Below are 55,785 nucleotides of genomic sequence, written 5' to 3'. Positions count from 1 at the left end.
TGTGGCGTTGCGCGGCGATGTGGGGGCGGCGCGTTATAGCCTGGCGAACAGTGCGGGCATTTGCCTCGGGACCGCTTTTGCGTTCGACATGACGCGGCCGGGGATTGCGCTTTATGGCGGAGTGCCGCGAGAGGAAGCTGCCGGGCAGATCGGGCAGGTCGTGTTTCCCGAAGCGCAGGTGCTGCAACGCCGCCGCGTGCGGGCGGGTGACACTATCGGTTATAATGCGACCCATCGCGCAGCGGTTGACATGGAGATCGCGGTGCTGAACCTTGGCTATGCCGACGGCTATTTGCGGGGGTTTTCGGGGCGCGGTTCCATGGCCATTGACGGCAAACATTTGCCGGTTGTTGGCCGGGTCTCCATGGATCTGACGGCTGTTGACGTTTCCGCTCTGCCTGACGTCGCGGAAGGAGATTGGCTGAGCGTCGACTATGCGTTGGTGGAAGCGGCTGCGGTTTCGGGGCTGTCGCAATATGAGTTGCTGACCGGGCTGGGCGCGCGTTTCGATCGCATCTGGCGCTGATTGAGTCCAGGCGCAAAAAAGGCCGCCGGTCCGGAATGGGATCGGCAGCCCTTTTATTCGTTTACTGCTTGCTCAGCGCTCGACGCACATGGCCACGCCCATGCCGCCGCCGATGCACAGGGTCGCAAGACCCTTCTTGGCGTCGCGCTTCTGCATTTCGTAGAGCAGGGTGGTGAGGACGCGGGCGCCCGAAGCGCCGATCGGATGACCGATGGCGATCGCGCCGCCGTTCACATTGACCTTGGACGGATCCCAACCCAGTTCCTGCCCCACGGCCAGCGCCTGCGCGGCGAAGGCTTCATTGGCTTCGATCAGGTCCAGATCGGCCAGCGACCAGCCCGCCTTGGCCAGTGCGCCACGGCTCGCGGGAGCCGGGCCGATGCCCATGATCGACGGATCGACGCCGCAGGTCGCGAAGCCGGCGATGCGCGCCAGCACGGGGGCGTTGCGCCTGGCGGCTTCCTCGGCGCTCATCAGGACGAGAGCGGCGGCGCCGTCGTTGATGCCGCTGGCATTGGCGGCAGTGACCGTGCCGTCCTTCTTGAAGGCCGGGCGCAGGCTCTGCATCGCTTCCAGCGTGGCGCCGGCGCGGATATATTCGTCGGCGTCGACGATGGTGTCGCCCTTGCGGCCCTTGATCGTTACGGGAACGATCTCATCCTTGAAGCGGCCCGATGCGCGGGCGGCTTCGGCCTTGTTCTGGCTGGCGACGGCGAATTCGTCCTGCGCCTCGCGGCTGATCTGATATTTCTCGGCCAGATTTTCCGCCGTGATGCCCATGTGATAATTGTTGAAGGCGTCGGTCAGGCCGTCATGCGTCATCGTGTCGATGAAGGAGATCGGCCCCATTTTCGCGCCGCCGCGCAGATATTGGGCATGGGGCGCCAGCGACATGCTTTCCTGACCGCCCGCGACCATGATGCGGGCGTCCCCGGCGCGGATCGCCTGCGCTGCGAGCGCAACCGCGCGCAAGCCCGAACCGCAAAGCTGGTTGAGGCCGATGGCGGTCCGCTCGACCGGGATGCCGGCGTTGACGGCGGCTTGGCGGGCGGGGTTCTGGCCCTGCGCCGCGGTCAGAACCTGGCCCAATATGACTTCGTCGACTTCATCCGGCGCGACGCCTGCCTGGGCGAGAGCGGCGACGATGGCGGTGCGGCCCAGCTCATGCGCGGGGGTCGATCCGAAAGCGCCCATGAAGCTGCCGACGGCGGTACGCTTGGCGGCGGTAATGACGATGTCTGACAAAGCCTTGATCCTCAGTTCCGGTGGTGATTGTTTTCGCGGGTGCACATATCATCATCCGCCATGGCTGGAAAGCCATTGGGACAGAGGTTCCCACAGCAAAGTGCGTGCGCCGCCGCCCACGATCATGCCGACATGGCCAAGGCTCAAGGTCGTGCCTGCCGCCATTTCCGGGGCGGCGGCGGCGGGAACGATGCGGTCGGTGGCGGAACGGATTGAAAGCGTGGGACAAGTCAGCCGGCGGGGATCGACCGCTTGTCCGCCGATCCGCCATTCGCCCCGTCCGCTCGCATTTGCGGCATAGAATTGCTCGAACAGATCATGTCCCGCGGCATAGCTGAGCGGCGGCCCGCCATTGGCCCAATCCTCGACCGCCAGAAAGGCATGTTCCTCGTCCGAACCGACCGCCATGTCGGCAAAGGCCGCATATTTGCGAATCGTCCGGGCGGGGTCCATCGCCCAGAAACCGGATTGCAGCACCTCCATTGGCACATAGCCCAGGCGCTGGCACATGGGTTTGGAACTGCGCCACAGCGCGCCGATCTGTTCCCGGTCGGCGGCAGGGAAGCCGTCGAAATTCCACGGCGCCGCAATGGTCGCGAGCGCTCTTGCAGGTTGCAATGCCGCAGCGCCGATCGCCAGATTTCCGCCAAGGCAATATCCCACCAATATGGGCTGCCGGGGCAGGGCCGCCAGCATCGGCAGCAACCGCTCCGTCACATGACGGTCCAGTCCGAGCGCGCCGTCATCCGCCGCGGGCGCGCCCCAATCGACCAGATAGGCGTCATGTCCTGCTGCGCTCATGTGGCGCAGCATGGAACGGCTCTCGGACAGGTCCAGCACTTGCGGCGGATTGATCAGCGAAGGGACGAAAACCACTGGGTGACGGCCGTTTTCCGTCCCATAGCGGAGCAATTTCGCGCTGCCCGCCGATGCGGCGATGGCAGGCGTCGTGGGCGGAGCGGAACGTCTAGCCTCTTGATATTTCCGCAAACCTTGGAAGGCCCGCTTTCGCAGTTCGGGATCGTCCTGCGTTCCGCGCCATAAAATATTGAGAAAAAGGGGTAATGGCCGCGGCCCATGTTGCGGCGCGGCATACTGCTGTGCTAATGCGGAAAATGCAGGTGTGGGAGAGGTATCCATGGCCAAATCTAAGACCGCGAACGAATCCGAACCGGTCGTTATCAAGAAGTACGCTAACAGGCGGCTCTATAACACAGAAACGTCGAGTTATATCACGCTGGATCTTTTGTCGCAGATGACTCGTGAGGGGCGCGAGTTCGTTGTCGTCGACGCGAAGACCGGAGAGGACATCACGCATAATGTCCTGACGCAAATCATCATGGAGGAGGAGCAGCGGGGCAAGAACATGCTGCCCGTCAACTTCCTGCGCCAGTTGATCGCCATGTACGGCGATTCCATGCAGTCCATGGTGCCGCAATATCTCGAAGCGTCGATGGACGCCTTCCGCAAGAACCAGCAACAGTTCCAGGAAGCGATGAAGGGGGCTTTCGGCGGCGGTCCGCTGGCGGAGATCGCCAAGCGCAACATGCAGATGTTCGAGGCTGCGGCCAGTGCGTTCGGCACGGGTATGCCTGGCGTGCCGGGAATGACGCCACCGACGCCGGCACCCGCCGCCGATGAGAGCAAGGATGATGAGATCGCGCAGCTCAAGGCGCAATTGGCCGCGCTCAATGCCAAGATCGACAAGCTGAGCTGAGCCGCGCTTTCGGCGGTCCTTTGGGGTCGACAGGCATGGCGCGCTTGGCTTATGGCGCGCCATCCACTCGAATTTAAGGTCGATCCCCGTGAAGCACGCCCTTTCCGTTACCCGCGAACAGGATTTCGCCGCCTGGTATCAGGCCGTCATTTCCGAAGCCGACATGGCAGAGGAAAGCGGCGTGCGCGGCTGCATGGTCATCCGGCCCTGGGGTTACGGCATCTGGGAACGGATGCAGAAGCTGTTGGACGATCGCATCAAGGCGACCGGCCATGAAAATTGCTATTTCCCGCTGTTCATTCCGCTCAGCTACTTCGAGAAGGAAGCCGAGCATGTCGACGGCTTCGCCAAGGAAATGGCGGTCGTCACCCATCACCGGCTGATCCAGAAAGATGGGCGGCTGGTGCCCGATCCCGAAGCGAAGCTGGAAGAGCCGTTGGTGGTTCGTCCGACTTCGGAGACGGTGATAGGTGCGGCTTTCTCGCGCTGGGTGCAGAGCTGGCGCGACCTGCCGGTGCTGATCAACCAGTGGGCCAATGTGGTGCGTTGGGAGATGCGCACGCGGATGTTCCTGCGCACGGCGGAGTTTCTCTGGCAGGAGGGGCATACCGCTCACGCCAGCGTCGATGAGGCGATGGAAGAGACGCTCAAGATGCTGGAAGTCTATCGCAGCTTTGCCGAGGAATGCGTCGCGCTGCCGGTGATCGCAGGCGAGAAGCCGGAGAATGAGCGCTTTCCCGGCGCCGTCGCGACCTATTCCATCGAGGCGATGATGCAGGATGGCAAGGCGCTTCAGGCGGGGACTTCGCATTTTCTGGGGACCACCTTCTCGCAGGCGCAGAATATTAAGTTCCAGAATGCCGAGGGACAGCAGGAACTGGCCCAGACGACCAGTTGGGGCGTGTCGACGCGGATGATCGGCGGCCTGATCATGGTGCATGGCGATGATGACGGGCTGCGCGTGCCGCCGCGGGTGGCGCCCTATCAGGTGGTCGTTGTGCCGATGCTGCGCGATACGGACGAGGATGCGGCGATCCTGGATTATTGCGGCGAGCTGGTTGCGGAGCTGAACAAGCAGGATGTGTTCCGCGAGCCGGTGCGCGCGCTGCTGGACCGGCGGCCGGCCAAGGCGGCGAACAAGCGCTGGGGCTGGGTCAAAAAGGGCGCGCCGGTCGTGATCGAAGTTGGCGGGCGTGACGTGGCCGGGGGCAATGTGTCCGTCATTCGCCGCGACCGGCTCTATCGCGAGGATGGCAAGCTCGACAGCCGGATCGTGGCGAAGGGGGATTTCCTGGGTGCCGCGACGGGCATGCTGGAGGAAATCCAGCAGGCGTTGTTCGCGGATGCGCAGGCGCGGCTGCTCGGGAATATCGACAAGTCGATCGGCTCGCTCGATGCGCTCAAGGCCTATTTCGGGGCGAGCAAGAAGCCGGGTTGGGCGCTGGTGCAGTGGGCCAAGCCGACCGGCGCCGCGCTCGACAAGGTGATCGAGTGGCTGAAGGGCGAGAAGCTGACGCTGCGCAACGTGCCGTCTGATGCGGAAGCGGCCGATGGCGCTTGCATCTTCACCGGCGAGAAGGCGATGGAGCGGGTGCTGGTGGGGCGCTCTTATTAATTTACTCTCCCCTCCCGCACGCGGGAGGGGAGTTGGAAGCGTTTACAGCACATATTTGCTGAGGTCGGTATTCCGCGCGACCACGGCGAGTTGCTTCTCGACATAGGCCGCATCCACCACCAGCGTTTCGCCCTGGCGGTCCTCAGCCTCGAAGCTCACATCCTCCAGCAGCTTTTCCATCACCGTCTGGAGGCGTCGGGCGCCGATATTCTCGATCTCGCTATTCACCTCCGCCGCGATCTTCGCCACGGCGCGGATGCCGTCCGGCGTCAGGTCGATGGTCACGCCCTCGGTCGCCAGCAGCGCGCGATATTGCGCAACAAGGCTCGCCTTGGTGTCGGAGAGGATCGATACGAAATCATCTTCCGTCAGCGCCTTCAGCTCGACGCGGATGGGCAGGCGGCCTTGCAATTCGGGCAGCAGGTCGCTGGGTTTCGCCACATGGAAGGCGCCGCTCGCAATGAACAGGATATGGTCGGTCTTAAGTGGGCCATATTTGGTCGAAACCGTCGTGCCCTCGATCAACGGCAACAGATCGCGTTGCACGCCCTCCCGGCTGACGGAACCGCCGCGCACGTCGCTGACCGCGATCTTGTCGATCTCGTCGAGGAAGACGATGCCGTTCTGCTCCGCGCTGGAAATGGCGACGCGGGCGACATCGTCCTGATCCAGTCGCTTGTCCTGCTCTTCCTCGACCAGCTTGTCCCAGGCGTCCGCGACGCGCAGCTTGCGGCGCTTTTTCTGTTGCTGACCGAACGCCTTGGACATCATGTCGCTCAGGTTGATCATGCCGATCTGACCACCCATGCCGGGGATTTCCATCGGCATGGAGGGGCTGTCGGCCACTTCCACCTCGACCTCGACATCGTTCATCTGGCTGTTTTCGATCCGCTGGCGGAAGGAAAGGCGGGTGGCTTCGCTTGCCTCCTTGCCGGTCAGCGCGTCGAGCAGGCGGGCCATGGCGGCTTCGGACGCGGCTTCGCGCACCGCCTCGCGGCGGCGGTCGCGTTCCAGGCGAACGGCTTCCTCCACCAGATCGCGGACGATCTGCTCCACGTCGCGGCCGACATAGCCGACTTCGGTGAACTTGGTGGCTTCCACCTTGACGAAGGGCGCGTCGGCCAGCTTGGCGAGGCGGCGGCTGATCTCGGTCTTGCCGCAGCCGGTGGGGCCGATCATCAGGATGTTCTTGGGCGTCACTTCATCGCGCAGATCGGGCGCCAGCCGCTGACGGCGCCAGCGGTTGCGCAGGGCGACGGCGACGGCGCGCTTGGCGTCGGCCTGGCCGATGATGTGCGAATCCAGTGCGGAAACAATGGCTTTTGGCGTTAGGTTGTCGTTCATTTCTGTCCTTATCCCCTCCCAAATCGGGGAGGAGGCGGGGGTAGGGCCATGGAAAGGGGTTCAGTTCACGCTTTCCAGCTCTTCGATGACGAGCTGGTCGTTGGTGTAGACGCAGATATCCGCCGCCACCGCCATCGCCTTGCGGGCGAGGATTTCGGCGTCTTCCTCATATTCCACCAGCGCGCGGGCTGCGGCGAGGGCGAAATTGCCGCCCGAACCGATGGCGGCGACACCGCCGACCGGCTCCAGCACATCGCCGTTGCCGGTCAGGATCAGCGTCACTTCCTTGTCCGCGACGATCATCATCGCTTCCAGATTGCGGAGATATTTATCGGTCCGCCAGTCCTTGGCGAGTTCCACCGCGGCGCGCATCAACTGGCCGTTATGGCGTTCCAGCTTGGCCTCCAGCCGTTCGAACAGGGTGAAGGCGTCGGCGGTCGCCCCGGCGAAACCGCCGATGACCGATCCGTCGTGGAGGCGGCGCACCTTGCGGGCATTGGGTTTCATCACTGTCTGGCCCATGGAGACCTGGCCGTCACCGGCCACGATCACCTTTCCGTTCTTGCGTACCGACATGATGGTTGTGCCATGCCAGACCGGCATGCTGTTCGAGCGTTGATCGTTCATGGCCCGGCATATGGGAGCGATGAGGACGGCGTGCAAGCGTCCTAAGGCGAAGCGCCCAATCGTGTCATTTTCTGGACGGATTTATTTCAATTCGTTCAGGAACCAACCTCGCTCAATTGACATTGTGCAACGCAGCAACAATCATTCAGGCATGTTGCAGCGAGGTAAAAGCATGACCCTCAAGGCCAGAGCGCAGGAAAAGGTCGAGCGTGCGGGAATATCCAACTATTCGTTCGACCATGATGTGCTGGTGATGTGCGGCGTGCGCTATACGATTGCCGCCTGCGATTGTGGCGAACCGGATTGCGACGGCGTGCGCCTGGAGAAAGATGCGGCCGTTGCCAGCCGCATCCTCCAATGATCCGGCGATCCCGCCCGATCAGTTGATGGCTTTTTCCCCGGCGCGGCCGACGGATTCGATGTCCCGGCCCGCACCCTTCACGGTGTTGCAGGCGGCCAGGGAGGAAAGAAGCAGCCCTGCAAGAACGAGGGCGACGGTTTGACGCATGGGATATGCACTCCTTTTGATAACGTTCCGACTATAACGCCAATGGCGCGGATAAGTCCATTTTTGGAAATCGCGTTCCGGAGGCGCTTGACAGGCGGCGCGGCGGATGCCAATGGCCGCCTCCTCCTTACAGGGGGCGCGTAGCTCAGCGGTAGAGCACACCCTTCACACGGGTGGGGTCACAGGTTCAATCCCTGTCGCGCCCACCATGATCCGGGCGATCATGGTGGAGAAATATTATTTCCCAACATTGATCTTTTCATCTGCTTGGCGCTAATCTTCTGCGCCATGTGATGCGGCGGTTGCGCCGTCAAGCAAGGGATGAAAATGTCGCCATATCTGAAAAGCGGCGCGGCTGTCGGCGCGCTGCTGCTTTCCGTGATCTCCGCTCAGGCGCAGGACAAACCGACGCCAAAGGAACTGACACTTGAGCGGGTGTTCGCCAGTCCAGACCTGTCCGGACCGCAGCCGCGGGCGTTGAAGCTCTCGCCCGACGGCAAGCTGGTAACATTGCTCAAGCCGCGCGCGGATGAGAAGGAGCGGCTGGACCTCTGGGCGGTCGATACCTCCACGAGTGTCGAGCGGATGCTGGTCGATTCGAAGAAGACCGGCAGCGGCGCGGAACTCTCCGAGGCGGAGAAGATGCAGCGGGAACGCGACCGCTCCGTCGCGGGGAACAGCGGCATCGTCAGTTACGACTGGGCGCCCGATGGGAAGTCCATCCTCGTGCCGGTCGACGGCGACCTCTATCTGGCGGCGCTGGATGGGAAGGTGACGCGGCTCACCGATACGCCGGACGGCGAACTGAATGGCGTAGTCAGTCCCAAGGGCGGCTTCCTATCCTTCGTGCGCGGCGGCAATTTCTTCGTTCAGCCCATGGGCGGGACGGAGAAGCAACTCACGCAGGGCGCCAGCGATACGGTGAGTTGGGGCGTTGCCGAGTTCGTGGCGCAGGAGGAAATGGATCGGCGGACGGGCTATTGGTGGTCGCCGGACGACAAGATGATCGCCGTCGCTCGCGTGGATGAAAGCCCTGTCGGCATTGTCACCCGCACCGCCATCGGCGGCGAGGGCACGAAGGTTTATGCGCAGCGCTATCCCGCCGCCGGGACACCCAATGCGCTGGTCGATCTGTATGTGATGAAGCCGGATGGCGGGCCGCAGGTGAAGGTCGATCTCGGGCCGCAGAAGGATATCTACCTCGCCCGCGTCGACTGGTCGAAGGACGGCAGGACGCTCTATGTCCAGCGCGAGAGCCGGGACCAGAAGGTGCTGGACCTGCTCGCCGTCGATCCGGTGACGGGCAAGGCCAGGGTGATCCTGACCGAGAAGGCGAAGAACTGGATCAACCTCAGCAATAATTTCACGCCGCTCAAGGACGGCAGTTTTCTCTGGTGGTCGGAAAAGACCGGCCATGGCCATCTCTATCATGTGCGCGGCGGCAAATGGACGGCGCTCACCAGCGGCGATTGGGAAGTGCGCGATGTCGTCGGCGTGGATGAGGGCAGGGGCATCGTCTATTTTACCGGCAACAAGGAAACGCCGCTGGAGCAGCAGCTGTACGCCGCGCCGCTCGCCAAGGCGGGGCCGCTCAGGCAGTTGACTTCGACCGGCTGGTGGAATGATGCCGTGATGGATCGTGCCGCAAGCCGGATCGTCGTCGCGCGCAGCAATACGGATCAGCCCCGCCAGGTCTATCTGGCCGACAGCGCGGGCAAGCAGCTCCAATGGCTGTCCGAGAACGCAGTCAAGGGCGATCATCCCTATGCGCCTTATCTCGCCAGCCATGCGAAGACGAAATTCGGCACGATCAAGGCGTCGGACGGGTCGACGCTCTACACCCGCATCATGACGCCGCCGCTGGAGGCCGGGAAGCGCTATCCCGTCTTCATGCTGCATTATGGCGGGCCGGGCACCGGGCGGCAGGTCACGAACTCATGGGGTTCGCCCATCTATCAATATCTGGTGGATCGGGGCTGGATCGTCTTCGTGGTCGACAATCGCGGCACGCCCGATCGCGGCAAGGCGTTTGAGGACCATATCTATCACGCCATGGGCACGGTCGAGGTCGAGGATCAGCTTGCGGGCGTGAACTGGCTCAAGGTCCAGCCCTATGTCGATCCCGGCCGGATCGCGACCTATGGCTGGTCCTATGGCGGCTATATGTCATTGAAGCTGCTGGAGAAGGCGCCGGGCGTGTTCTCCGCGGCGGTGGCGGGCGCGCCGGTCACGAAATGGGAGTTGTACGACACCCATTATACCGAACGCTATCTGGGCGAGCCGCAGGAGAAGCCGAGCGCCTATCCGGGTTCCGGCGCAGTGGATGAGGCGGTGAAGATCAAGGATCCGCTGCTGCTGATCCACGGCATGTCCGACGACAATGTGGTGTTCGACAATTCGACCGCGCTGATGGCGAAGATGCAGGGTGCGGGCGTGCCGTTCGAGATGATGGTCTATCCGGGCCAGACCCATCGGGTCGGCGGACCGGGGATCAGTGTCCATCTGTGGCGGACCATAGAAGATTTTCTTGCGCGCCATGGGACGGCGCCGGAAATAGCGGGAAAATAGGGGCCGAAAGCTTCGCGGGGACGCGCCGATAACAAGCGCAGCTTTGCTCAGGCAAAGATGCTTCGTGCTGGACAAATGGCGCAAGCGCGCTATGGCGCCCACTCCGCAATGCAAGCATGGAGTGGAGTGTTTAGTCATGGGTTACAAGGTCGTCGTCGTTGGTGCCACCGGCAATGTGGGCCGCGAGATGCTGACCATTCTCGCTGAGCGCGAGTTCCCTATTGACGAGATCGCGGCGGTTGCCTCGCCCCGGTCGCACGGCACCGAAATCGACTTCGGTGATACCGGCAAGACGCTCAAATGTAAGAATATCGAGCATTTCGACTTCACCGGCTGGGATATTGCCCTGTTCGCCGCAGGCTCCGGCCCGACGGCGATATATGCGCCAAAGGCGGCGGCGGCCGGCTGCGTAGTGATCGACAATAGCTCGCTCTACCGCATGGACCCTGACGTGCCGCTGATCGTGCCCGAAGTGAACCCGGATGCGATCGACGGTTACAAGAAGAAGAACATCATCGCGAACCCGAATTGCTCGACCGCGCAGATGGTCGTTGCCTTGAAGCCGCTGCATGACGCCGCGACGATCAAGCGCGTCGTCGTCGCCACCTACCAGTCGGTTTCCGGCGCGGGCAAGGAAGGCATGGACGAGCTGTTCGAACAGTCGCGCAACATCTTCGTCGGTGATCCGGCCGAGCCGAAGAAGTTCACCAAGCAGATCGCCTTCAACGTGATCCCGCATATCGACGTCTTCCTGGACGATGGTTCGACCAAGGAAGAATGGAAGATGGTCGCGGAAACCAAGAAGATCCTCGATCCCAAGGTGAAGGTCACGGCAACCTGTGTGCGTGTGCCGGTGTTCGTCGGTCACTCCGAGGCGCTGAACATCGAGTTCGAGAAGGAAATCTCAGCCAAGGAAGCGCAGGACATCCTGCGTGAAGCGCCGGGCGTGATGCTCGTCGACAAGCGGGAGGATGGCGGATACGTCACCCCAGTCGAGTGCGTGGGCGACTATGCCACCTTCGTCAGCCGCGTGCGCGAGGACTCGACCATCGATAACGGCCTGAACCTCTGGTGCGTCAGCGACAATCTCCGCAAGGGCGCGGCGCTCAATGCCGTGCAGATTGCGGAGTTGCTGGGCCGCCGTCACCTGAAGAAGGGCTAAGGCCTTTTAAATGATCTCCGGCGCTGTGGCTGTCTGGAAAACCGTTCCAGTCGTCCAGCGCCGGATGATCCTGTTGCTGATCGTGGCCATAATCGCCGCCAATATCGATCAGCCCTATCCCGAACTCGCGCCGCTCCAGCATGGGCCGACTGTCGTGCTGGCCTTAGCCGCGCCGTGGCTGCTGCGCCGCTGGCCTTTGTCGAACGGGTCGGTCGGAAGCATTCTCCTCTTTCTGCTGCTACATACGCTGGGAGGGCGGTACATCTATTCCTACGTGCCCTATGATGTCTGGGCGCGGGCGATCAGCGGCCATGATATTTCCGGTACCTTCGGATTTGCGCGCAACGGCTATGACAGGCTGGTGCATTTCGCCTTCGGGGTCTTGCTGACCGCACCTTTAGCCGAGGCGGCGCGGCGTTATGGCGTCATGCGGATGGGCTGGAGCCTGGCCTTTGCTTTTGCGGCGGTGGGTTGCGTGGGCGCACTCTACGAGATTTTCGAATGGCTGCTGAGCGTGGTCGCGGCCGGACAGACCGCCGACTGGTATAACGGCCAGCAGGGCGACATGTGGGATCCGCAAAAGGACATGGCGGTGGCTCAGGTCGGCAGCCTGGCCGCGCTGGTCTGGCTTGCTGCCACTCGACAAGGGCGCGCGGAGGTCATATCGGCGGACGCGAATTAGCCCAAGGAGTATCGTCCGTGTCCGACCTGCCGATCGAAAAGCTGGAGATCGAGGGGTTGGGCGGGCTGCCGATCGCTGTGCATGTTGTAGGTGAGGGCCGCGACCTGGTTCTGATCCACGGCTATTTCTCCAACGCCTGGACCAACTGGATACGCTACGGTCATGCCGCCAGACTGGTGGAGGCCGGTTTTCGGCTCATCATGCCCGACCTGCGCGGCCATGGCGAAAGCGGCAAGCCGCATGACGCCGCCGCCTATCCGCCGGACGCGCTGACCGAGGATGGGCTGGCGCTGGTGGAGCAGCTTGGGCTGACCGACTATGATCTGGGCGGCTATTCGCTGGGCGCGCGGACGACGGTGCGGATGCTGGCGCGGGGGGCGACGCCGCGTCGGGTCATTCTGGCGGGCATGGGGTTGCGCGGTCTTGTCCAGACGCTCGACAATGGCGGCTATTATCGCAACGTCCTCACCAACCTCGGCACCTTCGAGCGCGGCACGTCCGAATGGATGACCGAGGCGTTCCTCAAGACCACCAAGGGCGATCCGGTGGCGATGCTGCACATCCTAAACACCTTCGTCGATACGCCGAAGGAGGTCATCGCCGGGTTCGAGCAGCCCATCGAGATCATTTGCGGGGCGGAGGATCGGGATAATGGCGTGGCCCAGGAACTGGCCGATGTGCTGCCCAATGGGCGTTATGTCGAAATTCCGGGGAACCATATGAATGCCGTGACCCGGAAGGAGCTGGGGCAGGCGATGGTGGATTTCCTGACGGCCTGATCGGAGGCGCAACGGCAAACCAAATTTGTCGTTCCCGTGAAAACGGGAACCCATCTCCGAAGCGCTGCACTGGACGCAAGGTCAGGAGATGGATTCCCGCCTACGCGGGAATGACGAACATTAAATCACCGGAAAGGCGGCTCGTTGAAGGCGCGCAGTTTGCGGCTGTGCAGCTTCGGTCCCTCTTGGCGCAACAGCTCGCAGGTCATGAGGCCCACGCGCAAATGGCCGGCAATCGCTTCCTCGTAAAAGCGGTTGGCCTGTCCCGGCAGCTTCAACTCGCCATGGATCGGCTTGTCCGATACGCAGAGCAAAGTCCCATAAGGCACGCGGAAGCGATAGCCCTGCGCCGCAATGGTGGCCGACTCCATGTCGATGCCGACTGCCCGCGACAGGCTGAAGCGTAAAGCCGAACTGGAATAGCGCAGTTCCCAGTTGCGATCATCCGTTGTGACGACCGTGCCTGTGCGCAGCCGCCGCTTGAAATCCTCCCGATCGCCGCCGCCCAGCACAGCTTCCGCCGCCTTGGCGAGCGCCACCTGAACTTCCGCGATAGCTGGGACGGGAATTTCCGGCGGCAGCATCTCGTCCAGCACATGGTCGTCGCGCAAATAGGCGTGGGCCAGCACATAGTCCCCGATCCGCTGGCTGGGGCGCAGGCCGCCGCAATGGCCGATCATCAGCCAGGCTTCCGGTCGCACGACCGCCAGATGGTCGCAGATCGTCTTGGCGTTGGACGGGCCGACGCCGATATTGACCAGCGTGATGCCGCTGCGGTCCGGCGCGATCAGGTGATAGGCAGGCATCTGATGCTTGCGCCAGGCGCTGTCCGCGATCATCTGCGCCGGATCGGCGGTTTCCGGGGTGACATAGACCCCGCCCGCCCCGGAAAGCGCGGTGTAGCGCGATCCCTCCCCCTGCAACTCGGCGCAGGCCCAGGCCACGAATTCGTCCACATAGCGGTGATAGTTGGTGAACAATATGTATCGCTGCACATGCTCGGCCGGAGTGCCGGTATAATGTTTGAGGCGCGCGAGCGAAAAATCAGTGCGCAGACCGTCGAACAGGGCAAGCGGCCTTTCGCCCTCCGCATCCGGCGTGAACAGGCCGTCCGCGATCTCGTCCCCGATTTCTGCCAGTTCGGTCGCGGGGAAATAGCGGGCGAGTTCGGTGGGCGGCGTGCCGTCCAACGCGCTCATGTCCAGCCCGTCCAGAACATAGGGAAAGGGAATCTGCTGGGCGCTGATGCCCGTTTCCACCGTCACGCCATAGTCGCGGACGAGCAGGTCGATCTGTTCCGCCATATAATCACTGAACATGGCGGGACGGGTGATGGTGGTGACATAACGGCCCGGTTTCGACAGTCGCGCAAAGGAGCGACCCGGCGGCGGCGCGTCCGACTCCCCATGATGGGTGACCCGCAGTTCCGGATAGCAAAAGCGCCCGTCCGTCTTGGCTTCGGGCGGCGGAACACTGCCGTCGCGGGCGTAGGCGCGCATGGCCTCGCGGAGATTGCCGACGGATTTCCGATAGAGTTCGTCGAGTTCAGCGACGATCGCACTGCCGATGCTTCTTGTCATCGACTCTTGGTACCGCACTTATATGAACGAAGAAAGATGCACGCCTCGGGTTGGCCTCCATTCCGCTCATACAGGCCTGCAAAGGGCGATTTTCTGCGCTTCAGTGCTCACGGACAATAAGTCCGCTGCGCTCCGATGCTCAAAAATCACCCTTTTCGGCTCTGTCTGAACGGAATGGAGACCAACCCGCTCATAATTCTAAAAAATCAGATCTGTTCCAGCAGATATTCCGCCGACGACACCTTGAAGTCGCCCGGCGCTTCGACGTTCAGTTCGCTGACCACGCCATCCTTGACGATCATCGAGAAACGCTGGCCGCGCGTGCCCATGCCGAACTTGCTGCCGTCCATCGTGAGGCCCACCGCCTGCGCGAAATCGGCATTGCCGTCGGCCAGCATCGTCACCTTGCCATCGGCGTTGGCGGACTTGCTCCAGGCGCCCATGACGAAGGCGTCGTTGACGGCGGTGCAGGCGATCTCGTCGACGCCCTTGCCCTTCAATTCTTCCGCCTTGTCGACGAAACCGGGCAGATGGCGCGCCGAACAGGTGGGCGTGAAGGCTCCCGGCACGGAGAAAAGCGCGACCGTGCGGCCCGCGAAATATTCGTCCGAAGCGACCTGTTCCGGGCCGTTTTCGGTCATCTTCACGAAAGTGGTGCTGGGGATGCGATCGCCCTTCGAAATGGTCATCTTCGGTCTCCTGGCCTATTTGGGATGCGCGGCACGTTGGCCTTGCCACCCCTTCTGTCAAGAGGGAGGCATGGAATATGGCGCGCCGCCTCTCTCAAGCGACAGCCCGCCATTGGCAAAGACGTCAACGGGCGTATAGTCGTCCGATGACCAGCGCGCGTTCTTATGCCGGACAGTTTCTCCTCGCCCTGCCGGGCATGGAGGATATGCGTTTCGATCATTCCGTCATCGCCATGTGCGTGCATGACGCAAATGGCGCGCTGGGTATCGCCGTCAGTGATGAGATTGACGGCGTCACCCTGCATGACCTGCTGGAGAGCTTCGACATCGAGCCGGGCGACGTTGCGGACATGCCCGTGCTGCGCGGAGGGCCGGTCGAGCCGCGTCGCGGCTTCGTGCTGCATTCGCTCGACTGGACCGGCCATGACATGGTCGAAGTGGGGGAGGGCTGGGGTCTGTCCGGTTCGCTGGAAATCCTGAAAGCCATTGCGGAAGGCAGGGGGCCGAGTCGCTATCTGGTCGCGCTGGGCTATGCCGGATGGGGTGCGGGGCAGCTCGACGAGGAAATGAGCGGCGAAAGCTGGTTTCCGACGACGTGCACCGCCGGGCTTTTGTTCGATGTGCCCGCGACGCGAAAATGGTCGGCCGCCTATGCCGCCGCCGGAGTCGATGCCTCCCATCTGGTCAGCGGCGCGGGGTCGGCCTGATCCGGGCTTCGATACGCATTCGTAAGGCATGGCCGCGCGGGCGGCTTATTTCCCCAACGTAACTGAACCATTTACGGTAAAATATGGCTAACCTTTGCCGTTGAGATTCCGGCAACCGGACGGGCGCACCCTGATCCTCGGGCAATTGGACGGGGGTTCAAACCATGAGGAAATTGATCGCAGCGGCGCTTGCCGCGACGATGCCGCTTGCGCCGGCGACAGCCGCGACCTGCTGGAAGCAGACCGCCGTCGAAGCAGCGCAAATCCGCGATTTCGAGATGATGCTGATGGTATCGGCGCTGCGATGCCGGGGGACGGGGAATGATTTCCTGGCCAGCTACAACCGCTTCATCCGCGAAAAGCGGGAGACGCTGACGCAGGTGAATGATGAGCTGCGCGAGCATTTCCGCTCGGTCGCCGGGCCGGTCGGCGCCTTGGGAGCCTATGATAATTATGTCACGGGCCTTGCCAATATCTATGGCGCGGGCGCCGACGGGCTGGCCTGCCGCGATCTTCAGTCGATCACCGACGCGGCCAACGCCTTGCCGCCCAGCCGGTCGGCCCTGCTGGAACTGGCCGATGCGGCGGCAATCGGCCCGCATCTGTCGGGTGCGCGCTGTGACATCGTGACGGCGATGGCGGGCAAGATGCAGAAATCCGACAAATTTGCAGATAATGAGCCGATGAAGGTCGCATCGCGGAGCCCTGCGGATTAAGACATAAAGAAAACTTTATATGGAGTTGCCTTGAACGGCGGCGATTGGTAAAGCCCAGCCCATCGCTGCCGTTCGTTCGTTCGAGCGGTCGCCTCAATCTTGAAGATATGGAGACAGGCTCGTGGCCACTGCACCCGCCACCCAGGCGCAGGATTATGTGATCCGCGACATCGGCCTTGCCGCTTTCGGCCGCAAGGAAATCGAGATCGCAGAAACCGAAATGCCGGGTCTGATGGCCCTGCGCGCCGAATTCGGCGCATCGAAGCCGCTCAAGGGCGCGCGCATCACCGGCTCGCTGCACATGACGATCCAGACCGCCGTGCTGATCGAGACGCTGGCCGAGCTGGGCGCCGAGATCCGCTGGGCCTCGTGCAACATCTTTTCGACCCAGGATCACGCCGCCGCCGCCATCGCTGCGAGCGGCATCCCCGTTTTCGCCGTTAAGGGCGAGACGCTGGAAGAATATTGGGACTATGTCATCCGCATCTTCGACTGGGGTGACACGGTCTGCAACATGATCCTGGACGATGGCGGCGACGCCACCATGTTCGCGCTGTGGGGCGCCCGCGTCGAGGCCGGGGAAGAACTGTTCACCCCCGGCAATGAGGAAGAGGAAATCTTCGTCGCGACGCTGAAGCGTTTCCTGGCCGAACGTCCGGGCTATCTGACCCAGACCGTCGCCGCGATCAAGGGCGTGTCGGAAGAGACCACCACCGGCGTCCACCGCCTCTATGAGCTGGCGAAGAAGGGCAAGCTCCCCTTCCCGGCGATCAACGTCAACGACAGCGTTACCAAGTCGAAGTTCGACAATCTCTACGGCTGCAAGGAATCGCTGGTCGACGCCATCCGCCGCGCCACCGACGTCATGCTGGCCGGCAAGGTCGCCTGCGTCGCCGGGTTCGGTGACGTCGGCAAGGGTTCGGCCGCGTCGCTGCGCAATGGCGGCGCCCGCGTGCTGGTGACGGAGGTTGATCCGATCTGTGCGCTTCAGGCCGCGATGGAAGGCTATGAAGTCGTGACGATGGAAGAGGCGGCCACCCGCGCCGACATCTTCGTCACCGCGACCGGCAACGAAGCCGTCATCACCGTTGACCACATGCGCGCGATGAAGAATATGGCGATCGTCTGCAACATCGGCCATTTCGACAGCGAGATCGAGATTGCCGGCCTCAACAACATGGCATGGACCGAGATCAAGCCGCAGGTGGACGAGGTTCAGTTCCCCGACGGCAAGAAGATCATCGTTCTGGCGAAGGGCCGCCTGGTCAATCTGGGTTGCGCCACCGGCCATCCCAGCTTTGTGATGTCCTCCTCCTTCACCAACCAGGTGCTGGCGCAGATCGAACTGTGGACCAAGGCGGACACCTACAAGAACGAGGTCTATGTGCTGCCCAAGCATCTGGACGAGAAGGTCGCCGCGCTTCACCTGGAAAAGCTGGGCGTGAAGCTGTCCAAGCTGACCCCCAAGCAGGCCGCCTATATCGGCGTGTCGGCCGAAGGCCCGTTCAAGCCGGATCATTACCGCTACTAAGCGGACGGGAAGGGGAGGCATCGGCCTCCCCTTTTTTTGTTTGGTTTTGGTCAATTGCTGACGAGAGAGATCCGTTCGGGCTGAGCCCTTCGTCTGCCTGCCAACGCAGGCGCTCAGGATAAACTTGCCTTCGGCAAGTCGAAGCCCTCAGCCGAGCGGAGTGAGGCTCCCATGCTTCGCCTTCGCTCAGCAAGACCCTTCGACAAGCTCAGGGCGAACGGAAACTGAAAGTTCGCCTTCCACCCAAAGCAGGCTTCTCGCTCTTCTTTTCAAGAAAGCGTTGAAGAAGGGCCGGGATGGTTGGTCAGGCCGGTTGGACGAAGCTGTCCATGACGCGCTTCCGTCCCGCGGTTTCGAAGTCGATCTCCAGCTTATTGCCTTCGATCTCCGCGACCGTGCCGTAGCCGAATTTCTGGTGGAAGACGCGCAGGCCTAGGCTCATGTCGTCGCGGCCTTTATTGCCCAGCGAGACGGCGGAGGCGCGGGCTTCCACGATCCGGACGGGTTCCTTGACGAACTGGCCGCTTTGTTGCGCGCGTTGCCAGCCTGGGCCTCTGCCGGTGCCGCGCTGGACATTGGCGAAGGGATCGGCCCGTTCCGACCAGTTGGCGCGCCAGAGCGAGGCGCCACCCGACAGGCTGCTCTCCTCCTCCACATGTTCGGGCGGCAGTTCTCCGACAAAGCGCGAAGGGATGGAGCTGGTCCACTGGCCGTAGATGCGGCGGTTGGCGGCATGGAGGATGAGGCACAGCTTCCGCGCCCGCGTGATCGCGACATAGGCGAGGCGGCGTTCCTCCTCCAACGAATTAAGGCCGCCTTCGTCGAGGGCGCGCTGGGAGGGGAAAATGCCTTCTTCCCAACCGGCGAGGAACACGGTGTCGAACTCCAGCCCCTTGGCGGCGTGGATGGTCATGATCGTGATCTTGCGCTCGTCAGCCTGCGCTTCATTGTCCATGACCAGCGAGACATGCTCAAGGAACGCGCCCAGCGTCTCATATTCCTCCATGGCGCGGGTGAGTTCGTTGAGGTTTTCCAGGCGCCCCGCGCTTTCGGTGGTGCGTTCGGCCTGGAGCATGGCGGTGTAGCCGCTTTCGTCCAATATCTGCCGGGCGAGTTCTGCATGGGGAAGCTGCACCGCGCGATCGCGCCAGCGGGCGAGATCTCCGATGAACGCGCCCAGCGACCGGCGGGCCTGCGGGGTCATTTCGTCGGTGTCGAGGATGCGGGCGGCGGCGAGGGCCAGCGGAATGCCCTCGGCACGGGCGAGTCGATGGAGCTTTTCCACCGCCTTGTCGCCCAATCCACGCTTGGGGACGTTGACGATCCGCTCGAAGGCGAGGTCGTCGGCGGGCTGGTTGACGAGGCGCAGATAGGCGAGCGCATCGCGGATTTCGGCGCGTTCGTAGAAGCGGAAGCCGCCGACGATGCGATAGGGCAGGCCGATCTGGATGAAGCGGTCTTCGAACTCGCGGGTCTGGTGCTGGGCGCGGACGAGGATGGAGACTTCGTCCAGCGATTGCCCGCTGCGCTCGATCGACTCGATTTCGTCACCGACGCGCCGGGCTTCCTCCGGACCGTCCCACACGCCGATGACGCGGACCTTCTCGCCCACGTCGATATCGGTCCAGAGTGTCTTGCCGAGCCGGTTGCCATTTTCCGCGATCACGCCGGAGGCGGCGCCTAGGATGTGCGGGGTCGAGCGGTAATTCTGCTCCAGGCGGACGATCTTCGCGCCCGGAAAATCCTTTTCGAAGCGAAGGATATTGGCCACTTCCGCGCCGCGCCAGCTATAGATGGACTGGTCGTCATCGCCCACGCAGCAGATATTCTTGCGCGTCTGGGCGAGCAGGCGGAGCCAGAGATATTGGCTGCTGTTCGTGTCCTGATATTCGTCCACCATGATGTAGCGGAAGCGCTGTTGATAGCTTTCCAGAACGTCCCGATGGCGCTTCAATATCGTCAGAACATGCAGCAGCAAGTCACCGAAATCGCAAGCATTTACATCGCGTAGGCGCGCCTGGTAAGCGGCGTAGAGCTTCTGCCCACGGCCATTGGCATAGGCTTCGCTTTCACCCGCGCCGATTTCCTCGGGCGTCAGACCCTTATTCTTCCACTGGTCGATGAGGCCGCCCAATTGGCGGGCGGGCCAGCGCTTTTCGTCGATTCCTTCGGCCTGAATGAGCTGCTTCATCAGGCGAAGCTGGTCGTCGGTATCGAGGATGGTGAAATTGGATTGCAGGCCGACCAGTTCGGCATGGCGGCGCAGCATCTTGGCGGCGATGGCGTGGAACGTGCCGAGCCAGGGCATGCCTTCCACCGCCGGGCCGATCATGCGGCCTACGCGCTCCCGCATCTCTCGCGCCGCCTTGTTGGTGAAGGTGACGGCGAGGATTTCGGAAGGATAGGCGCGGCGCGTGGCGATCAGATGGGCCAGACGCGCGGTGAGGGCGGCGGTCTTGCCCGTGCCGGCGCCCGCGAGGACCAGCACCGACCCTTCGGTGGTGAGCACGGCTTCCCGCTGCGGTTCGTTGAGATCCTTGAGATAGGGGGGATCGTCGGGCGAGGGAGCGGGCAGGGTCATGGGCTATCAACTAGGATGCTGGGCGGGAGGCGGCAAGGGTGAGTGGCCTTGCGCTGCCGTTTCTTCTATGAGAACAAAAGGCGAATCATGCAAGGAGAAAGGCCATGGTTTCTGGAGGGTGCCAATGCGGGGCGATCCGCTATGAAGCGCAGGGGGAGCCAGCCTATAGCGCGCTCTGCCATTGTTCCGACTGCCGGAAAAGCGCCGGAGCGCCTATGGTGGGCTGGGCGTTGTTTCCCGAAAATATGGTGACGGTGACGGGTGAGCCGGTGGCCTATCGGTCATCCGACAATGTGACGCGGGAATTTTGCGGGACATGCGGGTCGGGGCTTTTCTATCGCAATGCCGTGGTGTTTCCGGGGATGGTCGATATCCAGACGGGGACGCTGGACGATCAAGCCGCTCTTCCTCCCGCCATTCATGTGCAGTTTGCCGAGGCGGCTCCGTGGATGGCGGCCGCGCATGAATTGCCCAGGTTCGAGCGCTATCCCCAAGAGTGACCGAAGCCTGAGAGCCCAAAGCATGAGGGATCATCTGGCGGCGCATGCGCCACGGTTCGTCGCCGTGGCCGGAACGTAGACGGTACATGTCCGCTTCTTTTCCGGACCCCAGCGGCAAAACGGGGTGAAGAACAAGGAAAGGATGATCCCGATGAAATCGATCCTCTTGGCAGGTGCGGCCATTTTGGCCTTCGGCGCCGGCGTTGCCGGCGTTGCCGGAATTGCGGTAGCGCAGGACGTGCCAGCCTCGCAGCCGCCCGCTGCCGATACCGCGCCTCCTCCGGAACAGGGGGCGATGCCCGCGACACCCGCCACGCCTGCCGATCCGGGGACCGCTCCCGCCACGCCGGCTACGCCAGCCGCACCGCCTGCAGGCGCGGATCCGAATGCGGGGCAGCCGACGGGAGCGGTGCCGCCGGATACGGGGATGCAGCCTGCACCCGCCGGTGTGCCACGCGACCCGTCGGCGCCCGTGGGAACCTCTGCCAATCCCGCTACGGTGGGCGGCAACATGACGCCACCGCCGACCGGGCAGAAAGATTATCCGCTGTGCAGCACGACCGTGCAGGATAGCTGTATCAATCCGAGCGAAGCGCCCAAATCTATGCGCAGGCGTCGGTGACGGCAACCGGGCCAGGCAATGCGGCGATGAGCGCCGCCAGCCCGGCCCGGTCCCGTGCGGCATCGGCCAGGCTGTGCTGGTCGAGCACGGTGAGAAAGGCGGCGGTGGCCGCCTTCAATATGCCGGACAGGCCGCAGGCCGGGCGGATGGCGCAGGAGCCGCAATCCGCCATGTTCATGTCGGGTTCGGTGTGGCGGATGACTTCGCCCAATCGGATCTTCTCGGCCGGGCGGGCAAGAGCGAAGCCCCCGCCGCGCCCGCGCTGCGTATCCAGAAAACCGCCTTGGCCAAGATGATGCACAACCTTCATCAGATGGTTGCGGGACAGGCCATAAGCATCCGCGATTTCGGGAATCGTCGTGCGGCCCGCAGGCGTCACCGCGAGGTGGATGAGGACGCGCAGGGCATAGTCGGTGTGGCGGGTCAGTTGCATGGCTGCTGGCGGTAATGAGAGTGATCGCGCTTTTCAAACATTCATTCTATTTACATCTTAAAAGATGCAACGTAAATGCACCTTTACCGATTCTCCAAGCAAAGGTGCATTCATGACCCAGTTGACCGCCGACACCATCGCCATCGTCAAGGCTACCGCCCCCGCTCTGCGGAAGCATGGGGTAGAAATCACGACGGCCATGTATGCGCGGCTGTTTCAGGATGCATCGATCAAGGACATGTTCGACCAGGCCGCGCAGGAAAGCGGCGAGCAGCCCAAGCGGCTGGCGGCGGCGATCCTGGGCTATGCCGAGAATATCGACAAGTTGCAGGCGCTGGACGGCGCGGTTGCGCGGATGGTGCAGCGGCATGTCGAAACCGGCGTGAAGGCGGAGCATTATCCCAAGGTGGCCGAGGCGCTGCTGCCGGCAATTCGGGATGTGCTGGGCGCGGATGTCGCCACGGACGCCGTGCTGAATGCCTGGGGGCAGGCCTATTGGTTCCTCGCGAATATCCTGATCGGCAAGGAATCGCAGGCTTATGAGGATGCCGAAGCGGCTTGATGGGCGTCGGGAGTGGGGAGGCGTTGCGCAGCCCCTCTCCCCAACCCTCTCCCCCACGGGGAGTTCAGGCTTCCGCCCGTAGCAGGGTCAAACGCGCTTTGCCGATGTCGCGGGTGGCTTCGATAGTGAAGCCCTTGACCTCTACGTCCTCGCGGCGGTCCGTTTCTATGCTGATCCAGGTGGCGGGGCCGGTCCAGCCGAGGCGGCTCAGCTTGTCGAGGGCCACCGATCCCGCGCCGCTATTATAGGGCGGGTCCATGAAGATGAGGTCCAGCGGCTTGGCTGCGGGGCCGAGAGCCAGGACGCTGCTTTGGCGGACGTCTGGGCGGATGCCGAGCTTGTCGCCATTGGCCCGGATCGCGTCGAGGGCGGAGCGGTCCTGTTCCACGAAGATGCAGCTCGCCGCACCGCGCGACAGAGCTTCGAAACCGAGCGCGCCGGAGCCTGCGAAGAAATCGCCGACGCCAAGCCCCTCGAAGGAGCCGATGCGGCTCAGCAGCATGGAGAAAAGGGTTTCTCGGGTTCGGTCCGCTGTCGGGCGGGTGGCGTCTCCCTTGGGAGCGGCCAGCGGACGGCCGCGCCATTGGCCCGCGATGATCCTCATTTCGGCGCCTTCAGGCTCTTGCGGAAGAGGATGAGATCATGCTGGCGCACTTCCTCGACCGCGCCGGAGGCCAGTTCGCCCAGATGGAAGGGACCGTAGCTGGTGCGGATCAGGCGGTTCACCTGAAGGCCCAGATGTTCCAGGACGCGGCGGACTTCGCGATTCTTGCCTTCGGTCAGCGTCATTTCGATCCACTGGTTGCGGCCGGTGCGGCGTTCCAGATTGGCCTCGATCTGACCGTAGCGGATGCCCTCTATTTCTATGCCTTCGAACAGGTCTTCGAGTTGGTTCTGGCTCACCTCGCCAAAGGCGCGGGCGCGATAAGTGCGCGGGACGCCGGTGGAGGGGAGTTCCATCTCCCGCTTGAACTCGCCGTCGGTGGTGAGCAGCAGCAGTCCCTCGGTCGTCATGTCGAGCCGGCCGATCGGCATGAGGCGCGGCAGGTCGGCGGGCAGCTTGTCGTAAATGGTCGGACGGCCACGCGGGTCGCGTTCGGTCGTCAGGAGGCCCGACGGCTTGTGGAAAAGGAACAGGCGCGTGGGGGCTGGCGCGGCGACGGGGTTGCCGTCGACCGTTATGCCATGAAGCGAGGTGAGCAGGGTGGCCGGGGTGGTGACGGCTTCACCGTTCAGCGTGACGCGGCCTTCCTCGATCATCCGCTCGATCTCGCGGCGCGACGCGATGCCTGCGCGGGCGAGGAGTTTCGCGATACGCTGCGGTTCGTTCTTGCCGCTGGCGACGGCTGCGGCCCGGGCCGGGTGCGGGTTTGCGGGCTTGGCGGGTGCAGTTTTCGCCTTTTTGAATGGCGGGCGGGCCGGGCGTGATCCGGGGCTGGGCTTGGCGCCTGTGGGGCGCTTGGGACCGCCGGGCCCCGACCGGCGTGGCGGTCCAGATTTTTTCGGCGGTTCCACGGAAGAGTTCCTTTTCAAAACGGGGTGGCATTCCCATATCGGCAAAGCCAGGAAATTGACGAATAGTGCTGTCCTTGCGCCTATGCGCCGGGACGATAAGAAACCGCTTAGGGCGTTGCACGTTGGTCGGCTGAATGGCGCAAATGGGGCAGATCGGCAAATGTTTTTCGGGCTGGTAAAAGGGGAAGCCGGAGCGCAAAGGCGGCGCAAGGCCATTCGGAGCGTGCTGGTGGTCGAAGATGAGCCGCTGGTGGCCTTCGACAATGAGCATGTGCTGGAGATGGCCGGTTATCGCGTGGCCGCGACCGTCGATGAATATGCCCATGCCGTCAGCGTGATTCAGGAAGAAAACGTCGATCTGGTGATCGCGGATGTGATGCTGCATGGTCAGAAGACCGGGATCGATCTGGCGCGTTTTGCTACGGGCCGGGGCGTGGCGGTGCTGTTCGTGACGGGCGCTTGTCCGGTCGATGCGCGCGAAATGGCTTTGGGCTGCCTCGCAAAGCCCTATGCGCCGCGGGACTTGCTGGCGGCTATCGATGTGTTGGATGCGTTGTTGCGGGGGAAGGCATTGCCGCGTTTCCCGGAGGGGCTGCATCTGTTTGAGGATTTCGGGTGAAGTTGGTTTCATCCACTTGGCCTGATTGATGGGGCCAGCCAGGCTTCCTGTCCCTCTCCTTTCAAGCGAGAAGCATTGGGCGGGGTTGTTTCGGCAGTGTTTGGCCATATGGTGGATTTCGACAAGAACCATCGGGGCGCACCGCATTTATGACTGAGATCGCAAAGGGTTCGGCAAGCTGGCTGGATGCGGTGAAGCCCTATGTTCAGAAGGCGCCTTTGGGAGCCTTTTTTCTCGGGATTTCGTCGGGCTTTCCCTATGCGATGATCGGCGCGACGCTGACGACGCGACTGGCGCAGGACGGGATCGATAAGAAGGCGGTGACCGCGTTCACACTCGCTTTCCTCGTCTATAATCTCAAATGGCTGTGGGCCTGGGTGGTCGATGGCGTTCGCTTGCCGGTCATCGGGCGGTTGGGGCAGCGGGTGAGCTGGCTGCTTGTCGCCGGGCTGCTCGTGATGGCGGCGGTGGCCAATCTGGCGCTGGTCGAACCGACGACCGGCCTGTTGCAGACGGCTTATGCGGCAATATTGGTCGGGGTGGCTGGAGCGACCTTCGACATCGTGATCGACGCCTATCGGATCGAGACCTTGAAGCCCGAGCAACTGGGCGTCGGCTCCGGCATGTCGCAATATGGCTGGCGGATCGGGTCGGTCGCGGCGGGAGCGCTGGCGCTGGTGCTGGCGGCGCGGATCGGGTGGCATGGGGCTTATTTCGCCTGCGCGGTTTTTGCGCTGCCCGCAATGCTGACGGGACTGGTTCTGGGCGAGCCGGAGCGGCATCGGGAGCCGACGACGCGGCGGGGTTTCGGTGAGGTGTGGCAGTCGATCGCCGGGCCGTTGGTCGAGTTTTTCCGGCGGCGCGGGGCTTGGTTGGTGCTGCTGTTCATCCTGCTGCACAAGATCGGGGACACGCTCGCCAATCTGACCTTTCGCCTACTGTTCGACGATATGGGCTACACCAATGACGAGATCGCCATTTATGACGTGGGGATCGGCTTCTGGGCCTATTTGATCGGCATTTTCGTGGGCGGCATCCTCTATGCGCGGATGGGGATGAAGCGGTCGGTGCTGGTCAGCCTGCTGCTGATGGGTGTGTCCAATTTCAGCTTTGCGCTGCTCGCCGCTCTGGGGAAAAGCAATTGGGGCATGGCGGGCGCCATTGGTTTTGAGAATTTCGCCAGCGGCATCGGTGGCGTGACGGTGGTCGCCTATTTCTCAGCGCTGTGCGACCTGCGCTTTACCGCCGCGCAATATGCGCTGATTTCGGCGGCGGCGAGCATCGTCGGGCGGTTCCTGACCGGCACCACGGCGGGCGTGATGATCGAGCGCTTCGGCTATGTCGATTTCTACCTGCTGACCACCGTGATCTCCTTGCCGGGCATCATCCTGTTCTGGCTGATGATGCGGGCGGGCCTGATTGACGCCAGCGTCGGCAGCGCGGCAGAGGTTCAGCCCGCCGAGTAGAGATCGAGCGGGCGGCCAAGGTCATTATGGGCCTGCGCCACGGCTTGGAGGCAGGTGAGCGCGCCAAGGGCGTGATCGTTGCCGAGCAAGGTCGCCACATTGTCAAAGGCGGCGCGCGGGCAGTGCAGGGCGCCGCCGATCGCCTGCATCATCAGCGCTTCGTCCGTCGTCATGCGCGAGCAGCAGCAGGGCGCGATCAATATCTTGCGACTGGAGGTGCGGACCAGTTCCAGCATCATGGCGCGCATCAGCACCAGCGGACGGCGATAGCTGCGGCCGAAGGCGCCGAGCATGGCGTTGGCGGCATGAGCGTCGTTGACGCCCGCCGTGGCCATGCGGCGCATGACATAAAGGAACAGCCGGTTGCCATAGCCGCCGGGGAGCGGACGGGGCTGATCGAGGGAGGAGGGCTCTCCAATGGCCATGCGTTCGTACCTTCTGCCTTGTCGTTGGAAGGCGAAGGTACGCTATTGCGAGTCAATCGCAAGACAATTCAGTCGGGATATTGCCCATTCAGCCGCAAAATCTCTCCTGCCAGATAGAGCGAACCCGCAATCAGCAGCTTGGGCGCGGGATTGCCCCCTGCGGCGATGGCGGCAATGGCCTCTGCGGGCGCTTCATGCGCGGTGCAGGGGACGCCCCAAAGATCGGCAATGGCGGCGAATCGCTCCGGCGGGTGATGATCATGACCGGGAACAGGCAGCGTGTGGATATGCGCGATCCGGCCCGCGAAGGGGATCAGATATGCGTCCAAATCCTTGTTCGACAGCATGCCGATGATGAGTTGCAACTTCTGGCCTTCGAGCCGCTCGGCAGTGAAGAAGGCGCTGATCGCTTCCCCCGCCCCGGCATTATGGCCCCCGTCAAGCCAGGCCTCGGTGCTTTCCGGCAATGGCGCCAGCAGGGGGCCGTGATCGAGCCTTTGCAAACGGCCGGGCCAATGCGCCCAGAGCGGCGCGGCCTTCAGGGCAGCTTCACTGACGGGTACGACGCTCTGGTGGCGCAACATGGCGAAAGCGAGCGCGGCATTATGTATCTGATGCGCGCCGGGGAGACGCGGCAGAGGGGTGTCGAGGCGGCCCAGATCGTCGCGATAATGGAGGCGGTCGCGATAGGCGGCGGCGTCCCAGCTCTCCCCCATGGCGAACCATTGGGTGCGGTTGCGCGCGGCGGCGTCGAGCATCACCGGGAAGAGCGCGTCGGCATAGCGCTGCGTCACCAGCGGCGCACCGGGTTTGGCGATGCCCGCCTTTTCGGCGGCGATTTCCTTAAGCGTGCTGCCGAGGAAGCTTTGGTGATCGATGCCCAATTGGGCGATGCCGCAGATCACCGGCCTTTCGATGACATTGGTGGCGTCGAGCCGGCCGCCCAGGCCCACTTCGAGGATGCAGGCGTCGGCTGGATGTTCGGAGAAGGCGAGGAAGGCGGCCGCGGCGGTGACTTCGAAGAAGCTGGCGCCGATGCCCTCAGCCACATCGAGGACGCGAGAGAGATAATGGGCGAGCGCTTCGTCGGAGATCAGCGTGCCGCTGATGCGGATACGCTCGTTGAAGCGGACGAGGTGCGGCGAGGTGAAGACGTGGACGGTCTTGCCGTCCGCCTCCAGCGCGGCGCGCAGGAAGGCGCAGGTCGAGCCTTTGCCGTTGGTGCCCGCGACATGGAAGACGGGCGGCAGAGCGCGGTGCGGATTGCCGAGGCGATCGAGCAGGCGCGTGATGCGCTCCAGGCCCAATATATCGGCGCCAGGCGACAGGGTCGCGAGGCGGTCAAGCTGGGCCTGGACGCCCGGATCGTCGGAGACGGCATGGTCGGCCATCGGCTCTGTTCCTGATCGGGTTCAGGCGGCCGCGCGCGGCGCCAGATAGCCGATCACGCGGGCGAGCGTGTCGCGCAGTTCGCTGCGGTGGACGACCATGTCGAGCATGCCGTGCTCCAGCAGATATTCGGCGCGCTGGAAGCCGTCGGGCAGCTTTTCGCGGATCGTGCTTTCGATGACGCGCTGGCCTGCAAAACCGATGAGTGCATTGGGCTCCGCGATCTGGACGTCGCCCAGCATCGCATAGCTGGCGGTGACGCCGCCGGTCGTAGGGTCAGTGAGGACCACGATATAGGGCAGGCCCGCCGCGTGCAGCTTCTGGATCGCCACGGTGGAGCGGGGCATCTGCATGAGGGAGAGGATACCCTCCTGCATGCGCGCGCCGCCCGCTGCGGTGAAGATCACATAGGGGCATTTATGGGCAATGGCTTCGTTGATGCCCTGGATGAAGGCGGCGCCGACGCCCATGCCCATGGAGCCGCCCATATAGGCGAAATTCTGCACGCCCATGACCAGCGGCACGTCGTCGATCGCGCCGCGCGCGTTGATGAGCGCGTCCTGATCGCCGGTCGCGGTGCGGGCGGCCTTGATGCGTTCAGGATAGCGCTTGGAATCGCGGAATTTGAGCGGGTCTTCCTGCACATGCGGGGTCGGCAGCAGGATGAAACCGGCGTCGAGGACATGCTCGAAACGCTCCGACGGACCGATACGGCCATGATGGTCGCAGCGCGGGCAGACGGAGAGATTATCTTCCCATTCCTTGATGAAGATCATCTCGGCGCAGGACGGGCATTTGTGCCACAGCGTTTCGGCCGTGCTTTCCTTCTTCGCCATGAAGGGAATGGCTTTGCGGACGCGGTTGATCCAGCTCATGCGGCGGTCTCCCGGAAATGAGGGCTGTTGGCGTTGAGCGCGCCGCGCAGAGCCGCGACGAAATCCTTGACGAAGGGCGCGGCGGCATCGCCGTGCGAGCCGATGATGTCGATGATGGCGGACCCCACGACCACGCCGTCAGCGACGCGGCCGATAGCTGCTGCTTGCTCAGCAGAACGCACGCCGAAGCCCACCGCGATGGGCAGGTCGGTGGCGGCCTTGAGCTTGGCGACGGCTTGTTCGACGGCGGCTTGGGCGGCCTGCTGTTTGCCGGTGATGCCCGCGACGGCGACATGGTAGAGGAAGCCGCTGGCGCCGTTCAGCACGGCGGGCAGGCGGGCTGCGTCGGTCGTGGGGGTGGCGAGGCGGATGAGGTGAATGCCCGCCGACCGCAGGGCAGGGCCGATTTCGGCATCTTCCTCCGGCGGCACGTCGACGCAGATAACGCCGTCAACGCCAGCGGCCTTGCACTGGTCGGCGAACCATTGCGAACCGCGCACCAGCATCGGATTGGCATAGCCCATCAGGACCAGCGGCGTTTCCGGGTGCTTGGCGCGGAAGGCGGTGGCGAGGGCGAAGATATCCTTCGTCTTGGTGCCCGAGCCGAGGCTGCGCAGGTTAGCCAGTTCGATTGCCGGGCCGTCGGCCATCGGATCGGTGAAGGGCATGCCCAGTTCGATGATGTCGGCGCCGCCTTCGACCAGTGCGTCCAGGATGGCGGGCGTGTCGGCCACGGTCGGGTCGCCCGCCGTCACGAAGGTGACGAGGGCGGCGCGGCCTGCGCTCTTGCAGGCGGCGAAGCGGGCGGAAAGGCGGTCAGCAGTCATATTTCGACACCCAGGGCGCTGGCGGCGGTGAAGATGTCCTTGTCACCACGGCCGGAGAGATTGACGATGATGATCTGGTCCGCGTCCAGCGTGGGCGCGACTTTTTCCGCCGACGCGACCGCATGGGCGGATTCGAGCGCGGGGATGATGCCTTCGAGCGCGGAGAGCTTCTGGAAGCTGGCCAGCGCCTCATCATCGGTGATCGGCATATATTGGACGCGGCCGATTTCGTGCAGCCAGCTATGTTCGGGGCCGATGCCGGGATAGTCGAGACCTGCCGAAATGCTGTGCGCTTCGGTGATCTGGCCGTCCTCGTCCTGGAGCAGATAGGTGCGGTTGCCGTGCAATATGCCCGACTTGCCGCCCGCGAGGGAGGCGGCATGCTTGCCTTGCAGACCTTCGCCCGCCGCTTCGACGCCGATCATTTTCACATCCGCATCGTCAAGAAACGGATGGAACAGGCCGATGGCGTTGGAGCCGCCGCCGACCGGGGCGATCAGCATGTCGGGCAGGCGGCCTTCGAGTTCCAATATCTGCTCGCGCGCCTCCCGGCCGATCACGGATTGGAAATCGCGGACCAGTTCGGGATAGGGGTGTGGTCCTGCCGCCGTGCCGATGATGTAGAAAGTGTCGTGGACGTTCGACACCCAGTGGCGCAGGGCATCGTTCATAGCATCCTTGAGCGTCTGGGAGCCGGAAACGACGGGAATGACCTCAGCGCCCAGCAGCTTCATGCGGAAGACGTTGGGCTTTTGCCGTTCGACATCCTTGGCGCCCATGAAGATCTTGCATTCCATGCCAAACAGGGCGGCGACGGTCGCGGTGGCGACGCCATGCTGGCCGGCGCCGGTTTCGGCAATGACCTTCTTCTTGCCCATGCGGCGGGCGAGCAGCGCCTGGCCGATGCAATTGTTGATCTTATGCGCGCCGGTGTGGTTCAGTTCCTCGCGCTTGAGGTAGATTTTCGCGCCCTTGCCGGGTTCGGCATCCGCGCGCAGCGCTTCTGTCAGGCGTCCTGCATAATAAAGCGGATTGGGGCGGCCGACATAGGAGCGCAGCAATTCGCTGAACTCGGCGTCGAAGGCCGGATCCTGCTTCGCTTCCCTATAGACCTTTTCCAGCTCCAATATGAGCGGCATCAGCGTCTCAGCGACATAGCGGCCACCGAAGGCGCCGAAATGGCCGGAGGCGTCGGGCTGCGAACGCAGGCTGTTGGGCAGGGTGATGGTGTCGGTCATCGCTTGTATCTCGTCAGGCAATATTGGGTCACTTCGCGAACAAGGGAAGCGATCAACGCCATCGGGCTGCGATGCGCCCTGCGTGGCCAATTCCGTTTATGAATAGCGTCTGCCTCATGAGGACGCCGCATTGCAGAAGGCCATGATCTTGTCCACACTCTTGATGCCCGGCGCGCTTTCGACGCCGGAGGAAACATCGACCAGCGGGGCGTCCGTGATGCGGATGGCTTCGGCCACATTGTCGATGCCAAGGCCGCCCGACAGACCCCAGGGAACGGAAAGGGACACGCCGCGCAGCAGCGTCCAGTCGAAACGCAGGCCCATGCCGCCGGGCAGCGCCGCGCCATCCGGGGTTTTGGCGTCGAACAGGAGGAAGTCGGCGGCGCCGCTATAGGCCATGGCGGCGTCTATATCGGCGCGGGTTTTGACGGAAATGGCTTTCCAGACGGGGAGGTCGAAGCGCCGGCGGATGGCGGCGGCGCGTTCAGGGCTTTCCTTGCCATGGAGTTGCAGGGCGGTCAGGGCACCGGTGGCGGCGAGATCCGTCAGGATTTCGTCGGTGGGGTCCACCAGGATGGCGACGCGATCGATCTGGGGAGGAACCAGTGCGGCGAGTGCCCGCATTTGATCCACTTCGACATAGCGGGGGCTTTTGGGGAAGAAGTTGAAGCCGAGATGGGTGGCTCCTCCCCTTATGGAAGCGCCCACCGTTTCAGGCGTCGAAAGGCCGCAGATCTTGATGGCGAGTCGGGACATGGGCGGGCTTTAGCGGGTGTGGCGCATAAGAACCATATGCAGTGTGCTCCTGCATGGGCGGCTTTATGGTTCCGTCAAATCCATATCGTGGAGGGCGAGCCATTGGTCGGCATGGTCGATGCAGGCCTGGCCGAGGAAAGCGTCGACCTGATCCATGATCTGATCGTCGGTGAGGGGGGCCGGATCGAGCGGTCGATGCCAGTGGACGCGGAAATTCGGGCCTTGGGTGCGGATCATGTAGAAGGGCAGGAATTTCGCGCCGACTTTGCGCGCGAGGCGCAGGGCCACGGACAGGTTGCCCGATGGCGGCAGGTCGCGGCCGAAGCGGGGAAACCAGACCTGGCGGTCGCGGCGTTCATCCAGCAATATGTAGAGGGTGGCGCGATCCTTGGTCGTGAGATGTTTCAGGATAGCGCGGGCGGCGCCTTCTCCGGTGATCGCCTCGCCCATATAGCTGGAGCGGGCGCGCTTGAGTTGCGCGGCCTGTTCGGGATTTTCCGGCGGGTCGTAGACGCCGAGGCCGGGACGGTCGGTCGACGCCTTGATATGGGCGGCGAGCAGATCCCAATTGCCCAGATGGACCGCCAGCGCGATCAGCGGGCCGGGGCCGTCGAGGACCGATTGATAGCCTTCGGCGTCTTCCACCGCGATGTGGTTATTCTCGATCAGCCGGTCGATGTTGGTGAGTTCGGCCATCGTGCGGCCAAGGTTAAACCAGCGGCGGGTGAGCAGGACTTCGCTTGCGGTTTTGTCGAGGCCGGGGCGGAGTATCGCCAAATTGGCGCGGGCGCGCTGGTCGCGCAATTTCATCGACTTGCGGGCGACATGGGCCGACAGCCAGCCGCCCAACCAGGAGGCGAGGGACGCAGGGAGGAGGCGGAGGACGGTGAAGAGAAAGGGGTTGGAGAGCATCGCGCCTGCCGTCATACAGCAGCGGTCGGGGCGGTAAAGGGTTTGGATTTGCGATGAGTTTCGCTTTTGCGCTGTGGCTATTGTTGCAGGGGCTGAGCCTGGCCGGGGTGCTCAATTATTGGCGGCATTTGCCGGTGGATCGGCAGGAGGAAGCGCCCGAGGGCGTCGTCGTGCTGCTGTCGGTTCGGGATGATTGGGACGGTGGGGCGGAACTGATTGCGCGGTTGAAGGCCCAGACGGCGCGATTCCGGCTGGTGATTGCGACTTCGGGCGGTTGCGCGGCGGCGAAGGCGTTGGCGGCGCGCGAAGGGGATTGGGTGCAGATCGTTCGCGCGGGTGTCGCTGTGGATGAGGGGCAGAAGGTGCACAAGCTGCGGGCGGCTTTGCGGGCCTTGCGCGAGGGGGACCGCTATCTGGTTTTCGTGGACGCGGATATTTTGCCTCCGGCGCGGTTGGTGGGGCGGTTGCTCTTTCCCTTGGTGCGGGGGAAGGCGGATATCGTGACCGGCTATCGGCTGTTGTTGCCGGAGGTGGGCGTTTTAGCCGCGCTGGTGGGGGCAGTGGAGATGCAGTTGGCGACCCTGCCGCGTGCCGCGAGCGCGACCATGCCCTGGGGTGGCGCCATGGCACTGACGCGGGAGGTGGCGGAGCGGCTGGATCTGGATGCCGCTCTGGCGGGGCGCTTGTCCGACGATATGGCGATCGGGTTGGCGGGCTGGCGCGCAAAGCTGCGGTTGCGGCCGGTGCGGGACTTGCTGGTGGCGAGTCCGCTGGAGGGGCGCGGGGCGCTTGGCTTCGGGGTGCGGCAGTATCGGCATATTGTGACCAACAGTGCGGGGATGTGGCTGATTGCTTGCGCTGTGGTGGGGGGGCAGGCTTTGGGCTGGGTCTGGGCGCTGGGTTGGGGTGGCTGGAGTGCTGTGGCCGTGGGCTATGTGGCGGCTATGGGGAGGGCGCTGGTGCGGCGGCGTATCATCGCGGGCGTGGTGGAGCTGGGGCAGGCGCAGGCGGCGCGGCGGTCGCTTTGGTGGGATGTGCTGGCGCCCTTTGCGGTGTGCTGGGCGCATTGGGTGATGCAGTTGGCGGCGGCTTGTTCGAGCCGGATCAGGTGGGGCGGGTTTGATTATTGGGTGAAGGGTGGGAAGGTCGTGCGGATGGAGAGAGTAGGGTAGCGCTTCGCACTTACTACCTCATGCCGCTAATGATTATGGTTTTTCGTCAACGACGTCAAAGACGACTGTGTGCGTGAACCGCGCCCTTAAGCGCGGGAGCGGCACACCCGGTCTTGTAATAGTCTTTCCAAGCATGTTCGAGCAGGGGTTAGGGGCATCCCGAAACACAAAATCATCCTTTTGAATGAGCTGGCATCGGTCTACCACACCCTGCGGATTGAGTTCAGCCTCCCAAGTCATTGACCGAGTATTGTCGGTTGGATTCGTTGGGTTACCGGGTAGCGTCCACCGCACCCTGCTGGCGAAGGTCGATGCTATCGGTTTCCCATTTTTACCTATCGGAGGCTGAAAACGTGCCCTTTGAAGTAGGAGCGCACAAGCTTTTTTGTCCAACTCATCATCGCCGCTTGATGCGGCGATGTCACAGCTAGTTGGTATGCCCTTGGGATCGACAGTAAGTTTGAAGGCGGTAATGCCAGTCTTCCCATTAAGGCTCGCAAGCAAAGGATAATCTGGTTCGGCGATCCAATCGCTCGGATTGCCGATTGGCGCGGCTTCTGGCGAGGCGGGTTGAGCTACTGCTTGAATGTGAAACACGGCACAGTTCCAAGCCAAAGCTACTGCAATCGTCTTTCGGATCACACGTGCCCCCGTTAGTGAAATTCGAAATGAGCCAAGACTGTTAGAACCCCGCCGGAAAGAGGTGCTTGCCCTGCTCGTCCAACCGCAGCACCACCTTGCCTGCGACCGCGCTCAGCGGGAGATCGCCATAAATGTGCGGAAAGAGTGCGCCGCCGCGTGACTTTTCCCATTTGATCGCGTCACCGAAAGGAGCGAGATCGACCATCACCATCACCAGATGGTCCTGGCCCGCGAAATGCCTGGCGGCGGTTTCGGCGGCCTGTTCGCGGGTGGACATGTGGATATAGCCATCCGCAAGATCGACGGGCGCGCCCTTGAACACGCCGTCGGTCTTTAGCTGGTCATACTGATCTTTGGTCAGAATCTTGTAGGCGAAGAGGTCGGTCACGCCTCGCCCGTCTCCGAACCGGTTTCCACCGCCTCTTCGGCTTCGTCGCTTTCCTCGATCTTCGCGGCGCTGACGACATGTTCGTCGTCGGATACGTTGAAGAGGCGCACGCCCGCCGAGCTGCGGCCGATGACGCGCAGGCTTTCAAGGCCCATGCGGATCAGCTTGGCCTGATCGGTGACGAGCATCAGATGGTCGCCATGCCGCGCCGGGAAGCTCGCGACGACCGGACCGTTGCGGCCGATATTGTCGATGTTCGTGATCCCCTGACCGCCGCGTCCGGTGCGGCGATAGTCGTAAGCCGAGGACAGCTTGCCATAGCCATTGGCGCAGACGGTGAGGATGAACTGCTCCTTCGCCTGCAATTCGGCAAAGCGCTCAGCGCTCATCTGCGGCGAGCCTTCCTTCTCCGCCTTCCATGGGGCGAAGCGGAGATAATCGTCGCGCTCCTCCTGATTGGCGCCGGAGCGGGTGAGGATGGAAAGCGAGATTACCTCATCGTCCTTCTTGAGCGTCATGCCGCGCACGCCGGTCGAGGTGCGGCTCTGGAACTCGCGCACGTCGGTCGCCTGGAAGCGGATTGCCTTGCCCTGACGGGTGGCGAGCAGGACGTCATCCTCTTCGGAGAGGAGCGCCACGCCGATCAGCCGGTCGGTGCTGTCATCATCGAAGCGCATGGCAATCTTGCCGTTCGACGGAATGTTGGCGAAGGCGTCCATGCTGTTGCGGCGGACCGTGCCGTTCGCGGTGGCGAACATGACGTGCAGATCCTTCCAGCTTTCCTCATCTTCGGGCAGCGGCAGGACGGTCTGGATCGTCTCGCCGGGGCCGAGCGGCAGCAGGTTCACCATCGGGCGGCCACGCGTCGCCGGGCCGCCTTCCGGCAGGCGCCAGACCTTGAGGCGATAGACCTTGCCAGCGGTGGAGAAGAAAAGGACCGGCGTATGCGTGGAGGTCACGAACAGTTCGGTGATCGCGTCCTCATCCTTGGTCGTCATGCCGGAGCGGCCCTTGCCGCCGCGCGCCTGGGCGCGGAAGCTCTCCAAGGGCGTGCGCTTGATATAGCCCTGCACGGTGACGGTGACGACCATCTCCTCGCGCTCGATCAGGTCTTCATCGTCGATGCCATCGGCGGCGGCGGTGATTTCCGAAAGGCGCGGGGTCGCGAAGTCGCGCTCGATCGCCTCGAACTCCTCGCGCATGACCGCATAGAGTTTCACCCGGTCACCGAGGATGGCGAGATATTCCGCGATGGCAGCGGCGAGTTCGGCCAGTTCATTGCCGATCTCGTCGCGGCCCAGCGCGGTCAGGCGATGCAGGCGCAGGTCGAGAATGGCGCGGACCTGCGTATCCGACAGGCGGTAGGTGTCGCCGCTGACTTCGGCCTCGATGGCTTCGACCAGCTTCAGATAGGGGGCGATCTCCGCCACCGGCCAGTCGCGGGCGAGCAGGGTTTCCCTCGCTTCGGCGGGACTTGCCGATCCACGGATGATGCGGACGACTTCATCGAGATTGGTGACCGCGATGACGAGGCCCAGCAAGATATGCGCGCGGTCGCGGGCCTTGTTGAGTTCATATTTCGTCCGGCGGGTGATGACCTCTTCGCGGAAGCGGACGAACGCCTCGATGATGTCGCGGATATTGAGCAGTTCCGGGCGGCCGCCGCGAATGGCGAGCATATTGGCCGGGAAGCTCGACTGGGCGGGCGTGTTGCGCCAGAGCTGGTTGAGCACGACTTCCGGCGTGGCATCGCGCTTCAGGTCCATGACGATGCGGACGCCTTCGCGGTTCGATTCGTCGCGAATGTCGCTGATGCCCTCGATCCGCTTGTCCTTGGCGGCTTCAGCGATCTTTTCAACGAGGCCGTTCTTGCCGACTTGATAGGGGATGGCGGTCAGCACGATCGACTGGCGGTCGCCGCGCCCTTCCTCGATCTTGTAGCGCGAGCGCATCATGATCGAACCGCGCCCGGTATGATAGGCGCTGCGGGCGCCCGACTGGCCAAGGATCAGCGGGGCGGTCGGGAAATCGGGGCCGGGGACGATCTGGATGAGTTCGTCGATGGTGATGCCGCTATTGTCGATATAGGCGAGGCAAGCGCGGATCACTTCGCCCAGATTATGCGGCGGGATGTTGGTCGCCATGCCAACCGCGATGCCACCCGCGCCGTTGACCAGAAGGTTCGGGAAGCGTGCCGGCAGAACCTGCGGTTCGCTTTCCGAAGCGTCATAGTTGGGCTGGAAGTCGACCGTGTCCTTGTCGAGATCTTCGAGCAGGGCGGTCGTCACCTTGGCCAGGCGCGCTTCGGTGTAACGCATGGCGGCCGGCGGATCGGGGTCCATCGAACCGAAATTGCCCTGGCCATCGATCAGCGGCACGCGCATTGCCCAATCCTGCGTCATGCGCGCCAGGGCGTCATAGATCGAACTGTCGCCGTGGGGGTGATATTTACCGATCACGTCACCGACGATGCGCGCCGACTTGCGATAGGGCTTGTTATGGTGAAAGCCGGACTCGTTGGCCGAAAAGAGAATGCGGCGGTGCACCGGCTTCAAACCGTCGCGCACGTCCGGCAGGGCGCGGGCGACGATGACCGACATGGCATAGTCGAGATAGCTCGCCTTCATCTCCTCCACGATGGAGATGGGGCTGATGTCCGAAGGGTCGGCGAGGGCAGTCTCGTCGGTCAATGCGATTCTCTTTTTGGATTGATATGGTTCGTGTCGCTGCACTAGCGGAGCGAAACAATAATGTCACGCCTCGCGCACACGCGCGCGAGGAACAAGCTGTATGAAACCATGAGCCGCATGAACGGCGCGCCAGAATGTTTCCTGGGGGCTGACAGGCGGTTAACTGGTGCATATAGGTCGTTCAAACGTTATTCACGCGCCGACCCCTAATCGGCGTCATAGGAAGGCCGCCTGTCACTCGGGCGCAGAGGAGAAGATGAACATGCGTTTTGTTACCCCCGTGGCGCTCGCGCTGACTCTTGCGCTGGCTGGCGGCGCCGTTTCGGCTCCCGCATTTGCGGCCAAGAAGGAAGAGAAAAAGGGTGGCGCGCCCAAGCTCAATGTCTCGCCTGACGTGGTCAAGGCGTTGCAGGCCGCCCAGGCCGCGGCGCAGAAGAACGACTTTGCAGGCGCCAAGGCGGCGCTGGCCGATGCCGACAGCAAGGCGAAGTCGAATGACGACAAATATCAGATCGGCGCCATCAAGCTGAACACCTCCATCGCCAGCAAGGATGCGGCGATGCAGAGCGAGGCGCTGACCCAGATGCTGGACAGCGGGCTGACCCCGCCGGAACAGGCTGGCCAATTCAACGCGGTGGCCGCCGACCAGGCGCTGCAGGCGAAGAATTACGATCTGGCGATCACGCGCGCCAAGGCCGCCGCCGCCGCCGGCTACAAGGCCGAAGCGGTGAATGTGACGCTGGCCCAGGCCTATTTCGGCAAGGCGGGCACGGCCAATCCGTCCGTCGAACCGCAGCGTAGCCTTAATCAGCAGGGTCTGGCGGCGCTCAAGGCGGCCGCCGACGCGACCAAGGCCGCGGGCGGCCAGGTGCCGGCGCAATGGTATCAGATCGGCGTCAGCCGCGCCGCGACCGCCAAGCTGCCGGAAGTCACCGAATGGGCGAAACAGGCCTATCAGGCCAATCCCAACGGCGAAAACCTCCGCACGCTGGTTCGCCTGTTCCAGCAGGCCAATCCGAACATCTCCAACCGCGAGAATCTGGACGTGCTGCGCCTGATGGCGACTTCGGGCGGTCTGGTCCTGGCGCAGGATTATCTGGAATATGCCGAAATGGCGTCGAAGACCGGCATTTACGGTGAAGTGAAGTCGGCTATCGATGCGGGCCGCAGCAAGGGTGTGCTGAACGCCAGCCAGGGCGGCGACCTGTATCAGCCCGCCGTGGCGAAGATTGCCGGCGACAAGAGCTCGCTGGGTTCGGCCGAAGCGGACGCGAAGAAGGCGGCCAACGGCAAGATTGCGGCGGCGACCGCTGACGCTTATCTGGGCTATGGCGACTATGCCAAGGCAGCGGCGATGTTCGAACTCGCCAAGCAGAAGGGCGGCGTCGACGCGGATGAGATCAGCACCCGCATGGGCATCGCCAAGGCGCTGAGCGGTGACAATGTGTCGGCCAAGGCTGCTTTCCAGTCGGTGCAGGGTGGTTCGCGCAAGCAGATTGCCGACCTGTGGCTGGCCTATCTGGCCACTAAGGCCTGATTTTCCTGATCGAGGCGCGTTGCCCATTGCGGGTGGCGCGCCTTTTCCATCTTCGGACATGATGTGATCTGGCCAGGCCAGGCGACAAAGGGGCGGCTGACATGGCCATGATGCGACATTCGATTCTGACCTGTGGGCTGCTGGCGGGGGCGGCTTTGCTGGTCGCAGTGCCAGCCGTTGCGAAGAAGCCGGTTGCGGCCGGTCCGGTGATCGTGATGTCGGACGGTTTCCGCGCAACGACCCAGGCGGCGGACAGCGCGATCAAGGCGGGCGATGCCTCTACCGCGCAGGCGCAGATTTCCAGCCTGATGCCGGTCAGCGATTTCGAGGCCTATGTGGCCGCCGGGCTGCGATTCGAGCTGGCGGTGCTGAAGGTCGACCGGCAGGCGCAGCGGGTGGCGCTGAACGACATGTTCAAGACATCCTCGGTGCCGAAGACGGACATGCCGCGCCTGCGCTATATCGCTGGCTATCTGTCTTTCATCGTCGGCAATTATGACGATGCGACGGCGCAGCTCGATTACGCCAAGACGCTGGGTTACGATCCGATCGACGCGACCATGTTGCGGGCGGATATCGCCGTGCGGCGCAACAAAGCGAAGGATGCGCGCGCCTTCGTGCAGGAGGCGCTGGCGCGGCAGCGGGCGGCGGGACAGGCAATCCCGGCGGCCTGGTATGACCGGGCGATCTCCATGGCCTATCAGGCGGGCGACTGGACCGAAGTGGGCGCGCTTTATCGCGAGCGGCTGAGCCATTATGATTCGGCGGGCGAATGGCGGTCGGCGCTGGCCAATTATCTGACGGCGCCGGGCATGGACGCGCAAGTGCAGCTCGACCTCTATCGCCTGCAAGCGGCCAATGGAGCGATGGCGAGCGAGCGCGACTACCAAGCCTATGCGCAATTGGCCGACAAGACGGGGTATAGCGCGGAAACCAAGGCGATTATCGAAGCCGGGCGCTCTGTAGGCAAGCTGACGCCGACGCAGGCGGTGACAGCGCAGTTGTTGAAGAGCGCGACACCCAAGGCGGCCAAGGAGATTGCGGGCCTGCCCGCTGCTGCGAAGAAGGCGGCGGCGGCCAAGGATGGGTCGGCGGCGATGGGGGTTGGCGACACCTATTTCTCGCTCGGCCAGTTTCCCCAGGCAGTGGAGCAATATCGCCTCGCCTTGAGCAAGGGCGGGGTCGATGCGGGCAAGGCCAATGCGCGGCTTGGTGTGGCGCTGGCGCGTTCGGGCGATCTGGTGGGCGCGAAGGTTGCTCTCGGGCAGGTGACGGCAGGCAATTGGGCGAATGTCGCGGGATTCTGGTCGGTCTGGGTCGATCAGCAGAGCCGGAAGACGGCGTTCACGCCGGTTGTCGTGCCGTCGGCCGGGTGAGGCCTGTCCGCTTCTCACCCATTCCTGTCGCTCGCCGCCATGGTGGAGAAAGTCAACAGGTCGGTCGTTTCTGAAAGGATGTGACTCCCTCGACATCGACATCCTGCGCATCGATGCGGGCCACATGGGCGGCGGGCGGCCCTTCATGGGCGAGGCGGATGAATTGCTCGACCGCCTGTACCGGCCCTTCCACCAACGCTTCCACGCTGCCGTCCATGCGGTTGCGGACCCAACCGGCAAGACCAAGACCGCTCGCCGTTTCCATGGTCCAGTTGCGGTAGAACACGCCCTGTACCCGACCGAGGATGATCAGATGGCGGGCGATGACAGCCATCAATGCACCCGCTTGATCCAGGTCTGGCCGTCACGGCTTTCCACCTTGAAATTCTTGATCGAGCGGACAAGGTCGGACAGCCGCTTGAATCCGTAATTTCGCGTGTCGAAGCTGGAACGGTTGCCTGCAAGCTGGCCCACTTCGCTGAGCCGGGCAAAGCCCTGATCGTCGCGTTTCACGGCGTTATAAGCGTCGATCAGCAAGTTGACGAGATCGGGTTCCACCTCCGTGCCGTCAGCGGCATCAGGGTTGTCGTTTGGAGCTTCCTGCTCGACGGGGGATTCCCGCGTGCTGGTGAGCGCGCCGACGTCGATGAAGCGGGTGCAAGCGCTACGGAAGGCTTGCGGCGTCTTGTCCGTTCCAAAGCCATAGACGGGCAGCCCCTCCTGCCGGATGCGGGTGACGAGGGGCGTGAAATCGCTGTCGCTCGACATCAGGCCAAAGCCGGTGACGCGCCCCGACGCCATCAGGTCCATGGCGTCGATCGTCATCTTCATGTCGGTGGCGTTCTTGCCCCTGGTGAGGTCGAACTGCTGCTGCGTTTCGATCGCCTGGGTCACGGCCTGCCGCGCCCAGCCCTTGAGCGCGGGCTTGCTCCAATTGCCATAGGCGCGCCGGATGTTGACGGTTCCCAGCTCCGCCAGAACCGTCAGCACCGGATCGAAATGGTCGGCGGAAACATTGTCGGCGTCGATCAGCAGGGCAATATTGCCGCTGGGGATCGGTGCGGTCATCAGGCCTCCTGCGGCGCGGGGTGGAATTCGCCGCTCGCCTCGTCCAGCAGATGGAGCTGACCGTCGGCAATGGCGAAGAAGGCGCCGACCAGCTTGATCTCGCCGTCGCGTTCCTTGGTTCGGACGCAGGGGAAGGTGCGCAGATTGGCCAGGCTGACCTTGACCCCTTCCTGCTCCATGGCGCGTTCGGCATCGCGGCTGCGATCGTCGCCAAAGCGTTCCACGACCTTCTCTCGCGCGTCGTCGAGCAGTTCGATCCAGCTGTGGATGAAGCCGCCTTCGCCCGGAGGCGCATCTTTCAGGGCGTGGCTGAGGGCCGCCTTGCAACCCCCGCATTTGCCATGACCCATGACGACGATCTCGCCAACCTTCAGCACCTGGACCGCGAATTCCAGCGCGGCGGACACGCCATGACGGCCGGGATTGGTTTCGAAGGGCGGCACCAGCGCGGCTACATTGCGGACCACGAAGATCTCGCCGGGGCTGGTGTCGAAGATCTGCGCCGGATCGACTCGGCTGTCGGAGCAGGCGATGACCATGACGCGAGGGCTTTGCCCTTCGCTCAGTTCATCCCATCGCTCGCGCTGCTCCGTCCAGCCGGTGTTTCGGAAGCGGCGATAGCCGGCGAGCATGTCAGCGAAATCAGTCATGCGCCGGTCTGTGCCGAACAATGATGGGGCTGGCAAGAGTGCGCTTCCATCGCTATCTGGGGCGCATGAACGATATTGCCCCGATCCCCGCGCCCGGCCAGCCCACCAATCGTCCTGAACGCGTCCGCAAGCCCGACTGGATTCGCGTGAAGGCGCCGACCAGCCCCGGCTATCATGAGACTCGCAAGCTGATGCGGGAAAAGGGGCTGGCGACGGTGTGCGAGGAAGCGGCTTGCCCGAATATCGGGGAATGTTGGACCAAGAAGCACGCGACCGTGATGATTTTGGGCGATGTCTGCACGCGGGCCTGCGCCTTTTGCAACGTCAAGACCGGCATGCCGCGCAAGGTCGATCCCAATGAGCCGCAGAATCTGGCCGATGCCTGCGCTGAAATGGGTCTGGAGCATATCGTCATCACCTCGGTCGACCGCGACGACCTGCCCGATGGCGGTGCGACGCAGTTCGTGAAGGTGATCGAGGCGCTGCGCCGCACGACTCCGGACACGACCATCGAGATTTTGACGCCCGACTTCCGCAACAAGCATGAGCGGGCGGTCGAAATGATCGTAGCGGCGCGGCCGGACGTCTATAATCATAATCTGGAGACGGTGCCGCGGCTCTACCCGACCATCCGTCCGGGTGCGCGCTATTATGCGTCGCTGCGGCTGCTGGAGACGGTGAAGAAGCTTGATCCGTCGATCTTCACCAAGTCCGGCATCATGCTGGGCCTGGGCGAGGAGCGGCTGGAGGTCCATCAGGTGATGGATGACATGCGCTCCGCGGACATCGATTTCCTGACCATGGGGCAATATCTCCAGCCCACGCCGAAACATGCTAAGGTCATGGAGTTCGTTACTCCGGCGGCGTTCAATGCCTATGCCGCGATTGCCCGGGCCAAGGGCTTCCTTCAAGTGGCGTCGAGCCCGCTCACTCGGTCCAGCTATCACGCGGGCAAGGATTTTGCCGAAATGCGCGCCGCCCGTGAGGCGCAACTGGCGAAGGCTGCCAAATAAGCCGATGCCCAAGCATAACGAAACAAGGCCGCTTCCCTATTCGCCCGAACAAATGTTCGACCTGGTGGCGAATGTGGAGGCCTATCCTGAATTCCTGCCCTGGGTCAGCGCGATCCGCGTTCGCTCCGACAATGAATCGGACATGGTCGCGGACATGATCGTGGGCTTCAAGGGGATCAAGGAGAGCTTCACCTCCCGCGTCCACAAGCATCGGCCCGACCATGTGCGGGTCGATTATCTCGACGGGCCGTTGAAGCATCTGCACAATGAATGGAGCTTCCGCGACGACGGCAAGGGCGGGGTGCTGGTGGACTTCGAGGTGGAGTTCGAATTCAAGAGCAAGCTGTTCGAGATGATTGCAGGTCAGGTGTTCGACAAGGCGCTGCGCAAGATGATCGGCGCTTTCGAAACCCGCGCGGCGGAACTTTACGGCGCGGGCGAGTCGGGCAGCAGCAGTTCGAGCGCGCAGAGCGCCGCCTGAAGGCGGACGCCACCACGGCCCGTATCCCCGAAATGATGCATGTCGGCCACGATCTTGTCGGGGCTGGCGCCACGTTCCGCACGGGCGAAGACGACCGTCCCCACGGGCTTTTGCTCCGATCCGCCGCCGGGACCGGCGATGCCGGTGATGGCGACGGCGACATTGGCGTGGCTCTTGTTGAGCGCGCCCTGCGCCATGGCCCAGGCGGTGGCGATGGAAACAGCGCCGAAGGTTTCGATGACATCCTGCGAAACTTTGAGAAGTTCGCTTTTCATATCATTGGAATAAGTGATAAATCCGGCCTCAAACACTTCCGATGAGCCGGCAATTTCAGTCAGTGCGGCGGAGACCAGACCGCCGGTGCAGCTTTCCGCCACCGCGATGGTGCGGCCGGCGCGGCGGTTGGCGATGATGACGCGCTCGGCCAATTCGACCAGCGAAGCGGGAAGGATGCTATCGGGCATGGCGATCAGAATAGCGCGGGGAGGGAGAGGGTGGCAACAGCCTGTGCGGCGATGCCTTCGCGACGGCCGGTAAAGCCCAGTCGCTCCGTGGTCGTTGCTTTCACGCTGACCCGGTCGAGGGGCAAGCCCAGGATTTCCGCGATGCGAGCTCGCATTGCTTCCCGATGCGGACCGATTTTGGGCGCTTCGCAGATCAGCGTCAGGTCGACATGTTCGATGATGCCGTCCCGTTTTGCGACGCGCTCCGCCGCATATTCCAGGAAGCGGGAGGAGGCGAAGCCGCGCCACTGCGGATCGGAGGGCGGAAAATGGCTGCCGATATCACCCTCCGCCAGCGCGCCGAGCAGGGCGTCGACCAGCGCGTGGATCGCCACATCGGCATCGCTATGGCCTGCTAGGCCGCGATCATGGGGAATGCGGATGCCGCAGAGCCAAAGCTCCTGATCGGAGGCAAGCCGGTGGACATCATAGCCCATGCCGGTGCGGATACTGCGCGCGGCGGCCAAACGGGCTTCGGCGCGGGGGAAATCATCGGCATAGGTCAATTTTTCGAGCCTTTCATCGCCAGCCACCAGAATGACGTCATGACCTGCATCCCGCACCATTTGAGCATCGTCGGTTGCTTCCCGCTCGCTGTCCCAGGTCCGATGGGCGGCCAATATCGCGTCGAAATGGAAAGCTTGCGGGGTCTGGACGCGAGCCAGGCCGTTGCGGTCCACGATTTCCCCGGCGCGACCCGCTTCATTTCTGACGAGCGTGTCGGTGACAGGCAGGGTGGGGATCGCGCCGGGCGCCTCTGCCAGGGCGGCGAGGAGCCGGTCGATCACCGCGCGGGGGAGGAAAGGGCGGGCGGCGTCATGGATAAGAAGGCGGGCCGCGCCGCCGGAGGACGCAATATGTTCCAGTCCCGCACGAACCGATCCGCGACGGCTGTCGGCGCCCTGGATGATCGCTGCGACCGGACGCTCCCCGAGTGCAGCCCGCGCATCGGCTTCCTGACCCGCGCCGACGACCAGGATGATGGAGTCGACAGCAGGATGCCTTGCCAGGGCGTCGAAGGCATGAGTCAGGACAGGCTTGCCGCCGATCAGCCGGAATTGCTTGGGAATGTCGCCGCCCGCACGGCTGCCCTGTCCTGCTGCGACCAGCAATGCGACGGTTTTTTTTGTCATGGCGCGGCCTGTATCGCAGCGCGCGGCGGATCGCCAGAGCTGCCTTGCTTGCCGTTGGGGACGATTTCGGCTAAGGGCTGCCTGTTTTTTAGGCAGTGATTATATAATGCAGACGCTTTCCCCGATTTCCATTGGTCCGGTGACGATTGACATGCCGGTCGTGCTGGCGCCGATGACGGGCGTGACGGACATGCCGTTCCGCACGCTGGTGCGGCGCTATGGTTCGGGCCTGAACGTGACGGAGATGATCGCGACGGCGGCGATGATTCGCGAGACGCGCCAGTCGCTGCAAAAGGCCGCCTGGCATCCGCTGGAGGAGCCGGTTTCGATGCAGTTGGCCGGTTGCTCGCCCACGGAAATGGCGGAGGCGGCGAAGCTCAATGCCGATCGCGGCGCCGCGATCATCGACATCAATATGGGCTGTCCGGTGAAGAAGGTCGTGAACGGCGATGCGGGCAGCGCGTTGATGCGCGACCTGCCGCTGGCGGCGTCTTTGATCGAGGCGACAGTCAAGGCCGTCGACGTGCCCGTCACGGTCAAGATGCGCATGGGCTGGGACCATGCCAGCCTCAACGCGCCCGAACTGGCGCGCATCGCGCAGGATCTGGGCGCGAAGCTGATTACCGTTCATGGCCGGACCCGCTGTCAGATGTACAAGGGGTCGGCGGATTGGGCCTTTGTGCGGAGCGTCAAGGAAGCGGTGTCATTGCCGGTGATCGTCAATGGCGACATCTGCTCCATCGACGACGCGGAAACGGCGCTGGAGCAAAGCGGTGCGGACGGCGTGATGATCGGGCGCGGCGCCTATGGGCGGCCCTGGCTGATCGGGCAGGTGATGCACTGGTTCCGCACGGGGGAGCGACTGGCCGATCCTTCGCTGGAAGAGCAATATCGCGTTATTACAGAGCATTATCGCGCCATGCTTGCGCATTATGACAATCATACCGGTGTCAACATGGCTCGCAAGCATATCGGCTGGTATACCAAGGGACTGCCCGGCTCGGCCGAGTTCCGCAATGCGGTGAATCAGGAGCCGGACGGCGATGTCGTGTTGGACATGCTGGCGCGTTTCTACGAACCGCTGATCACGGACGATGGGTCGGTCGAGACGCGCAAGGCGGCCTAAGGTGACAACCATCCCATCGCTTCGACTGCAACAGGATGGGCCTTCGCTTTCCGAACTGATGACGGCGCTCCCCGTGGCGACGCTGGTGGTGCGGCCGGACAACAGCATAGCCGACGCCAATGTTCGGGCGGAGACGCTGCTCAACATGGCGCGGTCGGCCATCGTCGGCAGCGACATATCGCGGACCATCCGCATGGCCGAAATGGGCGCGCGCTTCGACATCTGGCACAGCAACAAGCCGATCGCGGCCTATGATATCCGCGTCCATGCCGGGCGAACGGCGGAGATGGAGGTCGATCTGATGATCGCGCCCATCGTCGATCATGAGGGCTGGCGCGTGGTGTCGATTCACACGCAGAGCCAAGCGCGCAAGATCGGCCATCGGGGCACGGCGGGAGGCGCCCGCTCAGCCATGGGCGCAGCCGCGATCCTGGCGCATGAGATCAAGAACCCGCTGTCGGGCATAAGGGGCGCGGCGCAATTGCTGGAGTCGGGCAATGAAGGACGCGATGCTGCGCTGACGCAACTCATCTGCAATGAAGTGGACCGGATCGCAGCGCTGATCGACCGCATGCAGGATTTCACCACCGATCGGACGCTAGAGTGCCGGAGCGGGAACATCTATCCGCTGATCGATCGGGCGGCGAATATTGCCGCCGCAGGTTTTGCAAGAAATATCCGTATTACAAAAAGTTATGATCCATCCCTGCCATTTGCTAATATCAACGACGATGCGCTGGTGCAGGTGATGATCAACCTGCTCAAAAATGCCGCCGAAGCGCTGGAGCATAAGGAAAAGCCGCGTATCCGTGTTGAGACGGCGTTCCGTCATGGCGTGTCCGTCGTCGTCGGCAAGGGGAAGGGGAGCGCGGTCCTGCCGATCGAGATATTGGTCGTCGACAACGGGCCGGGCGTGCCGGAACATATATTGGACCATCTGTTCAATCCCTTCATCACCGGAAGGCGGGACGGAACGGGGTTGGGGCTTGCGCTGGTGGATAAGCTGGTGCGCGACATGAGCGGCTTCGTGCAATATTCGCGGGATCATGAGGCAGGGGAATCGACCTTCCGCATCCTGCTGCCGATGGGAATGGGATGATGGCGGCGACAGGCGCGATTTTGGTGGTGGATGACGATCCGGCAATCTGCGTGGTTGTTGGGGAAGCGCTGCGGCGGCAGGGGTACAGGGTCAAGACGGCGGCATCGATCCGGGAGCGCAGCGCGCTGTTGGACAGCTTCTCGCCGGACGTGCTGATCACTGACGTCATGCTGCCGGATGGCGACGGTCTGGACGGCATATCCGAGATATTGGAGCGCCGGCCGGCTCTCAACATCATCATCCTGTCGGCGCAGAACACGCTGAATACGGCGATACGCGCGACGGAAAAGGGCGCCTTCGAATATCTGCCCAAGCCCTTCGACCTCAATGAACTGACGCGGGCCGTGTCCGATGCGCTCGGCTCGGAGAAGGGCGGCGATGAGGAGGCTTCCGACGCTGGCCTGCCGCATGACGGCCTACCGCTGGTTGGACGCTCTCCGGCAATGCAGGAAGTCTATCGGACGATCGCGCGCGTGTTGTCCAACGATCTCAGCATATTGGTGCTGGGCGAATCCGGAACCGGCAAGGAACTGGTGGCTGAGGCGATCCACAGCCTGGGTCAGCGGCGAACCAAGCCCTTCGTGCCGATCAACATGGCCGCCATCCCGCGCGAGCTGATCGAGGCGGAGCTGTTCGGTTACGAAAAGGGCGCCTTTACCGGCGCCCATGCCCGGACCGCCGGCAAGTTCGAGCAGGCGCAGGGCGGCACTTTGTTCCTGGACGAGATAGGCGATATGCCGATGGAGGCGCAGACACGGCTGCTCCGGGTTCTGCAATCGGGCGAGGTTACGACCGTCGGCGGCTCGAAATCGGTCAAGGTCAATGTCCGCATCATCGCGGCCACCAACAAGGAACTGCCCAGGCTGATCGAGGAAAACCGCTTTCGGCAGGATCTGTACTACCGGCTGAACGTGGTACCCATCGCCCTGCCGGCGCTGCGCGAGAGGCGGGAGGACGTGATCCTGCTTGCCCGCCATTTTCTCGACCGGGCGGCGCAGGACGGGCTGCCGCGCAAATCGCTGTCCGAGGATGCGGCCCAGTTGCTGATGGCCTATCATTGGCCCGGCAATGTCCGCGAACTGCAAAATTTAATGCAGCGGCTGGCGGTGCTGAGCCGCGAAAATGTGATAACCGCCGACATGCTGCGCAACAGCCTGCCGCTGGACGCGGTGCCCGCCGATTATGCGGCCCCCGCCGACCTGTTGGGCCAGGCGGTGCGGGAATGGGCGAAGCGGCAATTGGGCATCGGCCTCACCCAGCCCAACCGCAATTTGCATGATGATCTGCTGGCGGTGGTCGAGCCGATATTGTTCCAGGAGACGTTGGCGAGCGTGGACGGGAATCAGATCCGCGCCGCGGGGCTGCTGGGCATCAATCGGAACACGCTGCGCAAGAAGCTGACCGACTATGGCCTCGACCCCTTGCAGCTTCGGATAGGCGATTGAGCGGCGGCAGGACGAACCGCCCACTCTTTTCGACCGGAAGCCATGCATCTGCCAATTACTGTGTTTGATCGGGCACATTAATGTTGTAACCAAGCCACTATGGAAGGCGCAGTGACTCTCCCCGTGCGGGGCCGGGCATGGAAAAGGCATTTCCCCCCCTTCCTGCGCCGTCGTCTGGCCGTGGTGGTGGAGGCGGTGACGCTCATCCTGTTTCTCGGGATGGCGGGCATCACCTATTTCCTGCTGGCGGGGCAGGGGCAGTCCTATACGCTGCTGACGCCGCCGATCGTGGCGTTGCTGCTGGTCGCCAATCTGGTGCCCGCTATCGCTTTGCTAGTGCTGCTCGGACGACGCGTGGCGAAACGGCGCGCGGCGCAGTCCGCCATCGGCAGCGACGGACAGTTGCACGTCCGGCTGGTGGCGATCTTCTCCATCGTTGCCAGCGTGCCGATGCTGTTGGTGGTGATCTTCGCGTCGCTGCTGTTCCAATATGGCGTCCAGTTCTGGTTTTCCGACAGCGCGCGCGGCATGCTGCAAAATGCGAGCGATCTGGCACGCGGCTATTATGAACAGAATTTGCGCGACGTGCGCGACGAAACCGTCACTATGGCTAGCGATCTGCGCGATTATCTGAGCCAGTCGAAGGTTTCCAGCCCTCGCTTTGCAGAGGGCTATATCTACCAGGTCGTGACGCGGAAGTTGAACCGGTCCGCAATTATCGAGATCGGCAAGGATGGCGTGGCGCGCACGGCGGCAACGGTCGATCCGGAAAGCCGCCCGGTTTCCGAAATGCTCACCCCCGATGTGGTGAAGCGGTTGGAGGCGGGAGAGGATGTCGTGGTCGCCGCCAAGCCCAACCAGATCGAGGCGGTGACGCTGCTCTATCCGAATGCGAAAATCTATCTCTACGCCACGCGCGATTCCGGTTCGACGGCGTTCAGCAATGTCGAGCGGGCGCAAAAGGTGTTGTCGGATTACGACATTTTTGCTGCGCAATCCCGTGCCTTGCAGTTGCGCTTCAACATCATGCTGTTCGTGGGATCGCTGCTGCTGGTGGGCGTGGCGGTCTATATCGCGCTGAAGGTCGCTGACTGGATGGTGCGGCCGGTCAACGAACTGGTGATGGCGGCGCGGCGGATCACGGCCGGCGATCTGTCGGCGCGTGTGACCAGCCCGCAGAGCCGGGACGAGATCGGCACGCTGGCGTCCGCCTTCAACCGGATGACCCAGCGGCTGGAGGCGCAGACGGGCGCTCTGGTGGCGGCGAACAGCCAGCTCGATGAACGCCGCGCCTTTATCGAGGCGATTCTGTCGGGCGTATCGGCTGGCGTGCTCTCGGTGGATAGAGACGGGATCATCCTGCTGCTCAACAGTTCGGCGGCGGACATATTGGTGCGGGAAGGCGATGATCCGGTGGGGCGTCCGCTGACCGATGTGTCGCAGGAACTGGCGGGGTTGATAGCATCAGAGGAAGATGCCGGGATCGTGCAGATCCGCGCGCATGGCGATGTGCGCACGCTGGCCGTCAAGGTGTCGGAGGACGCCTCCCGCCACATCCTGACGTTCGACGATATCACCCAGCAACTTTCGGACCAGCGGCGGGCAGCCTGGTCCGACGTGGCGCGGCGGATCGCGCATGAAATCAAGAATCCGCTGACCCCGATCCAGCTCGCCGCCGAGCGGCTGCAGCGCCGCTATGCCGAGGAAGTCACGAGCGACAAGGCCACCTTCACCCGCCTGACCGGCACCATCGTCCGGCAAGTGGGCGATTTGCGGCGGATCGTGGATGAATTCTCCTCCTTCGCGCGCATGCCCAAGCCGGTGTTCCGGCGGGAGCGGGTGGACGATATCGCCCGGCACGCGCTGTTCCTGCACGAAGTCGCGCATCCGGATATCCGTTTCGAATATCGTTCCGTCGACGCCGATGTGGAATTGGTCTGCGATCGGCGGCAATTGGGACAGGCGCTCACCAACATCGTCAAGAATGCGGTGGAGGCGATCGAGCCAAAGCCGGCCGCCGATGACGGCCAGTGGCGCGGCCATGTGCGCATGACGGTGGAGCATGACGAGGGGAATCTGCTGATCGCGGTGCAGGATAATGGCATCGGCTTGCCCCCTGAGCGGGAGCGCATTTTGGAACCCTATATGACCACCCGGAGCAAGGGCACTGGCCTGGGCCTCGCCATCGTCAAGAAGATTGTCGAGGAACATATGGGTGAAATCCGCTTCGAAGATGCCGAAGGCGGTGGGGCGCGCGTGACGCTGCGTTTCCCGGTCGTGGCGCTTGAAAAACTGGAAGAGGGGCAGGTGATCGCCTTGCCCAAAGGAAAAGTGACAGCCAATGGCGCTTGATATTCTGATAGTCGATGACGAAGAGGACATTCGCGATCTGGTGGCGGGTGTGCTGGAGGATGAGGGTTTCGCCACCCGCACCGCCGCCAACAGTGACAGTGCGATCGAAGCGCTGGATGCACGGCGGCCTTCGCTGGTGCTGCTGGACGTGTGGCTTCAGGGTTCGAAGCTCGATGGTCTGGAATTGCTGGACGAGATCAAGCGCCGTGATGCGAGCATTCCGGTGCTGATGATCTCCGGCCATGGCAATATCGACACCGCCGTCGCCGCCATTCGCAAGGGGGCCGCGGACTTCATCGAAAAGCCGTTCGAGGCGGACCGGCTGCTGCATCTGGTATCGCGGGCGACGGAAACCGAAAGGCTGCGGCGCGAGAACCAGGTGTTGCGCGCTCGTTTCGGGCAGGATGATGAGCTGACCGGCACTTCGGCGGCGATCAATTCTGTGCGGGCAACCATCAAGAAGGTAGCGGGCACCGGCAGCCGCGTGCTGATCTCGGGCCCCGCCGGTGTGGGCAAGGAAGTCGCGGCGCGCATGCTCCATAGCTGGAGTGGGCGGGCCGATGCCCCCTTCATCATCGTCGCCGCTGCGCGCATGGACCCGGATCGGGTGGAAGAGGAACTGTTCGGCGTCGAGGATCCGAGCGGACTGGTGCGTCCCGGCTATCTGGAGCAGGCGCATGGCGGCACGCTCTATCTCGATGAAATTGCCGACATGCCGCTCACCACCCAGGCGAAGATCCTGCGCGTGCTGACCGATCAGAGCTTTACCCGCGTCAGCGGGCAGCGGCAGGTGAAGGTGGATGTGCGCGTCATTTCCTCGACCGCCCTCAATCTGGCGAGCGAGATCGAGGAACGCCGCTTCCGCGAGGACCTGTTCTATCGGCTGAACGTCGTGCCGCTCGTGATCCCGCCGCTGGCCGAACGGCGCGACGATATTCCGCCGCTGGTCGAACATTATCTGGCGCGCTTCGCTGCGGAGCGCCGGGTTCCGCCGCCTGAAATCGCCAGCGACGCCATGGCCGCGCTGCAGGCCAATGAATGGCCGGGCAATGTTCGCCAGCTCCGCAACGTCATCGAACGCACGATGATCCTGGCGCCCGGCGAGCGGATCGGACGGATCGAGCTGGACATGCTGCCCGCCGAACTCACCAGCAACGGCAATTCGGAGGGCATGGGGCAGTCCGCGATCATGGGCGCGCCGCTGCGTGAGGCGCGGGAGAGCTTCGAACGCGAATATCTGCGCATCCAGATCCGGCGCTTTTCCGGCAACATCTCCCGCACCGCCACCTTCATCGGTATGGAGCGGTCCGCGCTCCACAGGAAATTGAAATTGTTGGGTATTACGGACGGCAAGGACGGTTGATCGCTTTCACCCAATCAGGGCATGGACGGCTCTTCGCAATTGCGGTAGGTTTGCCCTGCTTCCGACAGGCGGGAGCAGGCAAGACACTCTGCCCAGGGGTGCGAGAGCGGGTAACGTCCCGCCAATAAAGGAATGGTGAAGACCATGGCCGACAAAGTGAACAACCTTCAAGACATCTTCCTGAACAGCCTGCGCAAGAGCAAGACCCCGGTGACCATGTTCCTGGTCAAGGGCGTGAAGTTGCAGGGCATCATCACCTGGTTCGACAATTTCTCCGTGCTGCTGCGGCGGGATGGCCAGTCGCAACTGGTGTACAAGCATGCGATTTCGACCGTCATGCCGGCGCAACCCATGGATCTGACCGAATTGCGCAAGGCCAGCGACGGCAATGGCAAGTCGAAGCTGCTCCAGGAAATCTTCCTGAGCGCGGTGCGCAAGTCCGGCAGCCCCGTCACCATGTTCCTGGTGAACGGCGTCATGTTGCAGGGCGAAATCGCGGCCTTCGACCTGTTCTGCATGTTGCTGGAGCGGGACGGCATGGTCCAGCTCGTCTACAAACATGCGATCTCGACGGTGCAGCCATTGCACGCGATCGACCTCACTGGCGAAGGTGAGGGCGAGGATTGAACGCTTTTTCTTGGCGTCGCTCGGTTTCCGATGAAGCCGGCCGGGGCCGGAAGCGTTAAGCCTCCATGGCCGTTTTCAACCGAGATTCCGCTGACGAAGTGTCGCGTGGCGCGCGTGCCATTGTCGTGCGCGCCGATGTCCATGGTCCGGAGCGTCGCGACAGCGATGCGCGGCTGGAGGAGGCGAGGGGGCTTGCCCTCGCCATTGGCATCGACGTGCGGGCGGCGCAGGCCTTTCGCGTGCGCGACCGCAAGCCTGCAACCTTGTTCGGCAGCGGGCAGGTGGATCAGATCGCGACGCTGGCGAGGTCCGAAGAGGCTGAGCTGGTCATTGTCGACAATGCGCTGAGTCCCGTGCAGCAGAGCAATCTGGAAAAGGCGACCGAAACCAAGGTCATCGACCGGACCGGCCTGATCCTGGAAATTTTCGGTGAGCGAGCGGCGACCAACGAAGGGCGGCTTCAGGTCGAACTGGCGCATCTCGACTATCAGGCGGGGCGGCTGGTGCGTAGCTGGACTCACCTTGAGCGGCAGCGGGGCGGCTTTGGTTTCCTGGGCGGTCCCGGTGAAACGCAGATCGAGGCCGACCGCCGGATGATCCGCGACCGGATGGCAAAAATCCGCCGCGAGCTGGATCAGGTAACGAAGACGCGCGGGCTGCATCGAGCCAGGCGGCAACGGGCGCCCTGGCCGGTGATCGCGCTGGTCGGCTATACCAATGCGGGTAAGTCCACGCTGTTCAACCGGATGACCGGCGCTGACGTCATGGCAGAGGATCTGCTGTTCGCGACGCTCGATCCGACCATGCGGCAGATTGCCTTGCCGGGACTGGACAAGGCCATTCTGTCGGACACGGTGGGCTTCGTTTCGGATCTGCCGACGCAATTGATCGCCGCATTCCGCGCAACGCTGGAAGAAGTGCTGTCGGCCGATCTGATCGTCCATGTGCGCGACATAGCCCATCCCGACAGCGATGCGCAGCGCGATGACGTTATCGACGTGCTGAGCGAACTGGGCGTGGCCGGGGAGGGCGCGCTCGAAGCGGGCGAGGGCAATGAGCCGCCGCCGATCATCGAGGCCTGGAATAAGCTGGACTTGCTGGATGATGATGCGGTGGCGCTGGCGCGTGAGGCGGCGGCGAGGCGCGATGACGTCGTGATCCTGTCGGCCTTGACCGGGGAGGGCGTCGATGGTCTTCAACGGACGATCAGCGCACGGCTGACGTCAGGCGCGCAGGTTCATCAGTTGCGTGTATCGCTGGCGGATGGCGCGGCGATGGCCTGGTTGCACGAGCATGGCGAAGTCATCGGCAGCCAGTCCCAGGGCGATGATATGCTGGTCGACGTCAGACTGTCGGACTCGGCACTGGCGCGGTTCGTCAAACGCCGGGGAAATTGAGCGGCGGCGGGATCAGGGCTGCTTCAACAACCGCTTCGCCTGCTGCCATAGAGCTTCTTTCTGATCGAGGGTAAGACCAGGAAAATCATCTCCCGCAAGCTTTTCCATGACGCGGAAACGCTTGTCGAACTTGGCGTTGGCGGCGCGTAGGGCGACCTCGGGGTCGACCTTCAAATGGCGGGCGAGGTTGACCGCGGCAAACAGGAGGTCGCCCACTTCCTCCTCCCGATCCATCTGAGAGGTTGCCGCCTGCACTTCGCCCAGTTCTTCCTCGATCTTCTCGATGACTCCGCCGATATCGGGCCAGTCGAAACCCGTGCGAGCAGCGCGTTTCTGGAGCTTCTCGGCGCGGAGCAGAGCGGGCAAGGCGACAGCCACTCCGGCAAGCGCGCTGGGATCAGGCTCCTTGTCTGCACGTTCGGCTGCTTTGATCGCTTCCCATTGGGAATGGCCGTCTTCGCGGGCGGTGCCGTCACCGAAGACATGCGGGTGGCGGCGGATCATCTTTTCCGTGATGCCGTCGATCACATCCTGCAGCGCGAAATGGCCGCTTTGTTCGGCCATGCGGCTGTGAAAGGCGACCTGCAGCAGCAGATCGCCCAGCTCGTCGCGCAAGGCCGCCATATCGTCGCGCTCTATGGCGTCGGCAACCTCATAGGCTTCCTCGATCGTATAGGGTGCGATGCTCGCGAAATTCTGTTCGATGTCCCAAGGGCACCCGGTTTCGGGATCGCGGAGCCGAGCCATGACATTGGCAAGCGGCATGATGTCGGCTGGACTGGCCTTGCTGGAAGAAGACATGCGGAGCCTTGGATTGATGAGATGGAGAAAGAGATAGGGCTTCGGGGGAGCAAAGGCCAGCCTCACGCAAAGGCATCGCTGTTCCTGCCGGTTAGAGAAGACACTTTCTGTCCCCGATAGAAATGACACTCTTGAGGACAGCAGGGGCTGCGCGGAGCCATCGGCCTAGCGCAGCGCAGACCCTGCTGAGAGCGTAACATGGAGGG

Annotated in this window: 55 protein-coding genes and 1 tRNA gene (1 of these 56 only partly in view); 29 read left to right on the top strand and 27 right to left on the bottom strand. The window is 63.2% G+C overall.

Going from position 1 to position 55,785, the window contains the following annotated elements:
- Positions 1 to 526, top strand: the 3' portion of a protein-coding gene (gene alr / locus HHL26_RS20465) for an alanine racemase (protein ID WP_066561756.1). 521 nt of this gene lie to the left of the window's left edge; only the last 526 of its 1,047 coding nucleotides appear in the window; its start codon lies beyond the left edge, outside the window; it ends in the stop codon at positions 524 to 526.
- A 72-nt stretch (positions 527 to 598) separates the two neighbouring features.
- Here the strand turns inward: alr and HHL26_RS20460 are convergent, their stop codons facing one another.
- Entirely contained in the window at positions 599 to 1,771 is a 1,173-nt protein-coding gene (locus HHL26_RS20460; protein WP_066557814.1) for an acetyl-CoA C-acetyltransferase, read from the bottom strand.
- Between the two features lie 51 nt (positions 1,772 to 1,822).
- Positions 1,823 to 2,911, bottom strand: a complete 1,089-nt coding sequence (locus HHL26_RS20455) for an alpha/beta hydrolase (protein WP_082748597.1) — start codon at positions 2,909 to 2,911, stop codon at positions 1,823 to 1,825.
- Here HHL26_RS20455 and phaR point away from each other — a divergent pair.
- Both phaR and HHL26_RS20445 read left to right on the top strand, forming a co-directional pair.
- On the top strand, positions 2,910 to 3,488 hold the full coding sequence (gene phaR, locus HHL26_RS20450) for a polyhydroxyalkanoate synthesis repressor PhaR (RefSeq protein ID WP_066557811.1): 579 nt from the start codon (positions 2,910 to 2,912) through the stop codon (positions 3,486 to 3,488). The two genes, HHL26_RS20455 and phaR, sit on opposite strands and share 2 nt — an antisense overlap.
- Positions 3,489 to 3,576: 88 nt before the next feature.
- Positions 3,577 to 5,103, top strand: coding sequence for an aminoacyl--tRNA ligase-related protein (locus tag HHL26_RS20445; RefSeq protein WP_066557808.1), 1,527 nt, complete (start codon positions 3,577 to 3,579; stop codon positions 5,101 to 5,103).
- Between the two features lie 42 nt (positions 5,104 to 5,145).
- Here HHL26_RS20445 and hslU read toward each other — a convergent pair whose 3' ends face one another.
- Positions 5,146 to 6,447 carry an ATP-dependent protease ATPase subunit HslU gene (hslU, locus tag HHL26_RS20440; protein ID WP_066557805.1) on the bottom strand — a complete coding sequence of 434 codons (1,302 nt, stop codon included), beginning with the start codon at positions 6,445 to 6,447 and terminating at the stop codon, positions 5,146 to 5,148.
- Positions 6,448 to 6,507: 60 nt separating this feature from the next.
- Positions 6,508 to 7,050 carry an ATP-dependent protease subunit HslV gene (gene hslV, locus HHL26_RS20435; protein ID WP_176392318.1) on the bottom strand — a complete coding sequence of 181 codons (543 nt, stop codon included), beginning with the start codon at positions 7,048 to 7,050 and terminating at the stop codon, positions 6,508 to 6,510.
- Between the two features lie 196 nt (positions 7,051 to 7,246).
- Here hslV and HHL26_RS20430 point away from each other — a divergent pair, with 196 nt between their 5' ends.
- The gene (locus HHL26_RS20430; RefSeq protein ID WP_066557796.1) at positions 7,247 to 7,435 is read left to right on the top strand and encodes a hypothetical protein; all 189 of its coding nucleotides are present in this window, start codon (positions 7,247 to 7,249) and stop codon (positions 7,433 to 7,435) included.
- An 18-nt stretch (positions 7,436 to 7,453) separates the two neighbouring features.
- On the opposite strand, the gene HHL26_RS20425 is transcribed toward HHL26_RS20430, so the two are convergent.
- A complete protein-coding gene (locus HHL26_RS20425; protein ID WP_066557794.1) occupies positions 7,454 to 7,582 on the bottom strand; it encodes an entericidin A/B family lipoprotein in 129 nt (42 codons plus the stop codon).
- A gap of 134 nt (positions 7,583 to 7,716) precedes the next feature.
- Here HHL26_RS20425 and HHL26_RS20420 point away from each other — a divergent pair.
- From HHL26_RS20420 to HHL26_RS20400, 5 genes are all read left to right on the top strand, one after another.
- A tRNA-Val gene (locus HHL26_RS20420) sits at positions 7,717 to 7,791 on the top strand.
- Positions 7,792 to 7,909: 118 nt separating this feature from the next.
- Positions 7,910 to 10,150: a S9 family peptidase gene (locus HHL26_RS20415; RefSeq protein WP_066561750.1), complete on the top strand. Its 2,241-nt coding sequence runs from the start codon at positions 7,910 to 7,912 to the stop codon at positions 10,148 to 10,150.
- A gap of 136 nt (positions 10,151 to 10,286) precedes the next feature.
- A complete protein-coding gene (locus HHL26_RS20410) occupies positions 10,287 to 11,312 on the top strand; it encodes an aspartate-semialdehyde dehydrogenase (RefSeq protein WP_066557787.1) in 1,026 nt (341 codons plus the stop codon).
- A 10-nt stretch (positions 11,313 to 11,322) separates the two neighbouring features.
- Entirely contained in the window at positions 11,323 to 11,994 is a 672-nt protein-coding gene (locus HHL26_RS20405; protein WP_066557784.1) for a DUF2238 domain-containing protein, read from the top strand.
- Positions 11,995 to 12,011: 17 nt separating this feature from the next.
- Complete coding sequence (locus tag HHL26_RS20400) at positions 12,012 to 12,773, top strand: alpha/beta fold hydrolase (protein WP_066557783.1); 762 nt, start codon at positions 12,012 to 12,014, stop codon at positions 12,771 to 12,773.
- Positions 12,774 to 12,898: 125 nt separating this feature from the next.
- Here HHL26_RS20400 and HHL26_RS20395 read toward each other — a convergent pair whose 3' ends face one another.
- Positions 12,899 to 14,353, bottom strand: a complete 1,455-nt coding sequence (locus tag HHL26_RS20395) for an AMP nucleosidase (protein ID WP_066557780.1) — start codon at positions 14,351 to 14,353, stop codon at positions 12,899 to 12,901.
- A 206-nt stretch (positions 14,354 to 14,559) separates the two neighbouring features.
- Entirely contained in the window at positions 14,560 to 15,042 is a 483-nt protein-coding gene (locus HHL26_RS20390; protein ID WP_066557778.1) for a peroxiredoxin, read from the bottom strand.
- A 146-nt stretch (positions 15,043 to 15,188) separates the two neighbouring features.
- Between HHL26_RS20390 and HHL26_RS20385 the strand changes: the two genes are divergently transcribed.
- The 3 genes from HHL26_RS20385 to ahcY all read left to right on the top strand — a co-directional run bounded on the left by HHL26_RS20385 (position 15,189) and on the right by ahcY (position 17,996).
- The gene (locus tag HHL26_RS20385; RefSeq protein ID WP_066557775.1) at positions 15,189 to 15,749 is read left to right on the top strand and encodes a YqgE/AlgH family protein; all 561 of its coding nucleotides are present in this window, start codon (positions 15,189 to 15,191) and stop codon (positions 15,747 to 15,749) included.
- Between the two features lie 164 nt (positions 15,750 to 15,913).
- Positions 15,914 to 16,465, top strand: a complete 552-nt coding sequence (locus HHL26_RS20380; protein WP_197672711.1) for a hypothetical protein — start codon at positions 15,914 to 15,916, stop codon at positions 16,463 to 16,465.
- A gap of 121 nt (positions 16,466 to 16,586) precedes the next feature.
- Positions 16,587 to 17,996, top strand: coding sequence for an adenosylhomocysteinase (ahcY, locus tag HHL26_RS20375; protein WP_066557772.1), 1,410 nt, complete (start codon positions 16,587 to 16,589; stop codon positions 17,994 to 17,996).
- A 304-nt stretch (positions 17,997 to 18,300) separates the two neighbouring features.
- Here the strand turns inward: ahcY and HHL26_RS20370 are convergent, their stop codons facing one another.
- The gene (locus HHL26_RS20370) at positions 18,301 to 20,577 is read right to left on the bottom strand and encodes a UvrD-helicase domain-containing protein (RefSeq protein WP_066557771.1); all 2,277 of its coding nucleotides are present in this window, start codon (positions 20,575 to 20,577) and stop codon (positions 18,301 to 18,303) included.
- Between the two features lie 104 nt (positions 20,578 to 20,681).
- Between HHL26_RS20370 and HHL26_RS20365 the strand changes: the two genes are divergently transcribed.
- Positions 20,682 to 21,077, top strand: a complete 396-nt coding sequence (locus tag HHL26_RS20365) for a GFA family protein (RefSeq protein WP_066557769.1) — start codon at positions 20,682 to 20,684, stop codon at positions 21,075 to 21,077.
- A gap of 151 nt (positions 21,078 to 21,228) precedes the next feature.
- The gene (locus tag HHL26_RS20360; protein WP_066561745.1) at positions 21,229 to 21,699 is read left to right on the top strand and encodes a Fe-S oxidoreductase; all 471 of its coding nucleotides are present in this window, start codon (positions 21,229 to 21,231) and stop codon (positions 21,697 to 21,699) included.
- Here the strand turns inward: HHL26_RS20360 and HHL26_RS20355 are convergent.
- Positions 21,680 to 22,132, bottom strand: a complete 453-nt coding sequence (locus HHL26_RS20355) for an Rrf2 family transcriptional regulator (RefSeq protein ID WP_066557766.1) — start codon at positions 22,130 to 22,132, stop codon at positions 21,680 to 21,682. The two genes, HHL26_RS20360 and HHL26_RS20355, sit on opposite strands and share 20 nt — an antisense overlap.
- 112 nt (positions 22,133 to 22,244) lie before the next feature.
- Between HHL26_RS20355 and HHL26_RS20350 the strand changes: the two genes are divergently transcribed.
- Positions 22,245 to 22,694: a globin domain-containing protein gene (locus HHL26_RS20350; protein ID WP_066557764.1), complete on the top strand. Its 450-nt coding sequence runs from the start codon at positions 22,245 to 22,247 to the stop codon at positions 22,692 to 22,694.
- A 64-nt stretch (positions 22,695 to 22,758) separates the two neighbouring features.
- On the opposite strand, the gene rsmD is transcribed toward HHL26_RS20350, so the two are convergent.
- Positions 22,759 to 23,298, bottom strand: coding sequence for a 16S rRNA (guanine(966)-N(2))-methyltransferase RsmD (gene rsmD, locus HHL26_RS20345; RefSeq protein ID WP_066557763.1), 540 nt, complete (start codon positions 23,296 to 23,298; stop codon positions 22,759 to 22,761).
- Positions 23,295 to 24,209 (bottom strand): pseudouridine synthase, encoded by a 915-nt coding sequence (locus HHL26_RS20340; protein ID WP_066557761.1) that lies wholly within the window; start codon positions 24,207 to 24,209, stop codon positions 23,295 to 23,297. The genes rsmD and HHL26_RS20340 overlap by 4 nt, the downstream gene beginning before the upstream one ends.
- Positions 24,210 to 24,369: 160 nt before the next feature.
- On the opposite strand from HHL26_RS20340, the gene HHL26_RS20335 reads away from it, so the two are divergent.
- Both HHL26_RS20335 and HHL26_RS20330 read left to right on the top strand, forming a co-directional pair.
- Positions 24,370 to 24,828 carry a response regulator gene (locus HHL26_RS20335; protein ID WP_066557759.1) on the top strand — a complete coding sequence of 153 codons (459 nt, stop codon included), beginning with the start codon at positions 24,370 to 24,372 and terminating at the stop codon, positions 24,826 to 24,828.
- A 149-nt stretch (positions 24,829 to 24,977) separates the two neighbouring features.
- Positions 24,978 to 26,294, top strand: coding sequence for an MFS transporter (locus HHL26_RS20330; RefSeq protein WP_066557753.1), 1,317 nt, complete (start codon positions 24,978 to 24,980; stop codon positions 26,292 to 26,294).
- On the opposite strand, the gene HHL26_RS20325 is transcribed toward HHL26_RS20330, so the two are convergent.
- From HHL26_RS20325 to HHL26_RS20295, 7 genes are all read right to left on the bottom strand, one after another.
- A complete protein-coding gene (locus tag HHL26_RS20325; RefSeq protein ID WP_066557751.1) occupies positions 26,279 to 26,719 on the bottom strand; it encodes a DUF6628 family protein in 441 nt (146 codons plus the stop codon). The genes HHL26_RS20330 and HHL26_RS20325 overlap by 16 nt on opposite strands.
- A 68-nt stretch (positions 26,720 to 26,787) precedes the next feature.
- The gene (locus HHL26_RS20320; RefSeq protein ID WP_066557748.1) at positions 26,788 to 28,110 is read right to left on the bottom strand and encodes a folylpolyglutamate synthase/dihydrofolate synthase family protein; all 1,323 of its coding nucleotides are present in this window, start codon (positions 28,108 to 28,110) and stop codon (positions 26,788 to 26,790) included.
- 21 nt (positions 28,111 to 28,131) lie between these two features.
- Positions 28,132 to 28,983, bottom strand: coding sequence for an acetyl-CoA carboxylase, carboxyltransferase subunit beta (gene accD / locus HHL26_RS20315; RefSeq protein ID WP_066557742.1), 852 nt, complete (start codon positions 28,981 to 28,983; stop codon positions 28,132 to 28,134).
- On the bottom strand, positions 28,980 to 29,810 hold the full coding sequence (trpA, locus tag HHL26_RS20310; RefSeq protein WP_066557740.1) for a tryptophan synthase subunit alpha: 831 nt from the start codon (positions 29,808 to 29,810) through the stop codon (positions 28,980 to 28,982). Before trpA ends, accD begins: the two co-directional genes overlap by 4 nt.
- On the bottom strand, positions 29,807 to 31,048 hold the full coding sequence (gene trpB / locus HHL26_RS20305) for a tryptophan synthase subunit beta (RefSeq protein ID WP_066557738.1): 1,242 nt from the start codon (positions 31,046 to 31,048) through the stop codon (positions 29,807 to 29,809). The genes trpA and trpB overlap by 4 nt, the downstream gene beginning before the upstream one ends.
- Before the next feature lie 114 nt (positions 31,049 to 31,162).
- Entirely contained in the window at positions 31,163 to 31,804 is a 642-nt protein-coding gene (locus HHL26_RS20300; RefSeq protein WP_066557727.1) for a phosphoribosylanthranilate isomerase, read from the bottom strand.
- 63 nt (positions 31,805 to 31,867) lie between these two features.
- Positions 31,868 to 32,716, bottom strand: a complete 849-nt coding sequence (locus tag HHL26_RS20295; RefSeq protein WP_066561744.1) for a lauroyl acyltransferase — start codon at positions 32,714 to 32,716, stop codon at positions 31,868 to 31,870.
- Between the two features lie 53 nt (positions 32,717 to 32,769).
- On the opposite strand from HHL26_RS20295, the gene HHL26_RS20290 reads away from it, so the two are divergent.
- Positions 32,770 to 33,888 carry a glycosyltransferase gene (locus HHL26_RS20290; RefSeq protein ID WP_066557723.1) on the top strand — a complete coding sequence of 373 codons (1,119 nt, stop codon included), beginning with the start codon at positions 32,770 to 32,772 and terminating at the stop codon, positions 33,886 to 33,888.
- A 33-nt stretch (positions 33,889 to 33,921) separates the two neighbouring features.
- Here the strand turns inward: HHL26_RS20290 and HHL26_RS20285 are convergent, their stop codons facing one another.
- The 3 genes from HHL26_RS20285 to gyrA are packed head-to-tail and all read right to left on the bottom strand — an operon-like array spanning position 33,922 to position 37,608.
- Complete coding sequence (locus HHL26_RS20285; protein WP_158511747.1) at positions 33,922 to 34,530, bottom strand: energy transducer TonB; 609 nt, start codon at positions 34,528 to 34,530, stop codon at positions 33,922 to 33,924.
- 40 nt (positions 34,531 to 34,570) lie between these two features.
- Positions 34,571 to 34,918: a DUF952 domain-containing protein gene (locus HHL26_RS20280; RefSeq protein WP_066557721.1), complete on the bottom strand. Its 348-nt coding sequence runs from the start codon at positions 34,916 to 34,918 to the stop codon at positions 34,571 to 34,573.
- Positions 34,915 to 37,608: a DNA gyrase subunit A gene (gene gyrA, locus HHL26_RS20275; RefSeq protein ID WP_066557719.1), complete on the bottom strand. Its 2,694-nt coding sequence runs from the start codon at positions 37,606 to 37,608 to the stop codon at positions 34,915 to 34,917. The genes HHL26_RS20280 and gyrA overlap by 4 nt, the downstream gene beginning before the upstream one ends.
- A gap of 262 nt (positions 37,609 to 37,870) precedes the next feature.
- Between gyrA and HHL26_RS20270 the strand changes: the two genes are divergently transcribed.
- Complete coding sequence (locus tag HHL26_RS20270; RefSeq protein ID WP_237229792.1) at positions 37,871 to 39,145, top strand: hypothetical protein; 1,275 nt, start codon at positions 37,871 to 37,873, stop codon at positions 39,143 to 39,145.
- 101 nt (positions 39,146 to 39,246) lie between these two features.
- Entirely contained in the window at positions 39,247 to 40,521 is a 1,275-nt protein-coding gene (locus HHL26_RS20265) for a hypothetical protein (protein ID WP_066557707.1), read from the top strand.
- A 52-nt stretch (positions 40,522 to 40,573) separates the two neighbouring features.
- On the opposite strand, the gene HHL26_RS20260 is transcribed toward HHL26_RS20265, so the two are convergent.
- Genes HHL26_RS20260 through HHL26_RS20250 form a run of 3 tightly spaced genes read right to left on the bottom strand, consistent with a single transcriptional unit; the run spans position 40,574 to position 42,239 of the window.
- Positions 40,574 to 40,855 (bottom strand): acylphosphatase, encoded by a 282-nt coding sequence (locus HHL26_RS20260; RefSeq protein ID WP_066557702.1) that lies wholly within the window; start codon positions 40,853 to 40,855, stop codon positions 40,574 to 40,576.
- Positions 40,855 to 41,589, bottom strand: a complete 735-nt coding sequence (locus HHL26_RS20255) for an NYN domain-containing protein (RefSeq protein WP_066557699.1) — start codon at positions 41,587 to 41,589, stop codon at positions 40,855 to 40,857. Before HHL26_RS20255 ends, HHL26_RS20260 begins: the two co-directional genes overlap by 1 nt.
- Positions 41,589 to 42,239, bottom strand: coding sequence for a carbonic anhydrase (locus tag HHL26_RS20250; protein ID WP_066557697.1), 651 nt, complete (start codon positions 42,237 to 42,239; stop codon positions 41,589 to 41,591). Before HHL26_RS20250 ends, HHL26_RS20255 begins: the two co-directional genes overlap by 1 nt.
- A gap of 20 nt (positions 42,240 to 42,259) precedes the next feature.
- Between HHL26_RS20250 and lipA the strand changes: the two genes are divergently transcribed.
- Both lipA and HHL26_RS20240 read left to right on the top strand, forming a co-directional pair.
- Complete coding sequence (gene lipA / locus HHL26_RS20245) at positions 42,260 to 43,252, top strand: lipoyl synthase (RefSeq protein WP_066557695.1); 993 nt, start codon at positions 42,260 to 42,262, stop codon at positions 43,250 to 43,252.
- A gap of 4 nt (positions 43,253 to 43,256) precedes the next feature.
- Positions 43,257 to 43,733, top strand: coding sequence for a type II toxin-antitoxin system RatA family toxin (locus HHL26_RS20240; RefSeq protein WP_066557692.1), 477 nt, complete (start codon positions 43,257 to 43,259; stop codon positions 43,731 to 43,733).
- Here the strand turns inward: HHL26_RS20240 and HHL26_RS20235 are convergent.
- Complete coding sequence (locus HHL26_RS20235) at positions 43,679 to 44,197, bottom strand: CinA family protein (protein WP_066557688.1); 519 nt, start codon at positions 44,195 to 44,197, stop codon at positions 43,679 to 43,681. The genes HHL26_RS20240 and HHL26_RS20235 overlap by 55 nt on opposite strands.
- Before the next feature lie 5 nt (positions 44,198 to 44,202).
- Positions 44,203 to 45,369 (bottom strand): bifunctional 2-C-methyl-D-erythritol 4-phosphate cytidylyltransferase/2-C-methyl-D-erythritol 2,4-cyclodiphosphate synthase, encoded by a 1,167-nt coding sequence (locus HHL26_RS20230; RefSeq protein WP_066557685.1) that lies wholly within the window; start codon positions 45,367 to 45,369, stop codon positions 44,203 to 44,205.
- Between the two features lie 106 nt (positions 45,370 to 45,475).
- Here HHL26_RS20230 and dusB point away from each other — a divergent pair, with 106 nt between their 5' ends.
- From dusB to hflX, 7 genes are all read left to right on the top strand, one after another.
- Entirely contained in the window at positions 45,476 to 46,495 is a 1,020-nt protein-coding gene (gene dusB, locus HHL26_RS20225; RefSeq protein WP_087575124.1) for a tRNA dihydrouridine synthase DusB, read from the top strand.
- A gap of 58 nt (positions 46,496 to 46,553) precedes the next feature.
- Positions 46,554 to 47,594 (top strand): ATP-binding protein, encoded by a 1,041-nt coding sequence (locus HHL26_RS20220; RefSeq protein WP_237230060.1) that lies wholly within the window; start codon positions 46,554 to 46,556, stop codon positions 47,592 to 47,594.
- Positions 47,594 to 49,039: a nitrogen regulation protein NR(I) gene (ntrC, locus tag HHL26_RS20215; RefSeq protein ID WP_066561743.1), complete on the top strand. Its 1,446-nt coding sequence runs from the start codon at positions 47,594 to 47,596 to the stop codon at positions 49,037 to 49,039. Before HHL26_RS20220 ends, ntrC begins: the two co-directional genes overlap by 1 nt.
- A gap of 99 nt (positions 49,040 to 49,138) precedes the next feature.
- On the top strand, positions 49,139 to 51,391 hold the full coding sequence (locus HHL26_RS20210; protein WP_066557678.1) for an ATP-binding protein: 2,253 nt from the start codon (positions 49,139 to 49,141) through the stop codon (positions 51,389 to 51,391).
- Positions 51,381 to 52,754: a sigma-54 dependent transcriptional regulator gene (locus tag HHL26_RS20205; protein ID WP_066557676.1), complete on the top strand. Its 1,374-nt coding sequence runs from the start codon at positions 51,381 to 51,383 to the stop codon at positions 52,752 to 52,754. Before HHL26_RS20210 ends, HHL26_RS20205 begins: the two co-directional genes overlap by 11 nt.
- 132 nt (positions 52,755 to 52,886) lie before the next feature.
- Positions 52,887 to 53,381, top strand: a complete 495-nt coding sequence (hfq, locus tag HHL26_RS20200) for an RNA chaperone Hfq (protein ID WP_254911549.1) — start codon at positions 52,887 to 52,889, stop codon at positions 53,379 to 53,381.
- Between the two features lie 65 nt (positions 53,382 to 53,446).
- The gene (gene hflX, locus HHL26_RS20195) at positions 53,447 to 54,778 is read left to right on the top strand and encodes a GTPase HflX (protein WP_066557671.1); all 1,332 of its coding nucleotides are present in this window, start codon (positions 53,447 to 53,449) and stop codon (positions 54,776 to 54,778) included.
- Positions 54,779 to 54,790: 12 nt separating this feature from the next.
- Here the strand turns inward: hflX and mazG are convergent, their stop codons facing one another.
- Positions 54,791 to 55,579: a nucleoside triphosphate pyrophosphohydrolase gene (gene mazG / locus HHL26_RS20190; RefSeq protein WP_066557669.1), complete on the bottom strand. Its 789-nt coding sequence runs from the start codon at positions 55,577 to 55,579 to the stop codon at positions 54,791 to 54,793.
- Positions 55,580 to 55,785: the final 206 nt, after the last annotated feature.

Source organism: Sphingobium sp. TB-6 (assembly GCF_012927365.1).
Classification (GTDB): domain Bacteria; phylum Pseudomonadota; class Alphaproteobacteria; order Sphingomonadales; family Sphingomonadaceae; genus Sphingobium.
This window is presented reverse-complemented; position numbering and strand designations above follow the sequence as displayed.

Coding starts and splice junctions, on each gene's coding strand:
- HHL26_RS20265 (WP_066557707.1), top strand. CDS start 39,247: ATGGCCATGATGCGACATTCGATTCTGACCTGTGGGCTGCTGGCGGGG.
- HHL26_RS20395 (WP_066557780.1), bottom strand. CDS start 14,353: ATGACAAGAAGCATCGGCAGTGCGATCGTCGCTGAACTCGACGAACTC.
- trpB (WP_066557738.1), bottom strand. CDS start 31,048: ATGACCGACACCATCACCCTGCCCAACAGCCTGCGTTCGCAGCCCGAC.
- HHL26_RS20255 (WP_066557699.1), bottom strand. CDS start 41,589: ATGACCGCACCGATCCCCAGCGGCAATATTGCCCTGCTGATCGACGCC.
- HHL26_RS20250 (WP_066557697.1), bottom strand. CDS start 42,239: ATGACTGATTTCGCTGACATGCTCGCCGGCTATCGCCGCTTCCGAAAC.
- ntrC (WP_066561743.1), top strand. CDS start 47,594: ATGGCGGCGACAGGCGCGATTTTGGTGGTGGATGACGATCCGGCAATC.
- HHL26_RS20205 (WP_066557676.1), top strand. CDS start 51,381: ATGGCGCTTGATATTCTGATAGTCGATGACGAAGAGGACATTCGCGAT.
- HHL26_RS20385 (WP_066557775.1), top strand. CDS start 15,189: ATGACCAGCGCGCGTTCTTATGCCGGACAGTTTCTCCTCGCCCTGCCG.
- HHL26_RS20415 (WP_066561750.1), top strand. CDS start 7,910: ATGTCGCCATATCTGAAAAGCGGCGCGGCTGTCGGCGCGCTGCTGCTT.
- HHL26_RS20240 (WP_066557692.1), top strand. CDS start 43,257: ATGCCCAAGCATAACGAAACAAGGCCGCTTCCCTATTCGCCCGAACAA.
- dusB (WP_087575124.1), top strand. CDS start 45,476: ATGCAGACGCTTTCCCCGATTTCCATTGGTCCGGTGACGATTGACATG.
- HHL26_RS20455 (WP_082748597.1), bottom strand. CDS start 2,911: ATGGATACCTCTCCCACACCTGCATTTTCCGCATTAGCACAGCAGTAT.
- HHL26_RS20235 (WP_066557688.1), bottom strand. CDS start 44,197: ATGCCCGATAGCATCCTTCCCGCTTCGCTGGTCGAATTGGCCGAGCGC.
- accD (WP_066557742.1), bottom strand. CDS start 28,983: ATGAGCTGGATCAACCGCGTCCGCAAAGCCATTCCCTTCATGGCGAAG.
- HHL26_RS20320 (WP_066557748.1), bottom strand. CDS start 28,110: ATGGCCGACCATGCCGTCTCCGACGATCCGGGCGTCCAGGCCCAGCTT.
- hflX (WP_066557671.1), top strand. CDS start 53,447: ATGGCCGTTTTCAACCGAGATTCCGCTGACGAAGTGTCGCGTGGCGCG.
- hslV (WP_176392318.1), bottom strand. CDS start 7,050: ATGCCGGTCTGGCATGGCACAACCATCATGTCGGTACGCAAGAACGGA.
- mazG (WP_066557669.1), bottom strand. CDS start 55,579: ATGTCTTCTTCCAGCAAGGCCAGTCCAGCCGACATCATGCCGCTTGCC.
- hslU (WP_066557805.1), bottom strand. CDS start 6,447: ATGAACGACAACCTAACGCCAAAAGCCATTGTTTCCGCACTGGATTCG.
- HHL26_RS20230 (WP_066557685.1), bottom strand. CDS start 45,369: ATGACAAAAAAAACCGTCGCATTGCTGGTCGCAGCAGGACAGGGCAGC.
- HHL26_RS20380 (WP_197672711.1), top strand. CDS start 15,914: ATGAGGAAATTGATCGCAGCGGCGCTTGCCGCGACGATGCCGCTTGCG.
- HHL26_RS20370 (WP_066557771.1), bottom strand. CDS start 20,577: ATGACCCTGCCCGCTCCCTCGCCCGACGATCCCCCCTATCTCAAGGAT.
- HHL26_RS20260 (WP_066557702.1), bottom strand. CDS start 40,855: ATGGCTGTCATCGCCCGCCATCTGATCATCCTCGGTCGGGTACAGGGC.
- HHL26_RS20270 (WP_237229792.1), top strand. CDS start 37,871: ATGCGTTTTGTTACCCCCGTGGCGCTCGCGCTGACTCTTGCGCTGGCT.
- HHL26_RS20390 (WP_066557778.1), bottom strand. CDS start 15,042: ATGACCATTTCGAAGGGCGATCGCATCCCCAGCACCACTTTCGTGAAG.
- HHL26_RS20405 (WP_066557784.1), top strand. CDS start 11,323: ATGATCTCCGGCGCTGTGGCTGTCTGGAAAACCGTTCCAGTCGTCCAG.
- HHL26_RS20300 (WP_066557727.1), bottom strand. CDS start 31,804: ATGTCCCGACTCGCCATCAAGATCTGCGGCCTTTCGACGCCTGAAACG.
- rsmD (WP_066557763.1), bottom strand. CDS start 23,298: ATGAGGATCATCGCGGGCCAATGGCGCGGCCGTCCGCTGGCCGCTCCC.
- HHL26_RS20335 (WP_066557759.1), top strand. CDS start 24,370: ATGTTTTTCGGGCTGGTAAAAGGGGAAGCCGGAGCGCAAAGGCGGCGC.
- HHL26_RS20295 (WP_066561744.1), bottom strand. CDS start 32,716: ATGCTCTCCAACCCCTTTCTCTTCACCGTCCTCCGCCTCCTCCCTGCG.
- HHL26_RS20355 (WP_066557766.1), bottom strand. CDS start 22,132: ATGCAACTGACCCGCCACACCGACTATGCCCTGCGCGTCCTCATCCAC.
- HHL26_RS20220 (WP_237230060.1), top strand. CDS start 46,554: ATGACGGCGCTCCCCGTGGCGACGCTGGTGGTGCGGCCGGACAACAGC.
- HHL26_RS20330 (WP_066557753.1), top strand. CDS start 24,978: ATGACTGAGATCGCAAAGGGTTCGGCAAGCTGGCTGGATGCGGTGAAG.
- trpA (WP_066557740.1), bottom strand. CDS start 29,810: ATGACTGCTGACCGCCTTTCCGCCCGCTTCGCCGCCTGCAAGAGCGCA.
- HHL26_RS20325 (WP_066557751.1), bottom strand. CDS start 26,719: ATGGCCATTGGAGAGCCCTCCTCCCTCGATCAGCCCCGTCCGCTCCCC.
- lipA (WP_066557695.1), top strand. CDS start 42,260: ATGATGGGGCTGGCAAGAGTGCGCTTCCATCGCTATCTGGGGCGCATG.
- HHL26_RS20210 (WP_066557678.1), top strand. CDS start 49,139: ATGGAAGGCGCAGTGACTCTCCCCGTGCGGGGCCGGGCATGGAAAAGG.
- HHL26_RS20430 (WP_066557796.1), top strand. CDS start 7,247: ATGACCCTCAAGGCCAGAGCGCAGGAAAAGGTCGAGCGTGCGGGAATA.
- HHL26_RS20360 (WP_066561745.1), top strand. CDS start 21,229: ATGAAATCGATCCTCTTGGCAGGTGCGGCCATTTTGGCCTTCGGCGCC.
- HHL26_RS20365 (WP_066557769.1), top strand. CDS start 20,682: ATGGTTTCTGGAGGGTGCCAATGCGGGGCGATCCGCTATGAAGCGCAG.
- HHL26_RS20410 (WP_066557787.1), top strand. CDS start 10,287: ATGGGTTACAAGGTCGTCGTCGTTGGTGCCACCGGCAATGTGGGCCGC.
- HHL26_RS20350 (WP_066557764.1), top strand. CDS start 22,245: ATGACCCAGTTGACCGCCGACACCATCGCCATCGTCAAGGCTACCGCC.
- hfq (WP_254911549.1), top strand. CDS start 52,887: ATGGTGAAGACCATGGCCGACAAAGTGAACAACCTTCAAGACATCTTC.
- HHL26_RS20290 (WP_066557723.1), top strand. CDS start 32,770: ATGAGTTTCGCTTTTGCGCTGTGGCTATTGTTGCAGGGGCTGAGCCTG.
- HHL26_RS20425 (WP_066557794.1), bottom strand. CDS start 7,582: ATGCGTCAAACCGTCGCCCTCGTTCTTGCAGGGCTGCTTCTTTCCTCC.
- phaR (WP_066557811.1), top strand. CDS start 2,910: ATGGCCAAATCTAAGACCGCGAACGAATCCGAACCGGTCGTTATCAAG.